At 70.2% G+C, this 56,485-nt stretch carries 53 protein-coding genes, 1 pseudogene and 1 riboswitch (1 of these 55 running past the window's edge); of the genes and pseudogenes, 21 read left to right on the plus strand and 33 right to left on the minus strand.

Annotated features, from left to right (window positions below):
* Positions 1–320: the 3' end of a thioesterase family protein gene (locus GA707_RS04425; protein ID WP_152177222.1), read on the plus strand. Its footprint begins 472 nt before the window's first position; only the last 320 of its 792 coding nucleotides appear in the window; the start codon falls outside the window, past its left edge; it ends in the stop codon at positions 318–320.
* Here the strand turns inward: GA707_RS04425 and GA707_RS04430 are convergent.
* The 4 genes from GA707_RS04430 to GA707_RS04445 all read right to left on the minus strand — a co-directional run bounded on the left by GA707_RS04430 (position 298) and on the right by GA707_RS04445 (position 5,424).
* Positions 298–1,062 (minus strand): NAD-dependent deacylase, encoded by a 765-nt coding sequence (locus tag GA707_RS04430; RefSeq protein WP_152177223.1) that lies wholly within the window; start codon positions 1,060–1,062, stop codon positions 298–300. The two genes, GA707_RS04425 and GA707_RS04430, sit on opposite strands and share 23 nt — an antisense overlap.
* A 164-nt stretch (positions 1,063–1,226) precedes the next feature.
* The gene (locus GA707_RS04435; RefSeq protein ID WP_152177757.1) at positions 1,227–2,450 is read right to left on the minus strand and encodes an MFS transporter; all 1,224 of its coding nucleotides are present in this window, start codon (positions 2,448–2,450) and stop codon (positions 1,227–1,229) included.
* Positions 2,451–2,537: 87 nt separating this feature from the next.
* The gene (locus tag GA707_RS04440; protein ID WP_226963530.1) at positions 2,538–4,682 is read right to left on the minus strand and encodes an ATP-binding cassette domain-containing protein; all 2,145 of its coding nucleotides are present in this window, start codon (positions 4,680–4,682) and stop codon (positions 2,538–2,540) included.
* A 79-nt stretch (positions 4,683–4,761) separates the two neighbouring features.
* Positions 4,762–5,424: an ECF transporter S component gene (locus GA707_RS04445; protein WP_152177224.1), complete on the minus strand. Its 663-nt coding sequence runs from the start codon at positions 5,422–5,424 to the stop codon at positions 4,762–4,764.
* 100 nt (positions 5,425–5,524) lie between these two features.
* A riboswitch (TPP riboswitch) is annotated at positions 5,525–5,627 on the minus strand.
* A gap of 98 nt (positions 5,628–5,725) precedes the next feature.
* Between GA707_RS04445 and GA707_RS04450 the strand changes: the two genes are divergently transcribed.
* Positions 5,726–6,010, plus strand: coding sequence for a DUF4235 domain-containing protein (locus GA707_RS04450; RefSeq protein ID WP_152177225.1), 285 nt, complete (start codon positions 5,726–5,728; stop codon positions 6,008–6,010).
* A 550-nt stretch (positions 6,011–6,560) separates the two neighbouring features.
* Here GA707_RS04450 and GA707_RS04455 read toward each other — a convergent pair.
* Positions 6,561–6,971 (minus strand): PIN domain nuclease, encoded by a 411-nt coding sequence (locus GA707_RS04455; RefSeq protein ID WP_152177226.1) that lies wholly within the window; start codon positions 6,969–6,971, stop codon positions 6,561–6,563.
* 262 nt (positions 6,972–7,233) lie between these two features.
* Between GA707_RS04455 and GA707_RS04460 the strand changes: the two genes are divergently transcribed.
* Together GA707_RS04460 and GA707_RS04465 are read left to right on the plus strand one after the other, a co-directional pair.
* Positions 7,234–9,849 (plus strand): tetratricopeptide repeat protein, encoded by a 2,616-nt coding sequence (locus tag GA707_RS04460; protein ID WP_193315168.1) that lies wholly within the window; start codon positions 7,234–7,236, stop codon positions 9,847–9,849.
* A gap of 240 nt (positions 9,850–10,089) precedes the next feature.
* A complete protein-coding gene (locus GA707_RS04465) occupies positions 10,090–10,443 on the plus strand; it encodes a VOC family protein (RefSeq protein WP_152177228.1) in 354 nt (117 codons plus the stop codon).
* Positions 10,444–10,448: 5 nt separating this feature from the next.
* On the opposite strand, the gene GA707_RS21110 is transcribed toward GA707_RS04465, so the two are convergent.
* Both GA707_RS21110 and GA707_RS04475 read right to left on the minus strand, forming a co-directional pair.
* The gene (locus tag GA707_RS21110; RefSeq protein ID WP_226963531.1) at positions 10,449–10,859 is read right to left on the minus strand and encodes a hypothetical protein; all 411 of its coding nucleotides are present in this window, start codon (positions 10,857–10,859) and stop codon (positions 10,449–10,451) included.
* 469 nt (positions 10,860–11,328) lie between these two features.
* The gene (locus tag GA707_RS04475; protein ID WP_193315169.1) at positions 11,329–11,874 is read right to left on the minus strand and encodes an ATP-binding protein; all 546 of its coding nucleotides are present in this window, start codon (positions 11,872–11,874) and stop codon (positions 11,329–11,331) included.
* A 438-nt stretch (positions 11,875–12,312) separates the two neighbouring features.
* Between GA707_RS04475 and GA707_RS04480 the strand changes: the two genes are divergently transcribed.
* The gene (locus GA707_RS04480; RefSeq protein ID WP_152177230.1) at positions 12,313–13,086 is read left to right on the plus strand and encodes an SDR family oxidoreductase; all 774 of its coding nucleotides are present in this window, start codon (positions 12,313–12,315) and stop codon (positions 13,084–13,086) included.
* A 218-nt stretch (positions 13,087–13,304) separates the two neighbouring features.
* On the opposite strand, the gene GA707_RS04485 is transcribed toward GA707_RS04480, so the two are convergent.
* From GA707_RS04485 to GA707_RS21685, 3 genes are all read right to left on the minus strand, one after another.
* Entirely contained in the window at positions 13,305–13,757 is a 453-nt protein-coding gene (locus GA707_RS04485) for a hypothetical protein (protein ID WP_152177231.1), read from the minus strand.
* A gap of 689 nt (positions 13,758–14,446) precedes the next feature.
* Positions 14,447–14,662 (minus strand): VOC family protein, encoded by a 216-nt coding sequence (locus GA707_RS21680; RefSeq protein ID WP_370459995.1) that lies wholly within the window; start codon positions 14,660–14,662, stop codon positions 14,447–14,449.
* Positions 14,663–14,687: 25 nt separating this feature from the next.
* Positions 14,688–14,813 carry a hypothetical protein gene (locus GA707_RS21685; protein WP_370459996.1) on the minus strand — a complete coding sequence of 42 codons (126 nt, stop codon included), beginning with the start codon at positions 14,811–14,813 and terminating at the stop codon, positions 14,688–14,690.
* Positions 14,814–15,196: 383 nt separating this feature from the next.
* Here GA707_RS21685 and GA707_RS04495 point away from each other — a divergent pair, with 383 nt between their 5' ends.
* The 4 genes from GA707_RS04495 to GA707_RS04510 all read left to right on the plus strand — a co-directional run bounded on the left by GA707_RS04495 (position 15,197) and on the right by GA707_RS04510 (position 19,547).
* Positions 15,197–17,350, plus strand: a complete 2,154-nt coding sequence (locus GA707_RS04495) for a cation:proton antiporter (protein ID WP_152177232.1) — start codon at positions 15,197–15,199, stop codon at positions 17,348–17,350.
* A 217-nt stretch (positions 17,351–17,567) separates the two neighbouring features.
* Positions 17,568–18,152, plus strand: coding sequence for a transposase (locus tag GA707_RS04500; RefSeq protein WP_255425038.1), 585 nt, complete (start codon positions 17,568–17,570; stop codon positions 18,150–18,152).
* Between the two features lie 8 nt (positions 18,153–18,160).
* Entirely contained in the window at positions 18,161–18,649 is a 489-nt protein-coding gene (locus GA707_RS04505; RefSeq protein ID WP_226963532.1) for a VOC family protein, read from the plus strand.
* A 427-nt stretch (positions 18,650–19,076) separates the two neighbouring features.
* Entirely contained in the window at positions 19,077–19,547 is a 471-nt protein-coding gene (locus GA707_RS04510; protein ID WP_152177233.1) for a hypothetical protein, read from the plus strand.
* Positions 19,548–19,676: 129 nt separating this feature from the next.
* Here the strand turns inward: GA707_RS04510 and GA707_RS04515 are convergent, their stop codons facing one another.
* From GA707_RS04515 to GA707_RS04530, 4 genes are all read right to left on the minus strand, one after another.
* Positions 19,677–20,066 carry a type II toxin-antitoxin system death-on-curing family toxin gene (locus GA707_RS04515; RefSeq protein WP_152177234.1) on the minus strand — a complete coding sequence of 130 codons (390 nt, stop codon included), beginning with the start codon at positions 20,064–20,066 and terminating at the stop codon, positions 19,677–19,679.
* Positions 20,063–20,260 (minus strand): ribbon-helix-helix protein, CopG family, encoded by a 198-nt coding sequence (locus GA707_RS04520; RefSeq protein WP_152177235.1) that lies wholly within the window; start codon positions 20,258–20,260, stop codon positions 20,063–20,065. Before GA707_RS04520 ends, GA707_RS04515 begins: the two co-directional genes overlap by 4 nt.
* A gap of 140 nt (positions 20,261–20,400) precedes the next feature.
* Positions 20,401–21,264, minus strand: coding sequence for a dioxygenase (locus tag GA707_RS04525; RefSeq protein WP_152177236.1), 864 nt, complete (start codon positions 21,262–21,264; stop codon positions 20,401–20,403).
* A 318-nt stretch (positions 21,265–21,582) separates the two neighbouring features.
* Complete coding sequence (locus GA707_RS04530; RefSeq protein ID WP_226963533.1) at positions 21,583–22,446, minus strand: alpha/beta fold hydrolase; 864 nt, start codon at positions 22,444–22,446, stop codon at positions 21,583–21,585.
* 983 nt (positions 22,447–23,429) lie between these two features.
* On the opposite strand from GA707_RS04530, the gene GA707_RS04535 reads away from it, so the two are divergent.
* The 3 genes and pseudogenes from GA707_RS04535 to GA707_RS21695 form a co-directional block, all read left to right on the plus strand.
* Positions 23,430–24,281, plus strand: a complete 852-nt coding sequence (locus GA707_RS04535) for a phosphotransferase family protein (protein WP_152177238.1) — start codon at positions 23,430–23,432, stop codon at positions 24,279–24,281.
* Between the two features lie 56 nt (positions 24,282–24,337).
* Positions 24,338–24,940: a transposase gene (locus GA707_RS21690; RefSeq protein WP_370459998.1), complete on the plus strand. Its 603-nt coding sequence runs from the start codon at positions 24,338–24,340 to the stop codon at positions 24,938–24,940.
* Positions 24,941–24,992: 52 nt separating this feature from the next.
* Positions 24,993–25,073, plus strand: a pseudogene (locus GA707_RS21695) (hypothetical protein); the annotation flags it as partial.
* A gap of 292 nt (positions 25,074–25,365) precedes the next feature.
* On the opposite strand, the gene GA707_RS20720 reads toward GA707_RS21695, so the two are convergent.
* Positions 25,366–25,560 carry a hypothetical protein gene (locus GA707_RS20720; RefSeq protein ID WP_193315227.1) on the minus strand — a complete coding sequence of 65 codons (195 nt, stop codon included), beginning with the start codon at positions 25,558–25,560 and terminating at the stop codon, positions 25,366–25,368.
* Positions 25,561–25,701: 141 nt separating this feature from the next.
* On the opposite strand from GA707_RS20720, the gene GA707_RS04550 reads away from it, so the two are divergent.
* On the plus strand, positions 25,702–25,941 hold the full coding sequence (locus GA707_RS04550; protein ID WP_152177760.1) for a YlcI/YnfO family protein: 240 nt from the start codon (positions 25,702–25,704) through the stop codon (positions 25,939–25,941).
* A 45-nt stretch (positions 25,942–25,986) separates the two neighbouring features.
* Here the strand turns inward: GA707_RS04550 and GA707_RS04555 are convergent, their stop codons facing one another.
* The 5 genes from GA707_RS04555 to GA707_RS04575 all read right to left on the minus strand — a co-directional run bounded on the left by GA707_RS04555 (position 25,987) and on the right by GA707_RS04575 (position 30,739).
* The gene (locus tag GA707_RS04555) at positions 25,987–26,406 is read right to left on the minus strand and encodes a type II toxin-antitoxin system VapC family toxin (protein WP_152177239.1); all 420 of its coding nucleotides are present in this window, start codon (positions 26,404–26,406) and stop codon (positions 25,987–25,989) included.
* On the minus strand, positions 26,403–26,630 hold the full coding sequence (locus GA707_RS04560; protein WP_152177240.1) for an Arc family DNA-binding protein: 228 nt from the start codon (positions 26,628–26,630) through the stop codon (positions 26,403–26,405). The genes GA707_RS04555 and GA707_RS04560 overlap by 4 nt, the downstream gene beginning before the upstream one ends.
* A gap of 355 nt (positions 26,631–26,985) precedes the next feature.
* A complete protein-coding gene (hutI, locus tag GA707_RS04565) occupies positions 26,986–28,167 on the minus strand; it encodes an imidazolonepropionase (protein WP_152177241.1) in 1,182 nt (393 codons plus the stop codon).
* Positions 28,164–29,510: a formimidoylglutamate deiminase gene (locus GA707_RS04570; protein WP_152177242.1), complete on the minus strand. Its 1,347-nt coding sequence runs from the start codon at positions 29,508–29,510 to the stop codon at positions 28,164–28,166. The genes hutI and GA707_RS04570 overlap by 4 nt, the downstream gene beginning before the upstream one ends.
* Positions 29,507–30,739, minus strand: coding sequence for an allantoate amidohydrolase (locus GA707_RS04575; protein WP_226963534.1), 1,233 nt, complete (start codon positions 30,737–30,739; stop codon positions 29,507–29,509). The genes GA707_RS04570 and GA707_RS04575 overlap by 4 nt, the downstream gene beginning before the upstream one ends.
* Before the next feature lie 29 nt (positions 30,740–30,768).
* Between GA707_RS04575 and GA707_RS04580 the strand changes: the two genes are divergently transcribed.
* Positions 30,769–31,260: an aminoacyl-tRNA deacylase gene (locus GA707_RS04580; RefSeq protein WP_152177243.1), complete on the plus strand. Its 492-nt coding sequence runs from the start codon at positions 30,769–30,771 to the stop codon at positions 31,258–31,260.
* A 30-nt stretch (positions 31,261–31,290) separates the two neighbouring features.
* Here the strand turns inward: GA707_RS04580 and hutU are convergent, their stop codons facing one another.
* Both hutU and hutH read right to left on the minus strand, forming a co-directional pair.
* Positions 31,291–32,946, minus strand: a complete 1,656-nt coding sequence (gene hutU, locus GA707_RS04585) for a urocanate hydratase (protein ID WP_152177244.1) — start codon at positions 32,944–32,946, stop codon at positions 31,291–31,293.
* Positions 32,947–33,043: 97 nt separating this feature from the next.
* Positions 33,044–34,594: a histidine ammonia-lyase gene (gene hutH / locus GA707_RS04590; protein ID WP_226963535.1), complete on the minus strand. Its 1,551-nt coding sequence runs from the start codon at positions 34,592–34,594 to the stop codon at positions 33,044–33,046.
* Between the two features lie 90 nt (positions 34,595–34,684).
* Between hutH and GA707_RS04595 the strand changes: the two genes are divergently transcribed.
* Positions 34,685–35,440, plus strand: coding sequence for an IclR family transcriptional regulator (locus GA707_RS04595; protein WP_152177246.1), 756 nt, complete (start codon positions 34,685–34,687; stop codon positions 35,438–35,440).
* Between the two features lie 14 nt (positions 35,441–35,454).
* Here the strand turns inward: GA707_RS04595 and xylB are convergent, their stop codons facing one another.
* A complete protein-coding gene (xylB, locus tag GA707_RS04600) occupies positions 35,455–36,756 on the minus strand; it encodes a xylulokinase (RefSeq protein ID WP_193315171.1) in 1,302 nt (433 codons plus the stop codon).
* Between the two features lie 18 nt (positions 36,757–36,774).
* Positions 36,775–37,962, minus strand: a complete 1,188-nt coding sequence (xylA, locus tag GA707_RS04605) for a xylose isomerase (RefSeq protein WP_152177247.1) — start codon at positions 37,960–37,962, stop codon at positions 36,775–36,777.
* A 191-nt stretch (positions 37,963–38,153) separates the two neighbouring features.
* Between xylA and GA707_RS04610 the strand changes: the two genes are divergently transcribed.
* Positions 38,154–39,158, plus strand: a complete 1,005-nt coding sequence (locus GA707_RS04610; protein ID WP_226963536.1) for a LacI family DNA-binding transcriptional regulator — start codon at positions 38,154–38,156, stop codon at positions 39,156–39,158.
* 18 nt (positions 39,159–39,176) lie between these two features.
* Here the strand turns inward: GA707_RS04610 and GA707_RS04615 are convergent, their stop codons facing one another.
* The 4 genes from GA707_RS04615 to GA707_RS04630 are packed head-to-tail and all read right to left on the minus strand — an operon-like array spanning position 39,177 to position 44,758.
* A complete protein-coding gene (locus tag GA707_RS04615; protein ID WP_152177249.1) occupies positions 39,177–41,531 on the minus strand; it encodes a beta-glucosidase in 2,355 nt (784 codons plus the stop codon).
* Positions 41,528–42,421, minus strand: coding sequence for a carbohydrate ABC transporter permease (locus GA707_RS04620; RefSeq protein ID WP_152177250.1), 894 nt, complete (start codon positions 42,419–42,421; stop codon positions 41,528–41,530). Before GA707_RS04620 ends, GA707_RS04615 begins: the two co-directional genes overlap by 4 nt.
* A 1-nt stretch (position 42,422) precedes the next feature.
* Positions 42,423–43,418, minus strand: coding sequence for a carbohydrate ABC transporter permease (locus GA707_RS04625; protein ID WP_152177251.1), 996 nt, complete (start codon positions 43,416–43,418; stop codon positions 42,423–42,425).
* 11 nt (positions 43,419–43,429) lie between these two features.
* Entirely contained in the window at positions 43,430–44,758 is a 1,329-nt protein-coding gene (locus tag GA707_RS04630; RefSeq protein WP_152177252.1) for an ABC transporter substrate-binding protein, read from the minus strand.
* A 132-nt stretch (positions 44,759–44,890) separates the two neighbouring features.
* On the opposite strand from GA707_RS04630, the gene GA707_RS04635 reads away from it, so the two are divergent.
* Genes GA707_RS04635 through GA707_RS04645 form a run of 3 tightly spaced genes read left to right on the plus strand, consistent with a single transcriptional unit; the run spans position 44,891 to position 48,526 of the window.
* Positions 44,891–46,063 (plus strand): ROK family protein, encoded by a 1,173-nt coding sequence (locus GA707_RS04635; protein WP_152177253.1) that lies wholly within the window; start codon positions 44,891–44,893, stop codon positions 46,061–46,063.
* A gap of 35 nt (positions 46,064–46,098) precedes the next feature.
* Positions 46,099–47,046, plus strand: coding sequence for an aldose 1-epimerase family protein (locus tag GA707_RS04640; RefSeq protein WP_152177254.1), 948 nt, complete (start codon positions 46,099–46,101; stop codon positions 47,044–47,046).
* A 16-nt stretch (positions 47,047–47,062) separates the two neighbouring features.
* Complete coding sequence (locus GA707_RS04645) at positions 47,063–48,526, plus strand: alpha/beta hydrolase (RefSeq protein WP_152177255.1); 1,464 nt, start codon at positions 47,063–47,065, stop codon at positions 48,524–48,526.
* 44 nt (positions 48,527–48,570) lie between these two features.
* Here the strand turns inward: GA707_RS04645 and GA707_RS04650 are convergent, their stop codons facing one another.
* Entirely contained in the window at positions 48,571–49,239 is a 669-nt protein-coding gene (locus GA707_RS04650) for a hypothetical protein (RefSeq protein ID WP_152177256.1), read from the minus strand.
* Between the two features lie 129 nt (positions 49,240–49,368).
* Between GA707_RS04650 and GA707_RS04655 the strand changes: the two genes are divergently transcribed.
* Together GA707_RS04655 and GA707_RS04660 are read left to right on the plus strand one after the other, a co-directional pair.
* Complete coding sequence (locus tag GA707_RS04655; protein ID WP_152177257.1) at positions 49,369–50,514, plus strand: sensor histidine kinase; 1,146 nt, start codon at positions 49,369–49,371, stop codon at positions 50,512–50,514.
* Entirely contained in the window at positions 50,514–51,320 is an 807-nt protein-coding gene (locus tag GA707_RS04660) for a response regulator transcription factor (RefSeq protein WP_152177258.1), read from the plus strand. Before GA707_RS04655 ends, GA707_RS04660 begins: the two co-directional genes overlap by 1 nt.
* Here the strand turns inward: GA707_RS04660 and GA707_RS04665 are convergent.
* The 4 genes from GA707_RS04665 to GA707_RS04680 form a co-directional block, all read right to left on the minus strand.
* A complete protein-coding gene (locus GA707_RS04665) occupies positions 51,239–52,216 on the minus strand; it encodes an NAD(P)H-quinone oxidoreductase (protein WP_152177259.1) in 978 nt (325 codons plus the stop codon). The two genes, GA707_RS04660 and GA707_RS04665, sit on opposite strands and share 82 nt — an antisense overlap.
* A gap of 22 nt (positions 52,217–52,238) precedes the next feature.
* On the minus strand, positions 52,239–53,018 hold the full coding sequence (locus GA707_RS04670) for an MBL fold metallo-hydrolase (protein ID WP_152177260.1): 780 nt from the start codon (positions 53,016–53,018) through the stop codon (positions 52,239–52,241).
* Entirely contained in the window at positions 53,015–55,729 is a 2,715-nt protein-coding gene (locus GA707_RS04675; RefSeq protein WP_193315172.1) for a LuxR C-terminal-related transcriptional regulator, read from the minus strand. The genes GA707_RS04670 and GA707_RS04675 overlap by 4 nt, the downstream gene beginning before the upstream one ends.
* Positions 55,730–55,790: 61 nt before the next feature.
* Positions 55,791–56,246, minus strand: a complete 456-nt coding sequence (locus tag GA707_RS04680) for a hypothetical protein (RefSeq protein ID WP_152177262.1) — start codon at positions 56,244–56,246, stop codon at positions 55,791–55,793.
* Positions 56,247–56,485: the final 239 nt, after the last annotated feature.

Consider the following 56,485-nt stretch of genomic DNA (forward strand, 5'->3'; position numbering starts at 1 on the left):
GGCCCGGGAGGGGCTCGGTGTGGCAGCGCACCGCATACCCCCTCGTCGTGGGAGAGGACACCACGGACACCGCCCGCTTCCTGCTTCACGTGGACACCGCCAACGGCATGGCCGTGCGCCAGGACCCGCGCGAGTGGCTCTTCCCCAACCTCGACCTGACTGTGCACCTGCACCGACGGCCGCGCTACGGCTGGGTCGGCATCTCCTCCGAGGTCGTGTTCGGCGCCGACGGGGTGGGCCTGACCTCGGCAGTGCTGCACGACGAGGACGGCGCCGTCGGCCGGGCGGAGCAGACCCTCACTCTTCGAGGGCCTCGATGAGCGCGGGCAACCCGACCGCGGCCGTCACCGGCCAGGCGTGGTCGAGCTCGTGCGACAGGTCGCTGCCGTGCGGGTTGACCTCGATGACCGGGACCCCGTAGCGGGTGGCCAGCCCGGGCAGCCCGGCCGCCGGGTAGACGATGCCCGAGGTTCCGACGACGAGGAGCACGTCGGCGTCGCGGATGGCGTCGACCGCACGGTCGAACACACCCTCGTCGAGCGGTTCGCCGAACCACACGATGTCCGGCCGGATCCGACCCAGGCCGCATCGGGGGCACTGGGGCGGTTCGAGCCGCTCGTGCGGGGACCGGGGCAGGTCGAGACGCTCGGTGTAGGGCTCGTCGCAGAAGTCGCACTTGTACGCGAAGAGGCTGCCGTGCAGGTGCGCCACCCGTCGGCTGCCCGCCCGCTCGTGGAGGTCGTCGACGTTCTGGGTGACGACCGTCAGCTCGACACCGTCGCGACCCTCCCAGGCGGCGATGGCCCGGTGCCCGGGGTTCGGCTCACAGCGGCGGGCGGCCGCAGCCCGCCAGGCGTACCACGCGAACACGCGGGCGGGGTCGCGGTCCCATGCCTCCGGCGTCGCGAGGTCCTCCGGACGGACCCGGGTCCACAGCCCGGTCTGGGCGTCGCGGAAGGTCGGGATGCCGCTCTCCGCCGACATCCCCGCACCGGTGAGGACGGTGACGCTGCGCGCGTCTCGCGCGATGTCGCGGATCTCGTCCGGGACCTTCTTCCTCACACGTCCAGCGTAGGCCGGTCCCCGGATCCCGCCGCCCAGACGTGACGCGCAGACCTTTCTCTCCTCGGGCGGGAAACCTCCACTTCGGGCGACAACCGTTCCCTCCCGAACCCGAAGGTTGCTTCCTGAAGCCGAGCCCGCGGGCGCCGCGTCAGGGTGACGAATCAGGACGACGAGGAGGTATGCGCGGGTCGCCTCGCGTGTGTCTCTCGCGCGGGCAGCCACGCGAGGGCGCCGAGCAGGAGGATGACGCCAGTCGCCGCGAAGCCCTCGGCGTAGCCCCAGCGGTCGATGATGACGCCGACGAGCACGGGGCCGAGGATCGCACCGGTGTCGGTGGCCATCTGGAACCCGGCGAGCACCCCGCCGCCGGACCGGTTGTTGCCGACGACGTCGGCGACGGTCGCCTGTTGGGCCGGGTTGAGGATTCCCGCCCCGACGCCGGCGACCAGGCAGAGCACGAGGATGAGCCAGACGGATGAGACGAGCCCGAGGACCAGCGTCGCCAAACCGCTGACGACCAGGCCGCCGAGGGCCGGCGGCTTGCGGCCGATCGAGTCGGCGAGCCGGCCCGAGAAGGTGAGCGCCAGGGCGTTGCCAGCGGCGAAGATCGCGATGGCGAACCCTGCGATCTGGGCCGAACGCGACTCGTCGCGGGTGCCGATGAGGACCGCGGTGACGAAGAGCGGGATGATCGCGACGCGCACGCCGAAGTTGGCCCAGCCGTTCGCGAAGCCCGAGGCCAGCGCCGAGCGGAAGGCCGAGTCGCCGAGCGCCTCGCGGAACGTCATGGCCGGCGAGGTCGAGGACTCCCGGAGCTCGCGCAGCCGGGCCCCGGACAGGAAGGTCGCGACGACGGCGGCCGCGATGAGGAGGGCAACCGCGTAGACGAGGAACGGCACCCGCAGCCCGAGACTGCCGAGCAGGCCACCGATCAGCGGGCCGACGACCCCGCCGAGGAGGAACGCGCTGGCGAACACCGACGACACCCTGCCGCGGATGGCCGGCGGCGCGAGCCGGATGATGAGCGCGGCCGAGGAGACGGTGAACATCGTCGAGCCGATGCCGCCGAGGGAGCGGAAGAGCAGGAGCTGTCCGTAGCTCTGGGCGAACGCCGTCACCCCGGTCGAGACCGCCACGATGATCAGCCCGGCCAGATAGACCGGTCGTTCGCCGAGCCGGGTGACGAGGCGTCCGCCGACCGGCGCGAAGACGAGCCGGAAGAACGCGAAGGCGCTCACGACGATCGAGGCGGCGGTCACCCCGACGTCGAAGCTGCGGGCGAACTGCGGCAGCACCGGCGTGATGAGCCCGAAGCCGACCGCGATGATGAACGCGGCGCCGATGAGCACCCAGATCTCACGCGGGATGCGCGGGGCGGCGGGCATGACTCCCGCGGAGGTCTCTGGCTCGGCTGACACGGTCAGCAAGTATCCCCCCGTGCGGTCGCCCGCCGAAACGCGCCCGGGGCGCGGTCAGAACAGCTGCCGGGTGCCGACCGCGACGAGCACCGGCACACCGGCGGCGACGACCAGTAGGCTGTCGGCGGCTCGCCACCGGGCGCGGGTCGCCCAGGTCCGGCGGTATGCGGTGGCGAAGCCGCGCGCGTCCATCGCCACCGCGAGGGCCGCGGCCGAGCCGAGGGTCCGCACGAGCAGTCCGATCGTCAGGGCCCACACGTGCCGGAGCACGCTGACCGGGCTGCGGCTCGGGCCGATGCCGCGGACCCGGCGGATCGAGCCGAGCTGGCTCCACGTGTCGCCGAAGGTGTGCAACCGTTGCAGTGCCGCGGAGAGGGCGACCGCGGGTCGAGCGGGAAAGCCGAGGAGCTGGGCGAGGTGGTCGCCGAGCCGGTCGGAGTCGACATAGCGGATGAGCACGGCCGAGGGGTAGATGATGACGAGCACGCGGGTGACCGCGCCGAGGGCGACCCCGAGGTCCTGGTCCGCGAGCAGCCACGTGGACCAGCCGACGGACACCGCCCCGAGCAGCCCGGGGATCATCCGCAGGAGGATCCCACGGACCCGGCCCCGCGGGCGCGCGCCCTCACCGGGTGCCCAGAGCGCCGGCACCGTGAGGGCGACCATGACTGCGAGGACCGCGAGACCGCCCTGCCAGCCTGCGGCGAGGATCCCGGCAGGGACGCCGAGCATCGCGCCGAGGAGGAGGGCGAGCGGACCACAGCGGGCGGCGAGCGGGCGCCGTTGGCGGGGAGGCGGAGGCGGTTGCCCGACGGTCTGGAGTGACACGACGGCGTCGGCGCCGGCCACGACGGCGGGGTCGTGAGTGGCGATCCCGAGGGCCGTGCCCGCCCGCCGCGCCGACTCGAGTAGTCCCATGACGGCCGCCCAGGTCCGGCGGTCCTGACCGACGGTCGGCTCGTCGGCGAGCACCATCCGCGGCCGGTGCACGAGTGAGGTGGCCACGCTCAGCCGTCGCTGCTCGCCGCCCGAGAGGTGACGGGGGTCGGCACCGGCCAGCCGCAGCAGACCCACCGCGTCGAGGATGCGCTCCGCCCGCGCCCAGGCCTCGTCCTCGTCGAGTCCGAGTGCGCGTGAGGTGAGCAGCATGTCGTCGAGCACCGTGCCGGCGACGATGGCGGCGGACGGCCACTGCGGCACCCAGGCGACCTCGCGGGCGGCCTCGGTCGTCGTGAGCTCGGCGAAGCGCTCCGACCGCCCCTCGGTCGGGAGGAACCCGGCGACCGCCGCGAGCAGGGTCGACTTGCCCGACCCGCTGGGGCCGACGAGCACAGTGCTCTGCCCCGCGCGCATCGTCACGTCGGCGCCGTCTACGGCGACCACCTCGCGCACCCGGCCGTCGGCCCCGAGGCTGCGCCGGACGACCCGCGCGTCGAGCAGCTCCGCGACGACTGTGCCGTCGGCCGTATGCGCGGGTCGTCCGAGCACGTCCGCGTCGAGCAGGCGCGGCTCGGGTGGCGCGACGCCGGGCACCCACACGCCCTCGTCGGCGAGCCGCTGCCCGTGCTCCGCGAGCACGCGCGCGGGCTCCCCGTCGGCGATGATCCGACCACCGTCGTCGAGGACGACGATCCGGGAGGCGAAGGGTAGCCACGGCTCGAGCAGGTGCTCGACGACGACGGTCGTGAGCCCCTCCCGCTCGACGACCTCGCTGACGACACGGCGCACCGACGCCGCGCTGACCGGATCGAGCATGGCCGTGGGCTCGTCGAGGAGCAGGACGCTCGGTTCCATGGCAACGGCTCCGGCGAGCGCCAGACGCTGGGTCTCGCCGCCGCTCAACGACGCGGTGGGTGCCTCGAGGGCCATGTGCAGCCCGACGGCATCCAGCGCCGCCCGCGCGCGGCCCGGCATGGACGCCGGATCCGCGCCGACGTTCTCGAGACCGAACGCGACGTCGCGACCGACCGTGGACGCGACGACACCGGCCCCGGGCTCCTGCAGGACGAGCCCGACCTCGCCGGGACGCGCGCCCGGCGCGTGCCCGTCGATCGACATCGAGCCGGTGCGTTCACCGGCGTCGGCGGTCTCGAGGAGACCCGCGAGCGCCCGAAGCAGGGTGGACTTGCCCGAGCCGCTCGGTCCCACGAGGAGGACCCGCTCGCCCGGCTCGACGACGAGGTCGAGGTCGCGCAGCACCGGCTCGCGCCGGCCGAAGGGACGCCAGGTGAGCCCGTCGAGGACGACCCGGCCCCGATGTTCGCCGGACGGCGGGGCCTCAGACAGCGTGCGCCTCCCGCCTCTCCTGACCCGGCGGGAAGGCGTCGAGCGCCCCGGTCCTGGCGAGGGCACGCACGAGCGCGAGCCCTCCGAGGCCGGCGATGACGACACCCGAGATCACCATCATGACGAGGTAGACCAGCTGCCACTGGGTGCTCCAGTCGGGGAAGTACGCGTAGATCTCGTACAGCCACTCGAGCGGCGCGGACAGGGCGCCCGCGGTCACGGCGGCGACGACGCCCCAGCTGCGGTAGCGGAAGATCGCGAAGCCGAGCTCGGCGCCCAGACCTTGCAGCACGCCGGCGATGAGGACGGTCGCGCCCCACTCCGTGCCGGGTAGCATCGAGGCGAGGGCGGCGACGACCTCGCAGGCGAGCGCCGCCCCGGGCCGGCGGACGACGAGCCCGCCCACGACGCCTGCCATGAACCACATGCCCACGAACAGACCCATGGCGGGGCGGAAGGTGAAGCCGAGGGCCGTCAGCGGCCCGTTGTAGAGGATCCCCCAGCCCCACATGGCGATGCCGATGGCGACGCCGAGGAAGGCGACGGTGAGGATGTCGACGGTGCGCCAGCCGAGCAGCGGTCGGCTGGCGAGGACGAAGCGGCCGGCGCGCGTGGGCGGCGCGCCGGCGGTCCTGGTTCCCGATTCGGTGGTCATGACGAGTGACTCTCCTTCGATGGCCCACGGAACGCGGGGTGCGCTCCGTCGATTCGAGGAGGAGACCGGGCCACCGCATACACGCTCGTATGCGGGGGGCGGTCTGAGAATCCCGACTCCCTTCGCCGGTGCTAACCGGAGCAGGTTCGAGGGTCTGTGGACGGTCCACACTCTCAGCGCTGGGCGCTCCCCTGTCGTCTCCACCCAGGGTAGCAACCGCTCGCGCGATGGTGGGTGTGCAAGAGTGGGACGAAACCGATCGTGAACCGTCTGCGCAGGTGCAGACAAGGAAGGGGCTGACGTGGGTCCGCTCGTGTGGAAGGTCGTGGGAGCCGGCTCGGCGATTCTGGCCGGTATCGTCGCCAACAAGATCGTCACGGAAGTCTGGCGGCACTCGGGGCGCGACGTCGAAATCGACCCCAACAACCCGGACGTGCCCGTCAGGGAGGCCGTCGTCTTCGCCGGCATCATGGGCCTGGCGGTCGGCCTGGCTCGGGTCTTCGCCACGCGGGGGGCGGCGTCCGCCTACCGCAAGGCCGTCGGCGACCTGCCGCCGGACGTCAAGCCCAAGCTGCCGGAGAGCTGAACCGTCGGCGAGCACGCTCGACAGGGGACACTGCTCGACAGGCGATGCAGCGCGTGTGACGAGCCGCGTGGCGGATCCCATGCTCGGCAAGAGCGGAGCGCTCCGTTGCGACGACGACCCGGGGCCAACCGCCTTGGGAGAACTCGAGCCCGCCGTCCGACGTGGATACTCGAGGACTCCCGACGTACGGACTGGGCGATGACGTGGCCGGCCAGCGTTGTGGTCAAGTCGTCGCGGACACGGGGGATATCCGTGTCGGCGTGAGCGCAGGACGGAAGGATATTCGGGGCCGGCGAAGACGAAGGCTTCGCTCGGCGTGAAGAGGCTCGACACATCGCCGCCGCGGATGTCTGGCACTCCCTCAGTTTGCGGACCGGCGCGGAGTGCCGTCATCGGCGCTTGCCCGAGAACTCCTGATGACCCAGGTTGCGGCAGGAGAGAGCACGCTCCAGGCCATGATCGCCAGGCTCCGAGCCGACCTCGAGGCCCTCGCGTCCACAGTGGCCTGACCAGCCGCCCGCAACCGCTAGGCGACATCCGGCGGAATGCTCTACGTTCGAAGGCGCTCGTTGCGTTGGCCGGTGATCGTGGCGATGAGCTCGAAGTCCTTGTCCACGTGCAGGAGGGTCAGCCCGGCCAGTTCGGCTGTTGCGGCGATGACGATGTCGGGCATGGAGGGTGTGCGGTGTTCACCCACTGCGGCCAGGAGGAGTTGCACCTGCACGGCGCGGTCCTCGATGCTCGGGGTCAGGTACTCCACCGGCATCGCGGAGACGGGCGGGCTGGTGAACATCGACCGGGCGTCGTCGCCGCTGCGGGCCGAGGAGCCCACCTCGAGGCGCGTCACGGTCGTGATCCGGACAGGGCCTCGCTCTATGCGCTCTGCCCACAGCTCGGCGTCGAGGCTGGCGGCCAGGCGAACCAGGGCCGATTCGTCGATCAACCACTCGGCTACTGCCACGCGGCGCCCATCACCTGGGGGGCAGCGAGATCGGTGATCTTGTCGGCGAAGGAGCGCAGATCAGCGGCGGAGACCGAGGTTCCCGAGGACCACTCACGCTTACCAGGGCATGTGCTTGGCGAGCGCTACCCAGCGCTGGGCGCACTCTGCAGTCCGTGATGCCGCGCGAGACTGGGGAGGGTACTGCCTGCAGGTGTCGATGGGGTCGGTAGGCCCAACTGGAGGCATTGCCCTGTGTCGTGAGGGCGCTCATGATGAGCGAGTGGGTGATTTAGCGTCCACCCGGCTCACGATGCTCTTCAGCGACATCGAGGGTTCCACGAACCTCTTGAACCGGCTGGGACCCGCGTACCCGGTCGTCCTGGCCACCCACCGTCGGATCCTTCGCCTGGCCTTTGAGAGATGGCGTGGGCGAGAGGTGGGGACCGAGGGCGACAGCTTCTTCGTCGTATTCGGATCGGCCGCCGACGCGTTGGCCGCTGCGGCCGAGGGACAGCAGGCCCTTGAAGCTCATCGATGGCCGGTGGGGGTGCGGCTGCGTGTGCGGATGGGCCTGCATACCGGGCACCCGGAGCCGTTCGAGGACAACCTCGTCGGGTTGGACGTCCATCTCGCGGCACGGGTGTCAGCCACGGCGCACGGGGGTCAGGTGGTGCTGACCCAAGCAACCACCGTTGACACAGTTGGGCGACTTCCTCCGGGGACGTCTCTCCTACACCTTGGCACGCACCGCCTCAAGGACATCGTCGAACCGCAGCACCTCTGCCAGCTCGTCGTGCCCGGGCTCCCGGCCGCATTCCCGCCGCTGCGCAGCCTCGGCACCTCCAGCACCCTTCCCTCGGCGCCCGGTGAGCTTGTGGGGCGTCAGGAGGAGCTTGCATTGCTGTCGGCCCTTCTGGGGACGCGCGACCGTCGCATCGTCACGCTGACCGGAGCCGGCGGTTCGGGCAAGACCCGCCTGGCCGTTGCGGTGGCTGAGCTACTGGCCGTATCCGTCGATGCTGTTCACTTCGTCGACCTGTCCTCCGCGACGGAAGACTCGGCCGCGTGGAGCTCCCTGGGCAACGCCATGGGGCGCGCCGGTGCCGATGAGTCCGACATCCTCGAGTACCTCCATGACCGCGAGGTGCTCCTCGTCCTGGACAACCTCGAGCAGCTGCCGGGCTCCGGGGCGGGCCTGGTCTCTCGCCTGCTGGCGGGGACCGCTCGACCCCGCATCCTGGCGACCAGCCGACGTCCTCTGCACATCGCCGGAGAGCAGGAGTTCCCCGTCGCACCCCTGAGTACCCCCACCACGGAGGGCGGCCGGCCAACGGTGGCGGTCGCCGACCGAGCCGACTCGGTCCGGCTGTTCGTCCAGCAGGCCACCCTCGCGGACCCGAGCTTCGCGCTCACTGACGACAACGTCGCCGACATCGTGGCTGTCTGTCGCCGCCTGGAGGGCCTTCCGCTCGCTATCGAGCTCGCAGCTGCACGCGTTCGCCTCCTGCCGCCCAAGGCGCTGCTGGACCACCTCGACGAAGTACTGGGGCTGCCGCTGCCCGGCCATCCCCAGCGGCAGCAGACCTTGCGGGCCACGGTCGAGTGGGGCTACCGGATGGTCGGGCCGGTTGAGCAGAAGGCTTTCCGCGCGCTTGCGGCCTTTGGCGCGACAGGTGGCACCTTCGAGGCTCTCGCCGAGGTCCTGCAGATCGGGTCTGCTCTCGCGGTGGTGTCCGAGCTCCTCGACGCCGCCCTTATCCGCACCGAAGACCACCAGGGCGGCCCGCGGGTCAGACTGCTTCAACCGGTACGAGCGGTGGCCCACGACCTCGCCGTGCAGGCAGGCGATCTCGATACCTTCCAGCGAACACACGCCCAACACTTCCTGGCCCTGGCCGAGAGGGCGGGTGGACGTCTGAAGGGCCCAGACGCCATAGCAGCGCGGGCCTGGCTCGAACTTGAGATGGACAACCTGCGTGCAGCCCTCGACTGGGCTCTCGGGCCGGACACCCTCGACGAGCAGCGCATCGCAACCGGGATCCGACTGTGTACCGCGTTGGGGTGGTACTGGTACGTCACGGGCTACGACAGTGAGAGCCGCCGCTGGCTGGAGCGGGCCAGCCAGGCGGCCGCAAAGCAGCAGGGCCCCCAACTCGCCGATCTCCTCCACTCGTTCGCCCTGCTGCTCCTGCAACGCGGCGACAATGCCATGGCGCGCAACGTCCTCGCCAAGACCCTTGCCCTCTGGCACCGCGCCCACGACAGCGCCGGCGAGGCCAAAGCACTCAACAGCATGGGCGTGGCCTACCGCAGCCTGGGAGATCCCGACCGAGCACGTGCCCTCCTCCATCGCAGCATCGAGATCGCGCACTCCATCGAGAACCTCGAGCGACAGGCGACAGCACTGACCAACCTCGCGCTCCTCGAGATCGACGACGGGCACGCCGAGGCGGCCCTACGGGCGCTCGCCGAGGCCGAACGCATCGATGCCACCCTCGGCAACGCCTGGGGCGTCGCCGCCGACCGCGTCAACCGGGTCGCCGCACTCCTCTCCGACGGACGCACCGCCGAAGCGGTCGAGCTGTTGCACGACCTCGCCGACACCGTGACCGAACAAGGAGACCCCGACCTCACCCTCGGCGTGATCGAACTGCTGGCCTACGCCGCATCGACACTCGGCAAGCACGAGCAAGCGCTACGGCTCGCCGCCTGCGCCGACGAACAGCGCACCATCAGCGACATCCCACTGACCGACCTCGACCGAACCTTCCTCGATCGTCAACTCGCGCTCTCCCGCGAGGCTATGGGCGACACAGTCGCCGACCAGGACTTCGAAGGCCGCTCATTGACCGTCGAGCAAGCCCTCGCCCAAGCCGCCACGCTCACCACGGCATAGCCGGAGTCAACAAGAATGCACAAGGAGACTCCGCAGGTATCCGCCTAGACGCCAGGTGTCGAACGCTGTTGGGGACGTCAACCGGTGTGGTGGTCGGGTGCCCGGCGAATGACCTCTGAGGCGCTGTTGAGTCTCGATAGCGTCACCTGTCTGGTTGGGGCCGGTGCAGCGCTGGCCCGGACCGCGCGCGGGGTGTTTCCGGCCCTACGGCCTGGCGGTGCTAGGCGCTATTTTGTCGGGATGACGCTTCAGCTTGGCATGGTGACGACTGACACGACCGACGCGATGGCGCTCGCCACGTGGTGGGCCGAGCAGACCGGTGCCGAGATCTTTGAGACCAACGACGGCTGGTACGTCATGGTGCGCGGCGGCGGCCTGCCGGTCGTCCTGGCCTTCCAGAAGGTGGACGAGGTCACGCCTGGCAAGAACCGGCTGCACCTGGACCTGACTGCCGAGGACCTCGAGAGCGAGACCGAGCGGCTGCTCGCGGAGGGTGCGAGACTGATCGAGCGCCGGGGGGACGAGCATTTCCGGTGGAACACCCTGGCCGACCCTGACGGCAACGAGTTCTGCCTCGCCGGTCGGCACCTCTGACCCGCTCACCGTGAGCGGCCCGCTGCGGGCTGGGGCGTCATGAGGGTGAAGCTCGCCGGTAACCACTCGGGTTGCCGCGCCAGCCGGAACTCCCTGCGCTCGTCCTGGACCATCAGTCCCGGCAGCGCGTCCCACGGCACCGAGGCGTGCTCTATGTGGAGCTCGAGCCGCAGCCCCGCGTCGAGGACGGCCTGACGATCTTGCTGAGCGCATGGGTCCACCTCGCGCGACACGGGCGAGGAAATGCTCCCCTCGCCGGCGTAGGACACCTCATCGGACCAGGTCAGTGCCTCCGGGGTAGGCCAATACGGCAGCTCCAGGGCGGGTGTGGCCCCACCCGGGCCGCTGACCCACTCCTGCTGGTCCCGGTCGGGTTGGTGGTCGCGGACCACCATCCCCAGCACCGAGAACCGCACCGGGTGCTCGTCCCGCACGAAAGCCGACCGCCGGGCCGCAGCAGTCGAGCCAGCGTCTGTCCCCAGCGGCGGATGTCGGGCAACCAGCACAACGCGCCGATCCGGTGTAGACGAGGTCGAAGGTGCGACCTCCACCGAACGGGGCGACAGGTCCAGCCCGGTCATCCGTGCCCCGAGCCGAGCCAAGCTGACCGTGTCGGTGCCCAGATGGCACTGCCGGTGCAAACCCACAAGCCATGTCACCTCGCCGAGCCGGGGACGGTCGAAGCGCACAACCTGGGAGATCCAGGGTCATCAAACAGCTCCAGCCGATGGCCACCCAGACCCGAGTGCACCTCCGCCCACGCATCCCAGTTGGCCGCATTGACCGTAAGACGGTCCTCTACACCCTCAGCCTGCCATCGACCGCGACCAGCCCTCCGGATACTCCCGCGACACCCGGCGGGTGTGACGCATCCAGTTGAGTCGGCTAGTCGACGCGGAGGGCTTGCAGGATGCGCGCGAGGGCGGTGTCCGCGTGGGTGCTGTCGATCTGAAGACGTTGACCGTCGCGCTCTTCAACCCAGGGCGTCCATTCACTGTTGACGATTTGTTCCCATGTGGGCACGAGGTGGCCGGGAATGTCCGCCGATCGCTGCTCGACGCGGCGGCGGTGCTCCTTGACGTCGGGGAGAAGGGTCTCGACCATGAGGAGCTGGGCGCGAGCTCGCGCCGTTGCCTCGGACCAGCCGGCACGGGACTGCGGAACGGGGTTTGCGGCGTCGACCACGACGTCGTGACCGAGTTGAAGGTTGGAGACGGCGAGTTCGTGCACGACGGCATAGCCCTCGGTCCCAACGGCCATCCCAGTGCGCTTCAGGGCGGTCTCGGCCGCGTCGACTCGCAGGTAGCAGGCGGGCAGCGCTCGAGCGACCGCCGTGGCCAGGGTGGTCTTTCCCGTGCCGGGACGGCCGCAGAAGACGATGAGTCGCACCGGGAGGGTCGTGTCCTGGAGGCGCTTCGTGGGATCCGGCATCAATCCATCCAACACCGGTCCTCCACCCGCACGCACTATGTAGCGGACGCTCCGACGTCGCCGCCTCGCAACGTGTGCCCGACGGCCCGCGGGAAGGCCCACCTGCATGACAGCGATGACTGGCACATCCGGCTCCCCGAGAGGTGCCGGGTAAAGCGGGGGGACGTCGGCGGCCTCGCAGATCACGAGGGTGAGCAGGAACGCCCCCCGACGGAGTCGGCGTTGGCCGGCCTGGTGAGGTCGCGCTTCGGAGAGCAAACGGCCAAGAACGACGGTACGAGCACCGGGGTTGACCGCAGCCAGGTGTACTCGGCGGTCACCTCCCCCTGCCGCAGACCCCGTCACGGCGCGGAAATGCCGGCGGTCACTAGAGTTAAGGTCGTCCGCAGGATCTCGGTTGCGTGGCGCCCGCGCGCATCCATCGAAGGGGGTGTCGACATGAAGGTTGTCGTCCTTGGTGGAAGCGGTCTCATCGGCTCCCGCCTGGTGGCCCAACTGGCCACTCGAGGCCACCAGGTCGTCTCTGCGTCCCGAGCGACAGGTGTCGATGTCGTGACCGGCGCCGGTCTCGCCGAGGTCCTCGCGGGCGCGGACTCGGTCGTGGACGTCACCAACGCGCCGCCCTCGTCCGCGGATGACATCGCGGACTTCTTCCGGACCGCTACCGCCAACGTGCTCGCCGCCGAGGCCACCGCCGGCGTGGCCCATCATGTGACGCTCTCGGTGGTCGGCGCCGACCGGGTCCACGACAGTGGCTACTTTCGTGGCAAGGCGGTCCAGGAACGCCTGGTCCAAACGTCGGGTCGGCCCCACACGATTGTTCGCTCGACCCAGTTCTTCGAGTTCCTCCACGTGATCGCGGACTCCGCGACGAGCGGGCACGAGGTCCGTCTGAGCCCAGTTCTGTTCCAGCCGGTGGCCGCCGCGGACCTCGTCGAGGTCCTCGAACGAGTCGCGACCGGAGCCCCGACGAACGGCGTCGTGGAAGTGGCCGGCCCCGAGCAGGTGCCGATCGCGGACCTGGTGACTCGAGCGCTCGCCCGGGCTGCCGACCCCCGCGTCGTCCTCGCCGACCCGCACGCGACCTACTTCGACGCCGAGCTCCGCGAAGGGCAGCTCCTGCCCGGCCCCGAAGCGGTGATCACCACCACGACCTTCGACCACTGGGTGACCACCAGCGGCGACTGGCGCGCGTCAAGCAGTGGCGCGTAGCGCGCCCAGCCTCCTGCCGGCGGGACCGATCCGTGAGCCCCTCGACCACCCGGACTCGACGGTGTCGGACCACGCTCCCAACAGGTAACCCGGGCCTCGCGCACACACTCTCCGCCCCGGCAAGGTCAACCGCCCAGACGGGTGTCCAATCGGTCCCGGGAGGGCACGGACCGAACACCCGGCGAAGTCGCGCCCGCTCGACGGCGGCTGCTGGCGCGTCAGGAGGGGAAGTCAGACCCAGCATCCAGGCGCAACCGGAGGAGGACGTCCAGGGCTATCGAGTCACCGTCCCGGCCGCCCGCGCCGACTTGGAGCGGGGCGTCGCTGGGCTCGACATGCACGCCGGTGAACCGTCCGCGCAGGCTGGCCGCCACGACCAGGACGTACCAGAGGCCGTTCGTTCCGACGGCAGCCCGCTGGTCCCGTCGCACGTACCAGCCCACAACGTCGGTGCGCAGTCGCCTGCCGCCGCTGTAGGGCATCGCCCGCAACCGGGTGGGTTCGACGCCCGCCGAGCGCATCGCTTCGGCGAAGGCCGCCACCATCGGGGCTGTCCGCCGCGCTTCGGCCTGCGCCGCCCGTGCCGCGGCCGCGTAGTGGTATTCGGCGTTCTCCCTCGCCTGGCGGCGACGGGCGGCGACCGGGTCTGAGGGTTCGCTCTCTGGGCTCATCGGTCGATCATCGCAGCGGCTCCATCATGGCGTACCCCCTTGGGTCACCCCTCTACGTCCGACATCGGGCGGTGGGACGGGCTGATGCGTCTACAGTTCGCCTCAGATCTCGCGAAGGGCTACCACAGGGACCATCAGGCTCATTGGGCCTCCGGGCTGATATGCGTAGGGCCGGGCGCGGTGACGACCATTGACAGCGCACGGGCAAGGGCCCTTCACTGAGATGCGGCATCGCTGCCGTGGAGCCAGGGAGGTAACGGTGAAGGCAAAGTCATTGATGGCCTGCCTCGTAGCGGGAGTGGCTATGTGGGCGTGCCTGCCGTCGGCTTCGGCGGCTGGTGGAAGTGGTTCGTCCTTCTGTTCGAACGCCGGCAAACCCGACGGCGTCATCGACGTCGAAGCGGTCCAGAACGGCGACCTGAGCACCGTCGACAATCCAGGGGAGTTCGTGACTGCGCTCGCCCCGCTCCCCGGTCTGCCAGGCAGTGGCTGGGGTATCCAGAACACGTGCAACGCTCGCCGATAGCCCGTCGCCTTTAGAGCGTGACGCCGGTAGGCGTCCTGCTCTTCCACCGCGCCCGACTCGCGGCGTAGTGACACGGCCGCTGAGCGGGACGCTACGCGGCGGTGTGCCGCCCCTCGGCTTTGGTATGTGCGTCGGCGCTGTGCGAAGGCGTTTCTACTCGGCCCTACGTGATCCAGCAGAGGCAGAAGGGATGGCCGGCCGGGTCGGCGTAGACCTGGAAGTTGTCGGGCTCGTCGTTATCCGCGGCGCCGTGGAGCAGACGGGCTCCCAGCGACGTGACTTCGTCATGTGCTGCGTCGATGTCCTCGACCCACAGGTCGAGGTGGATCTGTTGTGGCGCACCGTCTGGCCATTGTGGCGGGGTGTGGTCCGGTGCCAACTGAACTCCGACACGCGCTCGGCCGTCAAACAAGAACCATGTGCCAGTCGTCCTCGGCGTCGACTGTCCCACCGAGCACCCCAGCCCAGAAGGTGCTCTTGACGGTCAGGTCGGCGGCGTCGAACACCACGACCTGGGAGGTGATCTTCATCGCGCCAGGCTCGCATGAACCCTGTCAGGGGTCGAGAGCGCCGCAACGCCGGCCGGATCGAGGGATTGCGCTCGCGACACCGGGGGGCGGGGGTGCACTCTCCATCGGCGCTTCCCAGTGGCTGCCAGCGCGATTGCCGGCGGAAGGGGGCATCCCGCTCGCCCGGTTTGGCGCGTGGCCTATGTGGGCAGCAGCTGGGCGACAAGGCCTCGTTCACGACGCCCGCCAGCGATCGCACTCTCGTGGTGGCATCGCGGGTGAGAGAGTTGCGAAGTTGCGTGATCCGTGTTCCTTGCTCAGCAGCGGCTGGGAAGCCGTCGCCTCCGGCGCTCGTTGCGTTGGGTCCCTCGACATCGGGCCGTGCGGTGGCATTGACTTCGGCCATGGACGCTGCTGCGATCGTTGTCCCCACCCTGGTGTACACGGCCGAGGTCGAGGGGCCGCCGTCCTTCCTGGTGTCGACGGCCGTGCTCGTCTTGGCTGCCGCGGTCATCGGGTACGTGTCGGTGCGCCTGCGGGTGGTCCCGATCGTCGGCTTCCTGGTGGCCGGCGTCGTGATCGGTCCGACTCAGCTCGGACTGGTGGGCGACGTGGAGACCGTGGAGGCCGCTGCGGAGGTCGGTGTCATCTTCCTCCTGTTCATCATCGGCATCGAGTTCTCCCTCGAGCGGCTGGCCGCGATGCGCACCTGGATCGTGCTGGGTGGTCTGCTGCAGGTGGGTCTGGCTGTCGGGTTGGTGACGGCGTTGTGCGTCGCCCTCGGGGTGGGCTGGCGTGACGCGGTCTTCACTGGTTTCCTGGTCTCGCTTTCGAGCACCGCGATCGTGCTCAAGCTGCTCGGTGACGCTCGTGAGACGACGACGGTACGCGGCCGGCTGGCGGTGGCGCTCCTGGTGTTCCAGGACCTGGCCGTCGTGGCGATGGTCCTCTTCGTGCCACTGCTCGGAGCGGGCACCGGCGATGGCGGGGGCTCCAACACCACCGACCTGATCATCGCGCTCGGGACGGCCGTGGGCATCATCGCCGTGGTGCTCCTCGGAGCGCGCCGCGTCCTTCCGCCAGTGCTTGAGCGGGTCGCCCGCACCTGCTCCCCGGAGGTCTTCCTGCTCACCGTCCTCGCGCTCTGCTTCGGCACGGCGACACTGACCGCCCTCGCCGGGGTGTCTCTGTCCCTGGGCGCATTCCTGGCCGGCCTCCTGGTGAGCGAGTCCCGGCTCAGCTCCCAGGCCCTCGGAGAGATCCTCCCCCTGCAGATTCTGTTCTCGGCGGTCTTCTTCGTCTCGGTCGGCATGCTGCTCGACGTGAGGTTCGTTCTGGAGAACCTCCCCATGGTGCTCGGCAGTGTCCTCGTCGTCTTCCTCGTCAAGCTCCTCACGACCTGGGGCGCCCTCGGCGTCCTGAGACGCAGCACCGGAAAGATCGCCGCTGGACCAGCGCTGGGCTCGGCCCTCCTGCTCGCACAGATCGGGGAGTTCTCCTTCGTCCTCGAGACGGTCGGCCGCGACTCTGGTCTCTCGCCGGCAGGCCTCGGCGAGGACGGTTCGCAGGCGTTCATCGCATTGTCCGTGCTCCTGCTGCTCGCGACACCGGGAATGGCAGCGCTCGGACGACGCGTCGAGGCCCGGCTCGACGCCCGCGACGATGCACGACGACAGGCGGCCTCGGCCGCAAACCGAGCGGCTGACGCCACCGTCGACCGTGCGCCCCGCGGCGACGGTGGCCGTCAGGTGCTGTTGTCCGGGTGGGGCCCGGCCACGCGGGCGGTCGCCCGGGAGCTAAGGGCACGAGACATCCCGCTGACCGTCATCACGCTCAGCCCGGACGGCGCCGCACAGGCCGAGGCCGACGGTCACCCTGTCGTCATGGGCGACTCAACCAAGCAGGCCGTGCTCGAGATGGCCGGGCTCGATCACACCAGGTTGCTCGTAGTCGCCGAGGACAACCACGACCGGGCCCAGCAGATCGCCGCTGTGGTCGCCGGACTCGCCCCCTACGATGTGCCCGTCCTGGCTCGACCACTCGGCGGCACGGACCTCGCCCAGCTCGCCCGCGTCGGTGTCCACCGCGTGGTCGACCCCGAAGGAGCATCCCGCCACGCCCTGACCAGGGCGGTCCTCACAGCACTCGGGGACGACGCCGGCCCACTGCCGCAGATGCTGCTTCCCGTCGCCACAGGGGCGGACCAGGAGCCGGCCAGGACGACCCCGCTGACGAGCACCGTCGACATGTCCCGGGTCGTCGCCGTCCGCCCGGACCCCCAGCAACCCGCCTGTGGCCACCTCGACCCGGTTCCGCCAGTGCTCCCCACCGCAGTCGGCTGCGAGGAATGCATGCGACGCGGCACCTCGTGGGTGCACCTGCGCGTCTGCACCGACTGCGGGGCGGTAGGGTGCTGCGACGCATCTCCCGGGCAGCACGCCCGCGCACACGCCAACACCTTCGGCCACCCAGTCATCGCATCACTGGAACCCGACGAGTCCTGGGCCTACTGCTACGACGACAAAACAACCGTGCAAGGACAGAAACCGCTCGCCTGACCCTCCACGCCCACCCCGGCCCCACCCGCAGCGGCCGCCAGCAGGCCGTGCGCCGTCACCTCCCCGGCGGATAGCAGCACCTGCGGGCACGGTGCAGGCGAGGGTGTGGCCTGAGCGGGGTGTCGGCTTGACTGAAGCCGGTGGAGCACTGTGGTCGAACCGCTGACTTCGCAGCCGTCTTTGTCTTTCGATTGGCGAACCCGGCGTCGGGCCGGTCGTGGCCGCCCGCGTCCTGGCCGACACCGGCGACATCGCCCGCTTCGCCGACCGGAACCGGTTCGCCTCGTGGACCGGGACCACACCGATCGACGCCTCCTCCGCAGAAATCGTCCGGCATCGGCTCTCCCGCGCCGGGAACCGGCGGATGAACCACATGATCCATGTCGCCGCCGCCACCCAGATCCGTCTCGAGACCGACGGCCGGCCGTACTACCTGCGCAAGATCGCCGCCGGCAAGAGCCGACGCGAGGCGATGCGCTGCCTGAAGCGTCGCGTCTCCGACGCGATCTATCGGCAGCTGCGCGCCGACGCTCACGCCACCCTCGCGGTCACCGAAGAGGCGGGCCCGGGAGGGCAATGCGGGGCGTCTCAGATATCCAGCGCGGCCGGCTCGCACCCGCACACCGGCACTTCGGATCAGCCACTTCCCGGACCCGCACCCACGACGCTACCCCCAGCCACCCGGACCGGGAAGAGCCCCACGGCCAGAACCCTCCAAACCACTTCTGACGTCAGAGGGGTGCCGGAGAGACTCAAGATGTCAAGCTCCCCCAGTCTTTGCGAGAAGCGAGTGGACCCGTAGCGCACGGTTTGCATCAGGGCGACAACGGCGGCGAAGTCACGGGGCCACAGGCCGATACGCTGCCCGGTATGGAGCGCTTCGAACCGCGGGCGACGACGCACATGCTGGTCGTGGCCGATGCGACAGTCAGCCGCGACTGGTACGTCGATGTGCTCGAGGCCTCGGTGCACGGCGAGTACGGCGGGACGTCCGTGGTGCTGGATCTGCACGGGAACTGGCTTCTGCTCGTGACCGGGGGCGGGCCGGGCCCGGACAAGCCCACCGTCACGATGAGCGTGCCGGATGATCCGGATCGGGTCAGCGCTCAGATCATCTTCCGGGTCGACGATTGTCGACTGACCTACCAGTTGCTCGCGGAACGCGGTGCACAGTTCCTGGCCCCACCTGTCGATCGCGGTGGTGAGATCAGGGCCTTCTTCCGGGACCTCGATGGCCACCTCTTCGAGATCTCGCAGTTGACTGATCGGCGGAGTGCAGGGGCAACGGATCGGTCGTGAGGCGCAGCGCACATCACTCGACCTGACCGAAGGCAGTTCAGCCGTGCCGACGCTCCGCAAGCGGCTCTGCTCTCAAGGCCATAGGCGGCGGATAGCAAGTCGAGCTCCCGCTCATGCCGAGGTCAGTCCTCGTGGGGTGTCAGGGAAGAACACGGCTCCGATTCCGACGTGATGGGCGGCACACCCACGCGGCCACACTCCGCGAGCGGAGGAGGATGAAGGTGAGGCGAGGGGAATGCCATCTCGGCCTCCCCTTGTGAGCCTTCACGCTGAGGAAGGGGAGGCGAGCGAGATGAGTGGTCGGTGTTGTGAACGGCGAACGAAGCCCTTCGTGCATGCCAAACGCCTGCTAGCGGAGCGCGTTCGGACTGGTGCTCGAGGTCGCGTTCAGGGAGGCAGATTCGGGAGATTTGTTGCGCTCGGAGCGATGGTGCCGGTATCGGTGGTTCTGATGTTTGGGGCGGGTTGTGCTGCTGGCGACCAGTCCGGAGACGGCCCAGTAAAGGATGCGGTGACGGGTACCGCGACCTGCGCATTGATTACCCTGCCCTCGGGGACCACCGAGGACGGGACGGAGGTGGTGAAAGAGCGGTTCACCTGCACTGACGTCACATCAGACCCTCGAGTCAGCGGCGAAGAGGTGCTCGAGATCGAGACCCTCCTTTACGACGACCACTCTGCGCCGTGGTCGGTCACGAGCGCCACCATCACCACGGAGGACGGGGTCTGGCGTGGCACGGGCGACGGTGTTCTTCGCTTCGACGGCGACGGGCCCTACAACTACGGGGAGACGATCTATCGCGGGGAGGGTCCCTACGAAGGCCTCACGTATCACTGCCTGGTCGCCGGATCCAACGGGGAGCTGGTGCTCGCAGGATGGATCGAATCGACCGAGTGAATCACGATCGAATCATCTGGGTGGACAGCATCCGTAGCGATTCCATTCGAGGGACAGGTCGCATGGGGCGTGCGGCTTCGACGAACCACCGTCCGATCATGCCGCGATCCGCGCGGTCAACAGGCGGCGCTATGACGCGGCTCCCATTCGCGCTGCGAGCCAGGCCGCGATCTGCGGAACGTCCAGCCCGCCGGCGGCTGCCGCGAGCATCCTCTGCTCCGCCTCGTCGACGGTGTAGGTCAGATCGCGGCCATTAAGGAGGCAGAGGATGCGCGCGGCCGACCAGGCCAGGCGTTTGTTGCCGTCCACCAAGGCGTGGGTGCGGACCAAGGAATGCAGCAGCGCCGCGACCTTGTCCTCGAACCCCGGGTAGGCGTCGTCGCCGAACACGGTTGTCCTCGGCCGTGCGGCGGCCGCGGCGAGCAGCCCTAGGTCCCTGAACGCGACGTCGTCGAGCACCCCGGAGGCGATCTCCAGAAGGTCCTCGACCGACAGGTAGTCCAGCTCCTCGGCGCTCACCGACTCAGTCGCTCGAGCAGCTCGCTGTCCTCGGTGCGGACCCGCTCGATCGCGGCCCTCAATCGCTGCGGACGCCCTGAGACGTACTGAGCGATCGCGGCTCGAGCGACCTCCTGCATGGACCGCCCCTCCTCTTCGGCCTTCTTGCGCAGGGCGTCGCTCTCAGCGTCGGTCAGCCTCAGGCTCATCGCCATACCCTGGATGGTACCGCAGCGGTACCATCCAGACCCGTGCGCGCCGCGGCACCGATCGCAGGGGGGTGTGCGCTACGCGGCGAAGTGACTCAGGTGGTGCATGTTGGCACAGGGCTCGATACTCGTGTGTGTCCAGCCGTCTAGCGCGCGGTCGGCTGGAGGACGAAGTCGTAGTGCGCGGTCACGAACGGCATCTCGAGTGAGGAGCCGTCGGGCGCGGGCCCCGGCTCGTGCGGGAGGAAGGGTGTGATCAGCTCTTCCTTGACCCCGAAGACGACGTCGTCGTCGAGGTTGGGGGTCCCCTCGGCGAACAGGTGCGTCACCAGGCGCTCGTACCCGTCCTCCTCGAGGAGGAAGTGGATGTGGGAGGGGCGGAAGTAGCTGATGTCGGTCGTGGCGATGAGGTCACCGACGGGGCCGTCCATCGGGATGGCGTAGCCGAGCGGGACGATGCTGCGGATGCAGTACGTGCCGTCCTCGCGAGTGTGGTACTTGGCGCGCAGCCGGGCTTCGTCGACGTCGAGCTGTGCCTCGTACGTGCCGTCGGCGTCGGCTTGCCAGACGTCGAGCACGGCGCCGGCGATCGGCTCGCCTGTCACTGACCGCACGGTGCCGGTGATGAAGAACGGGGTCCCCTCGATCCCGTCGGACATGTCCCACCCGTAGGGCGCGGGCGGTGAGCCGTCGATGTGGAACGGCCCGAGGACCGTCGCGGGCGTGGCGCCGGGTCCGAAGTGGTTGTTCATCTGGACCACGAGCATGCTGAGCCCCAGGACGTCCGACGCGAGGATGAACTCCTCGCGTTTGTCGTCGCTGATCTGGCCCACGCGGGTCAGCCACTGGATCCCGGCCATCCACTCGCCCTCGGTGAGTCGGACCTCGCGCGCGAAGTCGTGCAGGTGACGCACGAGGCTGGTCAGCACCTCTGCCTGCCGCGGGTCGTGGGCCGTCCCCCACCGGTCGACGGCGAGGTCGGTGATGTTGTCTTCGGTGGCGTAAGTCATCGGGGCCTGCTCTGCGCGACGGGAACGCCGAGGTGCGCCGGGCAGGCCCGGCCGGTCCAACGCACTCCGGAGGACTGGTGCGGTCTGGTGCCGAGGGGCTCCTCGGCTGGTCACACTATTGCGTCAACGCGCACCGGGCGCCACCCCCAGGCCACATGGACACCGTCGTCGCGGGGCCGCGATTGCGTCGTCGGAGATGATCGGATCATGGATGCCGAGGTCGGTACTCACCGACGGCTCGCCGTCGTACAGGACCCATCCGGCCGCCGAGCGACACGCGGCGGGAGGTTGAGTTGTGACGGGTCGGCTGCCTGTCGCTTACTTCGGTGTGGCGAGTGCGCGGATTGCGTCGAGGACGAGTTCTGGTTCGTCGACGTAGACGGTGTGGCCGCTGTTCTCGGCCACGATGAGCCGGGCGTTGCTGGATCGGGTGAGGTGGTCCTCTTGCAGGCTTCGCCGGATCGAGTTGATCCGCTCGGCCTCGTCACCGGTCAGGGGATTGCCCGGGTCGGTTTCGCCGACGCCGAGGCCGGCAGCGATGACGATGAGGGGCAGGTCACCGAGCGAGCCCCGACCTGGAACCTGAGCCATGGTCTGGTCCCAGGCGTCGTGCTCGGCGATCGCGGCTTGCATGCTGTGCGGCTGGGCGAACTGGGCGGCCCACTGGTACTTCAGCTGCAACGGCAGCCAGCCAGGGGCCAGCGGTAGGACCTCGACGGGTCCGACCTGGCCCGCTTCCACCCGGGCCGCGATGCTCTCGAACTGCGCGTCCAAGTCCTTCTGGGCCGCTACGTAGGCGGGGACGTCGGCGAACGCCTCCTCCTGGCGTGGGTGGGAGGAGTCGATGAGCACCACGCCGGCGACCTCCTCGAGGTGGTCCTCGGCGAAGAGCAGCGTGGTCAGTCCGCCGAAGGAGTGACCGGCCAGCACGTACGGGCCGGACTCGCCGGTCGCCTCGAGCAGCGCCTCGAACTCGGTGACGATCTGGGCGCCGGTGCGCGGCATGGGGCCGGGCTCGCTCCATCCGTAGCCGGCTCGGTCGTAGGTGCAGACCCGAGTCGTTGTCGCCAGCTCGTCCTGCAACCCCCGCAGGTAGAGCGACCAGTCTCCCAGGCCCGCCTCCAACAGGACGGTCCGCTCGCCTTCTCCGGTGCAGTACAGGTGCAGCCGATGTCCACCCACGTCAACGAGCTCACCCGGCGGCTCAGGCAACGTCAGATACGGGGGGACCGTCTTGCTGGCAGCTGTCCGTTCCGTGGTGGTCTCGCTCCGCGGTTGAGCCGGATCGCCGGAACAACCGGACACGGCGACGGCACCGGTCAATGCAAGCAATCCTGCGAAGCGAAGGTACGGGCGCATGGCGCTCCGATCCGCTGCCAGACCATCCGGCTGCTACACACCTCGAGTGTGGGCTCCACGGATGTCCCGGCACAAGAGACCCCCAATGTCCGGGGGCCGAAGTCGCGAACGGGTGGTCCTCCCGGCCGTATCGGGTCGCCAGTGACGATCGGAGCGACGCCCCCGTCACGGCGTTCCTCTACCCTCCCTCGTTTGGGCAGCCTGCCGCCCGACCCTGGACGCGATAGCACCAGCCCATCAGCCGGCGACGTGATGCCTCTGCAGTCGCGCGTGCACGGTGGCGTGCGGGGCCGGTCTTCCGATCAAGCCAGCCGACGCCATAGACTGGAACGTCAAGAGGAGACGACGATGGGCAAGCGACTCCGATGCCGGCTTGGCATGCACACCTGGGTGCAGCGGAAGACCGCGGACAACCAGCCCTACCGGGCCTGTGCTCTCTGCGGCGCAGAGGATGTCCGCGGAGAGGGAAGAAGGCACGGATTGCCTGAGATCGGTGGCGGCTGAGCTCAGGTCTGGCTGCAAGATGGGGCGATTCGGGGCGAACTGACGCTGCCCTCCAGGCGCACCCCGAACTGCGCCCAGCTCCCGGCGGAAGGACTCATGTCGGCCATCACCTCATGCGCCGCACGAGGATGTCGCCGTGGGTGGGTCCAGGCTGAAATGAGGGTGCATTCTGCCGATGGTTGAGCTCGTGGGGATGGCGAGTTCAGCGACAGGCGACGTGGCGAACGATGCCGAGGCACCTTGGTAGGTTCGTCAGATCGATCGCTGGAGCAACGCACGGAGTCGACCGAAGGCTGACGATCATGGACGGACCGGAGACGTCACGCGCGGCAGCCGCGGCCGCCTCGGTTGCCGCCGCCTTCGGCTTGGCGGCCGATGACGTGGTCATCCTGAATAACTCGAACAAGCTCACTCTGCGACTGCTCCCCTGTGACGTGGTGGCTCGCGTGGCACCGGTGGCCTACCAGCTGGGAAGGTTCGAGATCCCGATCGCTCAACGCCTCGCCAGCCTGGGAAGCCCGGTCGCCGTCCTCGACCCACGAATAGCCCCAGGCGTCCACAGTCGCGGTGGTTTCGAGGCCACGTTCTGGACCTACTACGAAGCCGCGTCGTCGAACAGCGTCGCACCCGCTGACTACGCCGACGCCCTGCATCGGCTGCACACCGGCATGCGCGCAGTTGACGTCTCCACGCCGCACTTCACGGACCGCGTCGAATCAGCGCAACGGCTGCTGGTCGACCGGGACCAGACTCCGACGCTGGTCGACGTCGACCGTGCACTGCTCATCGACACCCTGCGGACCCGAGCGCGAGCGATCGTGGAACGCGGTACCTCGGAGCAGCTGCTGCATGGAGAGGCGCACTCGGGCAATCTGCTGACCACGAGGCAGGGATTGCTGTTCATCGACTTTGAGACGTGCTGCCGTGGACCCGTCGAGTTCGACCTCGCGCACGCGCCCGAGAAGGTCAGCGAGTTCTATCCCGAGGTCGACCGAGACGTGCTCCGTGACTGTCGATTGCTCACGTTGGCGCTGATGACGACGTGGCGCTGGGACCGAGACGATCAGCTGCCGAACGGTCGTCAGCTGGGTCTGCGGTGGCTCAGTCAGCTGCGAGCAGCGCTCCAGGCTCGGGACGCGGGCGTCACGAACTGAGCCCGTCCGCCCGCACATGGCCGCGCTGAGAGCAGCACCGCCGTCCTCCTGATTGGATGCGAGACCAAGGCGGCGCTGTCGTGAGGGTGTTCATCGGGGTGGATCCCCACAAGCTGTCGGTCACGATCGAGGTCGTCGACAGGCACGAGAGGGTGTTGGCGACCGGACGGTTCGCCACCGACAACGCCGGCTATCGCGCGATGCGCAAGCACGTCACCGCTTGGCCGGAGCGGACTTGGGCGGTGGAGGGCAGCAACGGCGCCGGCCGGCGGTTGGCGCAGCGGCTCCTCGCAGATGGCGAGCAGGTGGTCGATGTGCCGGCCAAGCTGTCGGCTCGGGCCAGGTTGTTCGACACCGGACACAACCGCAAGACCGACGCCCACGACGCGCACTCGGTCGCCGTGGTGGCCGTGCGCACCCCGGGCCTGCGGGTGCTCTCCTACGACGCCGAACTCGAGGCGTTGCGGATGCTGGTCGACCGCCGCGATCAGCTCAGACCAAGGCCATGCTTGCCTCGGTCCGCCCGCGGGACCTGGTCGGTAAGACCCGCCGCCGCCTGGCCGCGGAGTTGTTGGCCGAGCTGGTCGTGGTGGAGAAGGAGATCAAGGAGCTGCGCAAGGAGCTCAAGGCGATGGTTCAGGCCCGCGGCTCGACGTTGATGGAGCTGCCCGGGTCGGGCCGGTCGTCGCCGCACGAGTTCTCGCCGACGTCCGTGACGTGGCCCGCTTCGCCGACCGGAACCGATTCGCGTCCTGGGCCAGGCACCGCCGCGATCTAGGCCTCCTCCGGTGAGATCGTGCGGCATCGGCTCTCGCGCTGGGAACCGGCGGATGAACCACATGACCCATATCGCCGCGGCTACTCAGATCCGCCACGACACCGACGGGCGGGCCTACTACCTGCGCAAGATCGCCGCCGGCAAGAGCCCTCGCGAAGCGATGCGTTGCCTCAAGCGCCGCATCGCCGACGCCCGAGCCGCCGGCAGTGTCAGCGCCGAGATCGACGAGGCGGGCCCGGGAGGGCACAGCGGGGCGTCTCAGATATCCAGCGCGGCCGGCTTGCACCCGCACACCGGCACTTCGGATCAGCCACTTCCCGGACCCGCCCACACGACGCTACCCCCGACCTCGCTGACCAGGAAGACCTCACCGAGCAGGACCCGTTCGGGATCGACGCTCAGGCCGCGCACCTGTTCAAGCACCCGCACCTCGGCCTTGACGACGTCCGTGACGTGTGGGTCAACGATCCGCTCTTCTAGCCCGCCAAGCCACCGGCGCACTATCTGCTGGTGGCCGAAGGGGCAGGCACCGTCCTCGTCGTGCCGATCGCACCCTCGCGATCGGGCGATCCGAGCAAGTGCCGGCCGATCGGCTGCGACGAGGCTCTTCGGGCCTTGCCGCTACCTACCGAAGGGACCGTGATGAGTACTGACACTGACCCAAGAACTCCGCAGCAGGAGTATGACTTCTACGCCCAACCGGAGAACCAGGAGCCTCAGGGCCCGCCCCGCCGGCGCTCGAAGCAGCTGACCGCCCCGATTCCGGTACGGTTCCCGCCCGAGCTCCTCGACGAGGTCAAGAAGCGCGCCGAGGCCGACGACCGATCCGTCTCGGCATGGATCCGCCGCGCCGTCGAGCACGAGATCGCTCGATCCGCCTGACTCGCCACGCCCGACTGGCGGCGAAGTGACTGTTGGCCCTGACCGCTACGCGGTTTGGCTCCACGGGTTGATGGTGCTGACGCCGAGGGGTTCGAAGTGCTTGGTGTTGCGGGTGGCGATGGTCATGCTGGCGCTCTGAGCGATTGCGGCGATGAGCGCGTCGTCCAGTGGCGCCTGGTCGGGGACAGGGTAGGTGGCCAGGATCCGCGCTGCGGGCAGGTCGAAGGGGAGGACGCGGCTGGCGAAGGCGGGTAGGACGTGCTCCTCGAGCCACCGGCGAAGAACGGCTCCCTGGGCGGGGTCGGTGCGTTCCTTGGCGACGACTCCACGCTCGATCTCGGCGATAGTGAGCGCCGAGACATACTGGTCGGCCACGGGGATCGACGCTGCCCACGCCTGGACCTGCGGCTCGCGGCCGCGGACTCGCAGTGCGGAGACCACGTTGGTGTCCAGCAGGTACCTCACAGCGCAGCGGTGCGCGCGGTCAGGCCGAGCCGGTCGGGCTCGAAGTCGATCTCGGCGCCCTCGTCCATGGCGACCAGGTCCACGATCGATGCCGGCTCACTGGCGACCGCCTCGGCGAGGATCTCGCGAGCCTCCGCCTCCACGGATCGGTGGTGCCGCTCGGCGCGGGCTCGGAGCGCCGCCTTGGTGCCTGCGGGCAGGTTCCGGATCAGAATCTGCTCCATGCAGCTCCTCCTTTCGATATCGCGTCGATGATATCAGTATCTCTGGGCGTATATCGAGACCTCCCCACAGGTAGCCCTGACTAGACGAAGTGACGCGGTGCTCATCAGCGCGGCGTTGACGCCCCTGCCAGCACTTGCGCGGTTATCCCCCCGGGCCAGCGACGTTGGCAGGCACTCCTCAGAGGGTCAGATAGAGCGTGTGTAGCGACCTCTCCGATCCCAGGCGTGTCCACGCGCGGACGGTCCGGGGAGATCCGCACGGCTCCTCTCTTGACGACCCGCCGGTACAGGCGTCCGGTTGGGACGATCGGCTTGATGCCCATCCGACGGGGCCGAGATATGGACTGCGCGCCGCTCACTCCAGGTCGAGCGCGCGCGTGATCGCCATGCCGGGACGGTAGGCGAGGTGCTCGTGGCTGGGCGCGTCGATGGTCGCGAGGTCGGCGCGCATCCCGGGGGCGATCCGACCGATGTCGTCCCGCTGCAGTGACCTGGCGGACCCCACCGTCGCCGCGAGCAGCGCCTCGGCGACGGTCATCCGCATCTCGCGGACGGCGAGCGCGATGACGAACGGCATCGAGGACGTGTAGCAGGTGCCGGGGTTGCAGTCGCTCGCGAGCGCCAGGGAGACACCAGCATCGATGAGGCGCCGGGCGTTCGGGTACGGCGAGCGCGTCGAGAACTCGACACCCGGGAGCAGCGTCGCGACCGTCGTGCCGGCCGCACCCGCCAGCGCCTCGATGTCGGCCTCCGACAGGAACGTGCAGTGGTCGACCGACGCCGCACCGAGCTCGACGGCAAGGCGCACGCCCGGGCCGGGTCCGAGCTGGTTGCCGTGCACCCGTAGCCCGAGTCCGGCGTCCCGTCCCGCCTCGAGCACGCGCCTCGACTCTTCCTCGGTGAAGGCGTAGGGGCTGTTCGGCTCGCAGAACACGTCGACCCACCGGGCATGCGGAGCACACGCCTGCAGCATCGGTCCGGTCACGAGATCCAGGTATGCGCGCCTCGCCTCCTCGCCGCCCGCGCGCGCGTCCGGGGGCACGACGTGCGCCCCGAGAAACGTCGTCTCGTCGGTGAACTCGGCGGCGATCCGCAGTGACCGCTTCTCGTCGGCGACGCTCAGGCCGTAGCCGCTCTTGATCTCGACCGTCGTCGTGCCGGAGGCGCGCATCTCCGCGACCCGACACGCGACGAGGGCCCGCAGCTCCTCGTCGTCCGTGCCGCGGGTGGCCTCGACGGATGTGCCGATCCCGCCGCCGTCGTAGGCCTCCCCCGCCATCCGAGCGGTGAACTCGTGGGCGCGGTCGCCGGCGAAGACGAGGTGGGAGTGCGAGTCGACGAAGCCCGGGACCAGGGCGCGACCGTCCAGCTCGACCACCCGGTCGGCCGCCGGAGCCCCCGCCGCCGGTCCCACCCAGGCGATGCGACCGGCCTCGACGACGGCGGCGCCGCCCGGCACGATCCCGAGCGGTCCGAGGCCGAGCGTCGGGTCGCACGTCACGAGCTCGGCGGCCCCGGTGACGAGGACGGTGCTCAAGGCCGCACCCGCGACATGGCCGTGCGCAGGAGCGGACCGACCGGACCGAGGATGTGCCGTCCACCGACGACGACATGCCGGCCGCCGACCACGACATCGCTCACGTCGTGGTTGCCAGCGACGAAGACGACCTGCTCCGGGTCGGTCCCCGCCGTGTGCCGGCCGTCGAGTCGGACGGAGATGAAGTCGGCGAGCGCTCCCTCGCGCAGGGTGCCGCCCTCGGGCCAGCCGAGCGACGCATACCCGGTCTCGGAACCGATCCGGTCCAGCTCACCGAGGGTGAACCGGCCGCGCTCGAGCGAGACGAGGCGCTCGTGCAGCTCGATCGCCCGCACCTCCTCGAAGGGGTCGACCACCGCCTGCTGGTCCGACCCGATACACAGGCCGACGCCCGCGTCGTGGAGGGCCCGCGCCGGGCCGATTCCGTCGGCGAGGTCCCTCTCGGTCGTCGGGCAGAAGCAGGCGAACGTGCCGGCCCGACCGAGCAGCTCGACGTCCTCGGTCGTCAGGTGCGTGGCGTGGACCGCTGTGAGGTCTGGGCTCAGGACACCCTCGGCCGCGAGCAGCGCCGCCGGGGTCATGCCGTAGAAGTGCTCGCAGGCGAGGTTCTCTCCGGGCTGCTCGGACAGGTGGATGTGCAGCGGGGCGGGGTCGTCGTCGGACTGACCGAGACCCGCCCGCGCGAAGCCGGCCACCTCGCCGAGATGCTCGCGGGGCACCGCCCGGACCGAGTGGATGGCCGCCCCGTGCCGGGCCGTCGTCCGCGGCTCGAGGCGCCCGACCCGCTCGCGCCAGGCCTGCACCGACCCATCGGAGAACCGGCGCTGGGTGTCGTCGAGCGGCTGGTGGCCGGACGCGAAAAGGCCACCGGCGAGGTAGACCGTGTCGAGCAGGGTGATCCGGATGCCCGCCTCCTCGGCCGCGTCGAGCAGCGCCTCCCCCATGGCGTTGGGATCGTCGTACGGAACACCGTCGGGGCCGTGGTGGAGGTAGTGGAACTCGCCCACGACCGTGTACCCCGCGAGGACCATCTCGGCGAAGACCGCCCTGGCGAGCGCCCCGTAGGTGAGGGGGTCGAGGGCGGCGGTCACCGCATACATGTGCTCCCGCCAGGTCCAGAAGGTGCCGCCGTCGGCGTGCGTGCGTCCGCGCAGGGCCCGGTGGAACGCGTGGGAGTGCGCGTTGGCGAAGCCCGGACGAACCAGCCCGTCGAGCACGGTGTCGCCCGGCGCGAAGTCCACCCCCGGTGTCACCTCGACGATCCGGCCCTCCTCGACGCGCAGGCGGACACGCTTGCGCACCCCCTCCGGCAGGGTCGCCCGCGGGCACCAGTACGTCGTCATGGCGTCTCGTCCGTCGGGTCGCTCGTGAGGTCGGCGAGCACGGCCACGAGTGCCCCGACGCCGAGCAGGCAGTCGGCTTCCTCGGCGAACTCCTCCGGCGAGTGCGAGACGCCGGTCGGGTTGCGCACGAACAGCATCGCCGCGGGGATCCCGTGCGTCGCGAGGATGCCCGCGTCGTGGCCGGCTCCGGTGCCCAGGACGGGCACACCGCCGAGCCCGGCCGCGAGACGCTCGACGAGCACGGGGTGGAAGGCCGTCGTCGGGGTCCACGACTCCTCGCGCACCCGGCCGCCGAACTCCTCGGCCACCTCGGTCACCTCGGCCACCGTCGTGCGGACGGCGCCGGCGTCGGCGCTGCGCACGTCGAGCCAGGCGGCGGCGTGGCTGGGGATCGCGTTGACTCCGTTGGGGGTGAGCTGGACCTTGCCGACGGTCGAGACGCACCCGTGCTCCTGCGCCGCGCGACGTGCGGCGATCGTCACCGCCGCAACCCCGAGCATCGCGTCGAGGCGATCCTCGAGAGCCGTCGTGCCGGCGTGGTTGGCCTCCCCCGGCAGGTCGATGCGCCAGCGGCCGTGGGGCCAGATGTCGCTACCCACCCCGATGGCGGCACCGACGTCGACGAGATGACGGCCCTGCTCGACGTGCAGCTCGATGAACGCCCCGATCCGGGCGAGCACCTCGTCGTCGCGGCCGAGGTGGGCCGGGTCGTGGCCCGCCACGGTCATCGCGCTCGCCATCGTCCGGCCCTCGTCGTCGATGAGACCCCGCGCTCGGTCCGGGTCCAGGACTCCCGTGAGGATGCGCGAGCCGGCACAGGCGACGCCGAAGCGCGCACCCTCCTCGTCGACGAAGTTGACGATGCCGATCGGACGGCTCGGCTCATGGCCGCGGGCCCGGAGCCCGTCGAGGGCGGCGAGGGCGCTGACGACGCCGAGCGGCCCGTCGAAGGCGCCCCCGTCGGGGACGCTGTCGAGGTGCGAGCCCGTCACGACACCGGGCCGGCCGGCGTGCCGGGCCGCGTCCGGGTCGCCCCACCAGGCCCACTGGTTGCCGACCCGGTCGGTCACGACGTCGAGACCGCGGCGGGCGCACTCGGCAGCGAACCACTCGCGCAGGTCGTGGTCCTCACGGGTCCACGCGAACCGCCGGTAGCCGCCGCTCGACGCGGTCCGTCCCACCGGTGCCAGGTCGGCCCACATCCTCGTGAACTCAGCCACGGACCTCATTCCACCACCTCGGGTCCTAGAGTGCGGGGATGAGCAGCGGAGCGGAGCGCGCCCTGGCCGCGCTGGAGGAGTCGGGTATCCCGTATGCGGTGACGCGTCACGGCCGCGTGGGCTCGCTCGCCGAGGCCGCCGCCGCTCGGGGCGTCGAGCCCCGGGACATCGTCAAGACGCTGGTCGTGCGCCGCGGGGAGGACGACTACCTGTTCGTGCTCGTCCCCGGCGACCGGGAGATCTCCTGGCAACTGTTGCGCGCCCATCTCGGCGTGAGCCGGCTGTCGATGCCGGACGCCGCGGCCGCGAAGGAGGCGACCGGCTACGAGCGGGGCACGATCACGCCGTTCGGAGCGGCGCATACCGGATCCGACGGGCCGTGGCCGGTCATCGCCGACTCGACGCTGGTCGGCCGCACCGTCTCGCTCGGCGCGGGGGCGCACGGGGTCGCGGTGACCGTCCACGCCGACGACGTGATCACCGCTTTGGGCGCCGAGGTCGCCGATGTGACCGAGCCCGCCGGACCCTGAGGACGACTGCCGCACCTCCGCCACCGCCGCTCAGCCCTCCCGCATCGGGACGCGCACCCCGCGCTCGACCGCGACCTCCTCGGCATGGGCGTAGCCGGCGTCGCAGTGCCGGATGACGCCCATCCCGGGGTCGTTCGTCAGCACCCGCGCGAGCTTCTCCGCCGCGAGCGGGGTGCCGTCGGCGAGGGAGACCTGACCGGCGTGGATGGAGCGGCCGATGCCGACGCCGCCGCCGTGGTGCAGTGACACCCAGCTCGCGCCGGAGGCGGTGTTGACGAGTGCGTTGAGCAGCGGCCAGTCCGCGATGGCGTCCGAGCCGTCGGCCATCGCCTCGGTCTCGCGGTAGGGCGAGGCGACCGAACCGCAGTCGAGGTGGTCACGGCCGATGACGATCGGCGCGCTCACGACGCCGCGGGCGACGAGGTCGTTGAAGGCGAGCCCGGCCTGGTCGCGCTCGCCGTAGCCGAGCCAGCAGATTCGCGCGGGCAGACCCTGGAACGCGATCTTCTCGGCCGCACCCCGCATCCACTTCTGCAGCCGGTCGTTGTCGGGGAACAGGTCCATCACGGCCCGGTCGGTCGCCGCGATGTCCTTGGGGTCACCGGAGAGTGCCACCCAGCGGAACGGGCCCTTGCCCTCGCAGAACAGCGGCCGGATGTAGGCCGGGACGAAGCCGGGGAACTCGAAGGCCCGGTCGTAGCCACCGAGGCGGGCCTCGTCACGGATCGAGTTGCCGTAGTCGAAGACCTCGGCCCCGCCGTCCTGGAACTCGACCATGGCCCGCACGTGCTTCGCCATCGACTCCCGGGCCCGGTCGGTGAACTCCTCGGGCTTCTTCTCCGCGTACTCGGCCCACTCCTCGAGGGCGACCCCCTCGGGCAGATAGGACAGCGGGTCGTGCGCCGAGGTCTGGTCGGTGACGATGTCGATCGGCACACCACGGCGGAGCAGTTCGGGGAAGACGCTGGCCGCATTCCCGACGACGCCGACGGACCAGGCCCGCCGCTCCGCCTTGGCGCGCAGGGCCCTCTCGACCGCGTCGTCGAGATCGTTCGCGACCTCGTCGAGGTAGCGGTGCTCCACCCGGCGCTGCAGCCGGTGCGGGTCGACGTCGACGATGAGGCACACCCCGTCGTTGAGGGTGACGGCCAGTGGCTGCGCGCCGCCCATGCCGCCGCAACCGGCGGTGAGGGTCAGCGTGCCGGCGAGGGTCCCGCCGAAACGCTTCTCGGCGACGGCCGCGAAGGTCTCGTAGGTGCCTTGCACGATCCCCTGGGTGCCGATGTAGATCCAGCTGCCGGCGGTCATCTGTCCGTACATCGTCAGGCCGAGGTGCTCGAGTCGACGGAACTCCGGCCACGTCGCCCAGTCGCCGACGAGGTTGGAGTTGGCGATGAGCACGCGCGGCGCCCACTCGTGGGTCTGGAACACTCCCACCGGACGGCCGCTCTGGACGAGCATCGTCTCGTCGGCCTTCAGCCCCTCGAGGGTGCGCACCATCGCGTCGAAGGAGCGCCAGTCACGGGCGGCGCGGCCGGTGCCGCCGTAGACGACGAGGTCGTCCGGCCGCTCGGCCACCTCGGGGTCGAGGTTGTTCATGAGCATCCGCATCGGGGCCTCGGTGCTCCACTGCCGGGCGGTCAGGGTCGTGCCGCGGGCGGCTCGGACGGGTCGGGCGCCTTCCATTGGGGTCTCCTTGTCGTGATGGTCTGCTGCGACGGACGGTTCTGCGGTGGCTATCGGTGCGGATGACCAACGGCCACCCGTCCCTCGCGGGACGGGGTCAGTTGAGGGGGCCGGTCACGGCGACGACCGCGTCGAGCAGCTCGCCGGAGATGACGGTCCTGTATGCGCTGGCCAGGTCGGGTGCGAGGAACCGGTCCGGCCCGGGCCGGGTCCGCCCGGTCGCCTCGAGCGCGGCGATCGCCGCCGCGGTGGCCGGAGCGGGCTGCAGCGGTGCCCGCAGCGCGATGCCCCGGGCGGCGGTGATGAGCTCGATGGCGAGGACGCGGCCGAGGGCCTCGACGGAGCGGCGGAGCTTGCGCGCGGCGCCCCAGCCCATCGAGACGTGGTCCTCCTGCATGGCGCTGCTCGGGATCGAGTCGACGCTGGCGGGGACGGCGAGCCGCTTGAGCTCGGCCACGAGCCCCGCCTGGGTGTACTGCGCGATCATCAGGCCCGAGTCGACGCCGGGGTCGTCGGCGAGGAACGGCGGCAGGCCGTTGTTGCGGGCGACGTCGAGGAAGCGGTCGGTGCGCCGTTCCGCCATCGAGGCGACGTCGGCCGCGGGGATGGCGAGGAAGTCGAGGACGTAGGCGACCGGGGCGCCGTGGAAGTTGCCGTTGCTCTCGACCCGGCCGTCCAGCGTCACGACGGGGTTGTCGATGGCACTCGCGAGCTCGAAGGCCGCAACCCGGGCCGCGTGCTCGATCGTGTCGCGCAACCCACCGGTGACCTGCGGTGCACAGCGCAGCGAGTAGGCGTCCTGGACGCGCGGGCAGTCGTCGGTGTCGTGCGAGGCGCGGATCGGGCTGCCGGCCAGCATCGCCCGCATGTTCGCGGCGGAGAGCGCCTGGCCGGGCTGCGGCCGTAGGGCGTGCAGGTCGGCGGCGAAGACGTCGTCGGTCCCGAGAAGTCCCTCGACGCTCATCGCCGCGGAGATGTCGGCGACGGTCGCGAGCATCCGCAGGTCGTGGATCGCGAGGCAGAGCATGCCGAGCATGCCGTCGGTGCCGTTGATGAGGGCCAGGCCCTCCTTCTCCTGGAGCTCGACCGGGGTGATGCCGGCCGCGGCGAGCGCGTCGGCGGCCTCTGTGCGCGCACCGTCGACGTCCACCGGTCCCTCACCGGTGAGCGCGAGGGCGCAGTGGCTGAGGGGGGCGAGGTCGCCGGAGCAGCCGAGGGAACCCCACTCGTGGACGACCGGGGTGATGCCGGCGTTGAGCATGGCGACGTATGCGGTGAGCGTCTCCTCGCGGATCCCCGTCCGGCCCGTGGCGAGGGTCGCGATCCGCAGCAGCATGAGCGCGCGGACCACCTCGGTCTCGACCGGGTCGCCGGTTCCGGCCGCGTGCGAGCGGATGAGCGAGCGCTGCAGCTGCCGGCGGCGCTCGACGGGGATGTGCTTCGTCGCCAGCGCACCGAACCCGGTCGAGACGCCGTAGTGCGGCTCGGTGTCGTCGGCGAGGCCGTCGATCACGGCCCTCGTGCGCCGCACCTCGGTGAGCGCCTCGTCGGCGAGCACGACCGGCGCGCCGTGCCGGGCGACGGAGACGACGTCCTCGACACGGAGCGGTCCGGCGCCGACCACCACAGCGGGAATCTCTGTACTCATGTCAGCCATGCAACACCCCGGCGAGCGGGGTCACGAGTGCCGCGCACCGCATACTGTCTCGGATATCAGACAAACGACGTAGGAGGTGACATGGCGAACGCGACCGCCGCGGCGCACGGTCTGGATGTCCTCACCCTCCTCGCCCGCCACGGCGAGCCGCTGCCCGCGGCGACGATCGCGCGCGAGCTCGGGCTGCCGCGGTCGAGCGTCTACCACCTGCTCGCGGTGCTCACCTCGCGCGGCTTCGTCCGCCACCTGCCGGAGGAGCGCCGCTACGGTCTCGGCGTGGCGGTGTACGAGCTCGGCTCGGCGTACCAGCGCCAGGCGCCGCTGCAGCGGGTCGCGCGCCGCGTCATGGATCGGCTCGTCGACGACACCCGGCTCAACGCCCACCTGGCTGTCCTGCACGGTCGCGACGTCCTGTACGTCATCGAGCAGCGCGCCCCGGGCGGACCGCACCTGGTCAGCGACGTCGGTGTTCGACTGCCGGCATCGCTCACAGCCACCGGCCTGGCGATGCTCGCCGCCCTACCGGCGGCGCAGGTCCGCGCGCTGTACCCGGGGCGGGAGGCCTTCGTGCAGCGCGCAGGTCGGGGTCCGACCTCGCTCCTCGCGCTACGCCGGGAGCTGCAGGACACCCGCGCCCGTGGGTATGCGCTCGAGGACGGCCTCGTCACGCCCGGTCTGGCGTCGGTCGCGGTGGCCGTGCTGGATCACAACGACTACCCGGTAGCCGCCGTGGCCGCGACCTACCCCGTCGACCGCGTGTTCGAGGTCGGCGTCGTCGTCGGGTCCGTGCGCACCGCCGCCGCCGAAGTCACCCGCCGCATCCGCGGCCGCCGCTGACGCAGCGCAGTCGCTCACTCGCCGAGCAGCGTCCTCGCCGCCTGACGCGCAGCACCCAGCGCCACGTACTCCGCCGGAGGGGGGACCTCGATCGGTACGCCGAGCACCGACGGGGCGATCTCGCGTACTGCGTGGGACTGCGCACCTCCACCGACGAGGACGGCGCGACGGATCGGTACTCCGAGACCGCGCAGAGCGTCGAGGCCGGCGGCCAGACCCCCGAGCATTCCTTCGACCGCGGCACGGGCGAGGTTCTCCCGCGTCGTCGAGGTCAGCGTCATGCCGTGCAGCTCGGCGGTGGCGTCCGGCAGGTTGGGGGTGCGTTCACCCTCGAAGTACGGCACCAGGTGAAGACCTTCCGCACCGGGAGGAGCTGCGAGTGCGAGCCGACTGAGCCCCTCGTGGTCCACCGCGAGCAGCCTGGCGATGACGTCGAGGACCCGGGCCGCATTGAGCGTGCAGACCAGCGGGAGGAAGTGCCCGTCGGCCGAGGCGAACCCGGCCACCGCACCCGTTGGGTCGACGACCGGCGAGTCGCTCACGGCAAACACCGTACCGCTGGTGCCGATCGAGACGACCACATCGCCGAGGACGGCACCCACCCCGACACCGGCAGCGGCGTTGTCGCCCGCGCCCGGCCCGACCCGACGACCACCGGCATCGGCCACGCGTGCGTCATGGGCGAGCACGCGCGGCACGACGACATCCTGCCCGAGGGCCGCCACGAGCAGCTCACGGTCGTACTCGCCGGTCGCGGGAGACCAGTACCCGGTGCCCGATGCCTCGGAGCGGTCCGTGACGAGTTCGTCGAGCACCGGGCCGCGCGGGCTGTCGGGGCCGAAGCCGCGCAACCGCCAGGTGAGCCAGTCGTGGGGAAGCGCGACTGCCGCAACCCGTGCGGCCTGTGCCGGCTCGTGGTCGCGCAGCCACCGAAGCTTGGCGACGGTGAACGACGCCACGGGCACGCTGCCGGTGCGCCTGGCCAGCTCGGCGGCGCCGAACTCGGCCACCAGGGCTCCAGCCGCGGATGCCGAGCGAGTGTCGTTCCACAGCAGCGCATCGCGGACCACCTGACCGTTCTCGTCGAGCGCCACCATGCCGTGCTGTTGCCCGCCGATCGCCCAGGCTGCCACATCGTCGAGCCCTCCGGCGTCGGCGATCGCGGCTCGCAGGGCACTCCACCACGCCTCCGGGTCGATCGACGTGCCGTCGGGGTGCGCTGCCCGCCCCTCGCGGAGGACGGAGCCGGTGTCGGTGTCGACGACGACGACCTTGCACGACTGGGTCGAGCTGTCGACCCCCATCACCAATGGCATGCGAGGACCGGCTTCCGGTCAGCGAGCGCCCATGAGGTGCTCGGTCGCCAACTGCTGCAGCCGAACGAACCCGCATCCTCTGCCGCCGAAGTACGCCGAGGTGTCGAAGTCCTCGAACGCCGAAGGATCGGCCAGCAGCTCATCGTAGGACTCGTCGGCACCGAGCGTGGGGGTGGCCAGCTCAGGGACCCGCGCGTCGCCGAGCGCCTGCTGCACCTCGGGGTCGGCGCGGAACGCCTCCGTCCGCTCCTTGAGCAGCAGGTACGTCCGCATGTTCGCCGCAGCCGACTGCCACACGCCCGTCTCGTCCTCGGTGCGGCTCGGCTTGAAGTCGAAGTGACGTGGCCCGTCGTAGGACGGGCCGCCGCCCGGGCCACCGTTCTCGAGGAGGTCGACGAGAGCGAAGGCGTTGTGGAGGTCTCCGTGGCCGAACACGAGGTCCTGGTCGTACTTGATGCCGCGCTGGCCGTTGAGGTCGATGTGGAAGAGCTTCCCGTGGTAGAGCGCCTGGGCCACCCCGGCCGCGAAGTTCAGGCCCGCCATCTGCTCGTGGCCGACCTCTGGGTTCAGGCCCACCAGCTCGGGGTGCTCGAGCGAGTCGATGAACGCGAGAGCGTGACCGACGGTCGGCAGGAGAATGTCTCCGCGGGGCTCGTTCGGCTTCGGCTCGATCGCGAACCGGATGCTGTATCCCTTGTCGATAGCGTACTGACCCATGAGGTTGACCGCCTCGCGGTACCGCTCGAGCGCGGTCCGCACGTCCTTGGCGGCGTCGTACTCGGCACCCTCCCGACCGCCCCACATGACGAAGGTCTCGGCACCGAGCTCGACACCGAGCTCGAGCTGGCGTAGCGCCTTGCGAAGGGCGAACCGCCGTACTCGGCGGTCGTTGGACGTGAACCCGCCGTCCTTGAACACAGGTGCCGAGAAGAGGTTGGTGGTGACCATCGGGATCTTCAGACCCGTGGCGTCCAGCACACCCTTGAGCCGGTCGATCTGCGTCTGACGCTCCGCGTCGCTGGAGCCGAACGGGAAGAGATCGTCATCGTGGAACGTCAGACCGTATGCGCCCAGCTCGGCGAGCTTCTCCACCGCATGGACGACGTCGAGCGGCGGTCGGGTCGGGCCGCCGAACGGGTCGGTTCCGCCATACCCGATCGTCCAGAGACCGAAGGTGAACTTGTCGGATGGGACGGGGGGCCTCATGGCATTACTCCTTGACACCGGATAGAATTGTTGTCTCTCACAACGTATACCTCTGTGGGACGAGTGTCCAGAGCGGTTGTCGAAAGTTGTCGGAGTTCTCCTCGAAACTTGTGCAACGATAGCGACGGCGGCCCCAACCGTGAGCCCGCCGACGAACGGTCCAGTCCCACATGACGAGGAAGGAGCCCGCCGTGGCAGCCCGATCAGGGGTCACGCTCGCCGAGATCGCCGCGGAGGCCGGGGTGTCCCTCTCGACGATGTCGAAGGTGCTCAACGGGCACGCCGACGTCGCCGCCTCGACGCGCGCTCGACTCGAGGAGCATCTGACCCGGCACGGCTACCAACGCCGCGGTGCCCAGCGCGCCGAGACCATCGAGCTGGTCTTCCACGAGCTCGAGCCCACGTGGTCGATGGAGGTCATCGAGGGCGTCGAGGACGTGGCCCAGCAGGCGGGACTGTCGGTCGTGCTCACCGTGAGCGGTGACCGCCACTCACCCGCACCCGACTGGATCGACGGCGTCCTACGGCGACGGCCGCTCGGGGTCGTGCTCGTCTTCTCCGACCTCGCGACCCCGCACCGCGAGAAGTTGCGCTCGCGCGGAGTCCGGTTCGCGATCGTCGACCCGGCGGGCGACCCCGCTCCCGACGTGCCGTCGGTCGGCTCGGCCAACTGGTCGGGCGGTCTTGCGGCGACCCGGCATCTCATCGAGCTCGGACACCGCCGCATCGCCGCCATCACCGGCCCCGAGGACATGATGTGCTCGCTGGCCCGCGTCGACGGGTACCGCTCCGCCATGAATGCGGCGAACCTGCCGATCGACCCCGACTGGATCCGCTTCGGGGACTTCCACCCCACCGGAGGCGAGGCGCACGCGAGCGAGCTCCTCGCCAGAGCCGACCGGCCCACCGCGATCTTCGCCGGCAGTGACCTGCAGGCGCTGGGTGTGATCAGCGCCGCCGCTGCTCAGGGACTCAACGTCCCGGGTGACCTCTCGGTCGTCGGGTACGACGACATCGCGCTCGCACGCTGGTTGAGCCCGCAGCTGACCACGGTGCACCAGCCGCTGCGCCGCATGGGCGAGGAGGCCGCGCGCCTCGTCATGCGGCTCGCCGCCGGCGAGAGCGTCGACACGCTGCGCATGGATCTCGCCACCCACCTCGTGGTGCGCGGCAGCACCGCACCCCCGGCACCCTGACCCTGCGCGCCCGGAGCGTCACCCAGTCGGCGTTACGCAGACCTCGGCGTGCAGGGCGCGCGTGTGATCGACGATCCGCGCGTCGCCGACCAGCCGCACCGGCACCGCACCGACGATGGCGGCGCTGGACCGACCGAACCCGAGCACGAGCTCGCCGGGCTCGACGACGCGGCGGCCGTCGCGTCCGGTGAAACTCGCGAGGTCCGCGGGCACGAGGAACGAGACCACCGCGCTCGCACCGGCGTCCAGGTCCACCCGGGCATAGCTGATGAGGCGTTGCGCGGGCTGGACGACGCTGGCGACGACGTCATGGAGGTACAGCTGCACCACCTCCGTGCCCGTCCGGTCGCCCTCGTTGCAGATGCGCACCGACACGCTGACCGCTCCGTCGGTGCCGATCTCGGCGGCGTCCGCGACGGCGTCGCTCCACGCGAACGAGGTGTAGCCCAGCCCGTGACCGAAGGCGAAGGCCGGAGTCGGGTCGACGGACGAGATGCCGCTGCGACGAGCCAAGGGAGCCGCGAGATAGGTCGACGGCTGGGCGCCCGGGTCCGACGGCACACTCACCGGGAGCCGACCGCTCGGGTTGACCCGCCCCGAGAGCACGCCGGCCAGCGCGGGCGTGCCCTCCTCGCCGACGAAGAAGGCCTCGATGATCGCCGCAGCGGTCGAGACGGCGTTGCCGAGCGCATACGGACGCCCCGCGAGCAGGGTCGCGATCGTCGGAACACCGGTGGCGATGACGGCGTCGAGCAGTTCCTGCTGCGCACCGGGCAGGCTCAGGTCGGCTGCGTCGCAGCCCTCGCCGCTCGTGCCCCGCCCGAACAGCCCGGCGCGATCTCCGAGGGCGACGATCGCGACGTCCGCGGCTCGCACGGCGGCGAGCGCTGCGTCGAAATCGCGCTCGCCCCCGTCGATGCTGGTGCCTCTCACAGAGGTAACCTCGGCCTCGGGGAACTCCACGCGTACCGACTCGAGCAGGGTGGGCAGCGCGATACCCATTCCGAAGTCGGGGTGGTGGATGCCGACATGGAGCGGGAACGAGTAGCACCCGAGTACGGCATACGGCTCGTCGCCGTTGGGGCCGATCAGGGCGATGCGCCGCGGGGCGCGCAAAGGGAGCGTCCCGTCGTTGGACAGCAGCACGATCGCGCGCTCGGCGAGCTCGCGCGCGAAGGCGCGGTTCTCGACCGGGTCGAGGTCCACCGAGCCGCGCACGTCGTCGGCCGACGCGTCCCGGCGCCCGGCCAGCACAGCCGGCACGTATCCCTCCTCGCCGTCGAGTAGGCCGACGTCGATCTTCTGGGCCAGCACCCGTCGCAGGGCCCGGTCGATGAGCTCCTCGGGCACGGTCCCGTCCCGCACCGCCGCGACCAGGGCGGCACCGAAGGTCTTGCGCCCCGGCAGCTCGACGTCGATCCCCGCCTGCAGCGCCTGGTGCGCCGCGTCGGTCCAGTCCGTGGCCACTCCGTGCAGCGTGTGCAGGAAGCCGATGCTGAAGTAGTCGGCGACGACCGTCCCCGCGAAGCCCCAGGTGTCACGCAGCAGGCCGGTGAGGAGGTGCGCATCCGCCGCTGCCGGCACCCCGTCCACATCGGTGTAGGAGTTCATCACACTGCGGACGCCGCTCTCGCGGATCGCCATCTCGAACGGGGGCAGGATGACATCGGCGAGCTCGCGCGGACCGATCGAGACCGGCGCGAGGTTGCGCCCGGCCTTCGAGGCGGAGTACCCCGCGAAGTGCTTGAGCGTCGCGATGATCCCTGCCGACTCCAGCCCTTGGATGTAGGCGGTGGCGATCGTCCCGACGAGGTACGGGTCCTCACCGATGGTCTCCTCGACGCGTCCCCAGCGGGCGTCACGCACGACGTCCAGGACCGGCGCGAGTCCTTGGTGGATTCCCATCGCGCGCAGGTCGGCGCCGATCCGCTCGGCCATGCGCCGGACGAGCGCAGGGGAGAACGACGCCCCCCACGACAACGGCACGGGGTATGCCGTCGCGCCCCAGGCAGCGAAGCCCGCGAGACACTCCTCGTGCGCCAGGGCCGGGATGCCGAGGCGCGACTCCGCTACGATCCGGCGCTGCGAGCGCAGGAGCGAGACCGCTCCCGCGGCGGGGTCGACCGGAACGGTGCCGTAGGGGCGGGTCAGCTGCCCCAGCCCGAGCGGTGCGACGTCGGCGAGGTCGACGTCCTCGGTCATGTCGTTCTGGTTGGGCGCGACCTCGGCACCGTCGTTGGAGGCCGCGATCCAGATGCCGTGCAGCTGGGCGACCCTCTCCTCGAGGGTGAGTGCGGCGAGCAGAGCCTCGACGCGCTCGGTGACGGATGCCTCGGCATCGCGCCAGACCTCGCCCGAGCGAGTGTGCGTCATCCCTTCACCGCGCCGCTCAGGCCACTGACAATGCGCTTCTCCGCCGCGAGGAAGAAGACGAGCGCGGGAATCATGGCTAGGGAGGTGTAGGCGAGGACGGCGCCGGTGTTCTGCGAGTACTGCGTGGAGAACTGGGTCAGACCGAGGGGAAGGGGCCACCACTCCTGCGGCAGCGTGCCGGTGCTGATCACGAGAAGCGGGAGGAGGTAGCCGTTCCAGGAGGCGACGAAGGCGAGGATCCCAACGGTGATCAGCCCGGGCTTCGACAGCGGGAGGAGGATCCGCCAGAAGAACTGCATCCGGGAGGCGCCGTCGATGACGGCGGCTTCCTCCATCTCCTCGGGGATGGCGCGCAGGAACGGCGTGAGGATGATGATCGTCGTCGGCAGGGCGAACGCGATGCCGGGGATGATGACGCCCCAGTAGGTGCCGTGCAGCCCGAGGGTTCGCAGCATAAGGGTCAGCGGGAGGGCGGCGACCGTGAGCGGGAACATCAGTCCCGCGGCGAAGAGCGTGTAGAGCCCCTGTCTTCCCCGGAAGGTGTAGCGGGCGATGACGTATGCGGCCATCAGGCCCGCGACGACCACACCGGCGGTCGTGCAGACCGCGAGGAAGATGCTGGCCAGCACGTTGCCCCAGAACCGCTGCGCCGTCAGCACGGCGATCCAGTTGTCGAGGACCCACGGGTCGGGCAGGCCGGCGGGGTTCGCATTGAGGTCGGCGGTGGTGCGGAACCCGCCGATGAAGACGTACACGACTGGGCCTATGGCCAGTGCGGCGACACCGAGGGCGATCAGATAGATGAACGGCCTGCCCAGGTTGAGGCGTCGCTTCTCCGGTGGTGGGGTCTCGCGGCGGACATCGGCAGCCGGCGTGGTGGAAACGGTCATGTCAGCGCACTCCTCTCGTAACCGCTCCCGCGAGGTCGCGCCGTAGCGCGAGGCGTTGGTAGCCGAGCGCGATGACCAGCGAGATCAGGAACAGGATGACCGCGATGGCGCTGCCGTAGCCGGGCTGACCGGCGAACTGGCCCTGCTGCACCATGTATGTCGCCATCGTCTCGGTCGACATCTGTCGGACGGTCGGGGCGACGGTCACCCACACCATGTCGAACACCTGCAGCGAGCCGATGATCGACAGGAACGCCCAGATGCGGATCGTGGGCGCCAGGAGCGGCAGCGTGACGTACCGCTGGGTCTGCCACCACGACGCGCCGTCGATCTCAGCCGCCTCCCCGAGCTCCTTGGGCACACCTTGCAGGCCGGCGAGCATGAGCAGGATCGCGAACCCGACGTACTTCCAGGTGAGGATGAGGAAGATGGTGTACAGCGCGATGTCCGGGTCGGCGAGCCAGTTGCGCTGCAGGAATCCGAGGCCGAGGCCTTCGAGCAAAGCGTTGACACCCCCATTGGGCTGGAGCAGCAACTTCCAGGTGAGACCAGCGATGACTTCGGCGAGCACGTAGGGCACGAAGATCAGCAGGCGCAGCACGCCGCGGCCGCGCAGGCGGCGGTTGAGCAGCAGGGCGATAGCGATGGCGAGCGGTCCCTGCACGAGCAGGGATGCGAACAGGATGAAGAAGGTGTTCGTGATCGCCCTGCGGAACTCGGGGGTCGAGAACGCTCTGGTGTAGTTGTCCAGTCCGACGAAGCGCTCGGCGTTGAGCATGTCCCAGCTGAACGCCGCAGGAAGGTTGAAGAAGCTGTAGACCGCCGCCAGCACCACGGGGACGATGACGAACCCGATGAACAGGATCAGCGCCGGAGCGACGAAGACGACGACCTCGACCCACGTGCGGGTCCGGCCATTGCGATGCCGTACTCGCGGAGGGCGGAGGACACCCGGGCCCGCGGTCTCCGCGGGCCCGGGTGCAGTGAGGGAAGCCATCGTGCTGGGTGCTACAGCGTCGCCGCCGCGTCCTGCATCCTCGTGATGATGTCCTCCGGTGTGCCGTTGCCGGCGACGAGGTTGACGATGCCCTCGTTCATGGCGTTGCCGACGGTGGTGCCGTACTCGGTGTCGAGCCACAGCTGGACGAAGGAGGCCTGGGACAGACCGTCGGCGACCGCCTTGAGGTTGGGGTCCTCGAGCGAGCTCTGGGCGGCGGTGACAGTGGGGATGCCCGATCCGCTCGCAGCGAACTGACTCTGGACCTCTTCGCTCATGATGTAGGCGAGCAGGTCGGCACACTCCGTGGGGGCGTCCTTGGCGCAGCCGAAGCCGTCACCGCCGCCGAGTGCTGCGTTCGGATCGCCCGCGGAGCCCTCGATTGCCGGGAAGGGGAACCAGCCGAGGAACGGCGGAACCTGCTCGTCGGGCGTCAGCCCGCCAATCACGCCGGCGTTCCAGTGACCCATGAGCTCCATGGCCGCCTGGCCGTTCGCGATGAGCCCGGCCGAGGAGCCGGCACCGGTCTGTGCCGGAGTGCCGAGGAAGCCTTCCTGGAAGGGCTCGGAGGCGATGAACTCCTCCAACTCCGTCCCGGCCTCGATCCAGCACGGGTCGGTGAAGTCGAACTCCGCGGCGGCCGTGGTCAGCGTGTCCGGCGAGCACGAGTGCAGGGCGAACTGGTACCACCAGTGCGCGGCCGGCCACTTGTCGCCGGCGCCGACCGCGATGGGAGTGGCGTCGATGGCCTTGAGCTTGTCGACCGCCTCGTTGAGCTCGGTCAGTGTCGTGGGCGGTGACTCGATGCCCGCCTCGGCGAAGAGATCCGTGTTGTACCAGAAGCCCTCGATGCCGAAGGTGAACGGGATGCCGTACGTGGCTCCGTCGACCTGCCACGGGTTGACCGTCGCCCCGACGCTGGCGATGGTGTCCGGGATCATGTCGTCGAGCTGCATGAGGTAGTCGTTGGCGACCTGATCGCGGATCTCGCCTCCGGGCCACACCTGGAACAGGTCGGGGCTGTCACCGGAGGCCAGCGCATTCGGGATGAGCGTGCGCTGCAGCTCCTCGTTCTGATATCCGGTCTGCACGACCGTGACCCCGGGGTTGTTCGCCTCGAAGTCCGCTGCGACCTGCGCCCACACCTCCGGCATCGGCCCCGACGTGGCGTTGTGCCACCAGGTGAGGGTCACATCTTCGGCTGTGCCCGATTCGTCCCCCCCGCCTGTCCCGGGCGCGGCGGTATCGGAGCTGTCACCGCCACACGCGGCCAGAGCACCGAGAACCACGCCTGCGGCGGCGATCCGGGCGACCGTTCGCTGGATGCTGCGTCTGCTCATCGTTGAACCTCTCGAAAGTTTCGACACCATTGTCGAAAGTGCTGGTGCACCCACCGTAGACATCCGGAGATTCGTGGTCAAGACCAACAAATAGGGTTTCGGGTCACATTCCGATCTCATACAGTGGCCCACATGGCAGCGAACGGCGGAACCCTGGAAGGGGTCCGTCAGCGCAACCTGGCACGTCTGCTGCGGCTCGTGCACCTCGGCGGTCCGCTCTCACGCGCGAGCCTCACCGAAGCCACCGGGCTGAATCGTTCGACGATCGCGGGACTGGTCCTCGAGCTGACCGTCGCAGGCCTGGTCGAGGAGCGCCCGCCCGATCCTTCTCGCCGGGTCGGACGACCGTCCCCGCTCGTCCTCCCACATCCGTCCCTGGTGGCCATCGCAGCCAATCCCGAGGTCGATGCCATCGAACTCGGCGCAGTCGGGCTCGACCAACGGATGCACGCCCGCGTCCGGTTGCCGCAGGACGTCGTGCTCAGTCCGCAGCGCACGGCCGATCTCATCGCCGAGCAGATCACCCGATGGCGTTCTGCGGAACTGGCCGGTGCGGACATCGTCGGGGTCGGGGTCGCCGTGCCCGGGCTCGTTCGTGCATCCGACGGCCTGGTGCGCGACGCACCGCACCTCCGGTGGGTCGATGCCCCCCTTCGCGATCTCGTGATGGAGACCACGGGAATGGCGACGTCGGTGGGCAACGACGCATCACTGGGCGCAATCGCCGAACACCTGTACGGCGCAGCCGTGGGCATCGACGACGTCGTCTACCTCAACGGTGGTGCGAGCGGAATCGGCGGCGGGCTCATCGTCCACGGGATGCCAGTGGGCGGGGTCGGGGGCTATGCGGGCGAGTTCGGGCAGAACCGCCCCGGCATCGCCGCCGCGACCGACCAGCGGGCACCGGACGGGGTGCTCGAGGACGAGGTCAGTCGCACCCGGTTGCTGGGGGCTGCGGGACTGGACCAGGCCGACGACGCCGAGCTGGCGGCCGCGTTGAGGCGGGTACACGGCCCGGACGTCGTCGCCGAGGTGGAGAGGCAGCGACGCATCCTCGCCACCGCGCTCTCGAACGCAGTCAACGTGCTCAACCCTGCAGTGGTCGTGCTCGGCGGCTTCCTGACAATCCTCGCCGAGCACGACATGCCGGGTCTCGAGGCCGCTGTGCGGGCCCAGTCGATGCCCGCCTGCGGCGAGGACATGCGCATCGTCCCGGCCGCGCTGGCGGAGGACCGGCTCCTCATCGGAGCCGCCGAGGCGGTCTTCACCGACCTGATCACCAACCGTCTCTCGGAACGGCTCTGACCTCGCTCGACCCGACCACCTCGTCAAGGAACGCCATGACCACCCCTCCCCGCTCCGGCACCCAGTACCTGCTCACGGCGGGGGGGTACGAGGCCACCATCGCCTCGGTGGGTGCGACCCTGCGTCGCCTCGTGCACGTCGGCCGGGACCTCATCGTGCCGTTCGACAGCGATGCCGTGCGCCCCGCATACCGCGGAGCGCTCCTCGCGCCTTGGCCCAACCGCATCGTCGACGGCAACTATGCGTTCGCGGGGGTGGAGAGACAGGTCGCGCTCACTGAGCCGGAGCGCGGCCATGCGCTGCACGGCCTGGCTGCGTGGCTCGACTTCGGTGCCGTCGGACGAGAACCGGATCGAGTCACCGTGGCCGCGACCATCGTGCCCCAGCAGGGATATCCGTGGCGCGTCCGGGTCGAGACGACGTTCGCACTCGGTGCCGACGGCCTGAGCCAGATCGTGCGGGCGACGAACGAGTGCGCTGAGGTCGCCCCGTTCGGTACCGGTTCCCATCCCTATCTCGTGGCAGGCGCAGGGCCGTTGGATGACTGGACCCTGTCGTTGCCGGCCTCCCGCGTCATCGGGGTGGCCGAGGAACGGCTGTCGCCCTCCGGGCTGGGCCCGGTGGAGGTCGACGCCCATCGATTCGACTTCCGTGTTCCGCGACGGTTGGGGCCGGTGCAGATCGACCACGCGTTCACCGATCTGCACCGTGACGCCAGCGGGACGGCGGCTGTCCGGCTCACTGACCCTGCCGGAACCGGTGTCGAGGTCAGTTGGGGAAGCACCTGCCCGTGGGTGCAGATCCACACCGCTGACCTACCCGCCGGGCCGAGCGGGCCGGGGCACCGCATCGGACTCGCGGTCGAGCCCATGACGTGCGCCCCGGACGCATTCAATTCGAGTCGATACGACTATGACACAGGGCTTCTGACGATCGAGCCGGGGCAGACGATCACCGCGTCCTGGCGCATTGCGGCGCTCTGAGGTGCATACTGCGCCCATGCGGCGAGCACTGTTCTGGTGGGTCGCCGCGGGGGCGCTCCTCCTGGCCGGGGTGATGGTGCTGGTGGGCTCGACCGCTGATGTCAGCCGGGCCGCGACGGTCGCCGGCTCGACGCCCGTACGCGTGTTCACCCCGGCGGCGCCGGGCCCCGGGCCGGTCGTCGTGCTCGCGCACGGCTTCTCCGGGAGCGCGGCGATGATGGACCCGATGGCCTCGGCTCTGTCCCGAGCGGGCCTGGTCGTGGTCGCTCCGCACCTGCCGGGTCACGGCGGCAACGCCACGCCCCTCGATGAGAATGCGCTCGACTCCGCCGTGACCGACGCTGTGGGCCTCGCGAGCGAGCTCGCCGACGGCGGTCCGGTGGCTCTCGTCGGGCACTCCATGGGCGCCGGGGCGGTGACGGACCGGGCGTCCCGGAACCCTGCGGCGTCGACGGTGGCCATCAGCCTTCCCGATGCGTCCGCTCTGCCGCAGGACCCGGACCGGCCGGCAAACCTCCTGCTGCTGTGGGGTTCGGCCGAGCCGCAACGTTTCGTCGATGCCGCCCTGACTGGGCTCCGGCTCGGCTATCCGGAGGGTGAACCGGGCCGGACCTACGGCGACAGCGAGGCTGGCGACGCTCGTCGTGCGCAACCGATCCGCGGGGCCGAACACATCTCCGTGATCTACCGGCAGCAGACGTTCGACGAGGTCACGGCGTGGCTGGATTCCGGGAGCGCCGAAGGCTCACCGCGTGGCGACGCGCGGCTGCTCGGGGTCGTCCTCATCCTGGGCGGCGGGATCGTGGCTGCGCGACCCCTGCTCGCGAGGGCGGACAGCGACAGAGGCGCGGAGCCCCCCGGGGCGTCGAGCGGCGTTGTCGGGCGTCTCGGCATCCTGGCGGGTGCGGCCGTCGGTGCGGCCCTCGGCGCTGCCGCCCTCCAGGGTGTGACCGACGCGGTGCCCGTGGCGGTGACCGGCTACCTCGCGGGGTGGTTCGCGGTAGGGGCGCTGTTCCTGTGGCTCGCCACCCGGCGGATGGGGGCGGCGGCCGGGGACGCGGACGGCCTGTTGTGGGGCGCGGTGGCCGGTGTCGTGCTGACCCTCGCGATGGCGCTTCCGGCCCGCCTGTCGTGGGCCGCCTACGAACTCGTCGCTGTCCGGTGGTGGGTGTTCCTGCCGTTGCTCGTGATCCTCGGCGCATGGTTCTGGGCGGAGTGGCGGGTCGTCGACGGTGTCCGCGGGTGGCGCCGAGCGGTCCTGCTCGGGACCAGCCGACTGGTCATCGTCGCCGTCCTGCTGGCGGGCGTCGTGCTGCTCGGGGCACCCGGTTTCCTGTCGCTGACGGTGCCGCTCCTGCTCCCGATCCTGCTGCTGCTCGCCGTGCTGGCCGGCTGGGCCCGCGATCCGCTCGCGGCTGCGGCGGCGCAGGCCATCCCGACGGCGCTCGTGGCCGCCACGACCTTCCCCATCGTGCCCTGACGACGACTTGTGGACGACCCAGGGTCGACCTGAGTCGCCGCGGGCTACCCGTCTGAGGGTGATGGGGCCCCGGTGCGGAGGGTGGCCGCGGCGATGCCGAGCCAGGCGGGGACGACGATGGCAGTCATCCAGGAGGTGAGGGGGAAGACCAGTGTGGCGGTCAGGGCCGCAGCCGGCACCCAGATCGCGGGGGCGAGGCGACCTCGGGCGGCGACGACCGCTCCGGTCAGGGCCAAGGATGTCCCGTAGCGGGCGAGTTCGGCGACGTTGGCCATGACGAGAGAGGCTTCGCCGACACCGGCGCCGGGGTTCTGCACCAGCAGGGTGGCTGTCAACGCGCCGGCGGCGAAGCAGCTGATGTATGCGGTCAGGAGAACGGCGGTAGCGGTACCGGCGGCTGTGACAACCCTGCCCGCTGCGCCGCCGATGGCGGAGCCGAGTCGGGCTGCGGCGGGGATGAGGGCGGCGGAGGCGAAGACGGCGAGCAGGGACATCGCCTGCAGGGACGTGGCGCCGTCGATCAGGCCCTGGGTGACCCCGTCCCCGGTAACGGTCGCGGGCACGGGGCTCGAGAGCAGCAGCCAGAGGCCGGCAACGCCGGCTCCGATGCCGCCGGACAGTGCGAGAAGGCGCTGAGCCCGGGCGCGGTCCGGGGCCGTCGCGCTCCGAGAGGTGGCTGTCGCGATGTCGGTCATGTCGAGGCCTTTCGTCATGTGGCGGTGCTTCCGCCGTGTCCTTCGACGCTAGGGCGATGACGTCGACGATGAATCTGCCGGGCGGCCAGTCCTTCTCTGCCTCAGGACAGAGGCCGTGATGATCGTGCCGCGCCTACGATCACTGTCATGGTCAGGTGGTCCGTCCCGCGCGGCGACCTGCTCCTGGCTGCGGCGCTGACCGTGATCGGTCAGATCGAACTCATCCTGGCCGCTGACCAGGTTCACGGCCCGGCGTGGGCTCAGCACATCGGGTTCGCGCTCATGACCCTGCCCGTGGCGGGTGGGCGCGCCGCTCCCCTTCCAGCGGTGCTCGTCTCCGCCGTGGGCCTGGTGATCCAGAGCTGGGCGGGCCCGGCCCCTGTGGCCGCCGGGTTCGTGGCGATCCTGGTCCTGCTCGCTTCGCTGGGCTACCACGGCACCCGTCGGGACGGGGTCATCGGGCTGGGGTGCATGCTGGCGGCCGGGGCCGCCTACGAGGTGTTCGGAGCAAACCTGGTCATCGGCGACCTGATCGTCAATGTCCTGATCCTCGGCATCGCCTGGTTCGGGGCGCATCGCATCCGCCTCCACGCCGACGCACGGGTCGAGGCGGAGATCGCCGCCGATCGAGCGGCGCGTGATGCGGTCACCGCCGAACGCACCCGCATCGCCCGCGACCTGCACGACTCGGTCGCCCACACCCTGACCCTGATCGCCCTGCAGTCCGCGGTGGTCCGCGAACAGACGGGCATCGAGTCCACCGGCCGTCGTCCCGACCACGACTCAGACCGCGCTGTTGTCGACGGATTCCGCTCGATCGAGGACCTCGCCCGTGCCGGCCTGGACGACATGCACCGCTTCCTCCATGTCCTCGGCGCCGACGCAGACGAGGGGGCGCCGGGCATCACCGATCTTGCCGCACTGGTCGAAGGCGTCCAACGAAGCGGACACGAGGTCAGGCTGAGCGTCCAGGGATCCACCGACCATGTCCCGGCCAGTGTCGGCACCACCGTCTACCGTGTCGTTCAGGAAGCATTGACCAACAGCGTCAAACACACAGCCGGTTCAGCCACCACCGTCACGCTCGCCACGGACGACACCAGAGTCAGGGTCTCGGTCGCCGATGTCGAGCCACCCCACAGGATGACGCCGCGGGCCGACGGAGCGGGACGCGGGCTGGCGGGGATCGGCGAACGGGTGCAGCTCTTCGGCGGACAACTCACCGCCGGTCCGGGCCATGGAGACCACGGGTGGGTCGTCACCGCCGACCTGCCGCTGCGGAGGGGGCACTGATGACGGTCACGGTGCTCGTGGCAGACGACGAGCCACTCGTCATCGGCGCCATCACCGCCATCCTCGCCACCGGGGAGAGTGCCATCGACGTCGTCGCGACCGCCGAGGACGGGCAGGAGGCTATCGACGCCATCCGCGTCCACCGCCCGCAGGTCGCGCTGCTCGACATCCGGATGCCCCGACTCACCGGACCCGAGGTCGTCGCCGCCGTCACCAGTGACCCCGCACTCTCGGGCGTCCGGTGCGTCATGCTCACCACCTTCGCCGACGACCACCACCTCGCCTCATCCATCTTCGCGGGCGCGACCGGCTACCTGCTCAAGAGCATGCCCCCGGACCAGATCCGAGCCGGCGTGCACCAGGCCGCTGCGGGTCAGATGCCGGTTGCGCCGGCGGTCATCCAGCGACTGGTCACCCAGCACGCCGCGAGCGTGGCCGCCGGCGAGCACCGGCTGCGCCGGCTGACGCCACGCGAGAGAGATGTCCTGACCCGCATCGCCAACGGCCGCTCGAACGCCGAGATCGCCCGCGAGCTCTACGTGAGCGAAGGCACCGTCAAGACCCATGTGGCGGCCATCCTGCACAAGCTCGGGCTTCGTGATCGCACCCAGGCCGCCATCGCCGCATACGAGCTCGGCCTGGTCAGACCCGGCGCCCACCCATATACCGTCGCTGGCGAAGGCTCAGAGGTCCTCATGATGTGTCGTCCTGCGGAGACAGCTGCTCACAGGGTGAGGAGGATCTTGCCGACGTGTCGACTGCTCTCGAGCTCCTCGTGGGCGGCGCGCACCTGCTCGATGGGATAGGTGCGGTGCACGACCGGGCGGACCCGGCCGGCCTCGACGAGTGGCCAGACGTGCTCGCGGACGGCGGCCACGATGGTGGCCTTCTCGGCGAGCGACCGGGACCGCAGCGCGGTCGCGATGACGGCGCCGCGCTTGCGGAGCAGGGTCGCGATGTTCAGCTCCGCCGTGACCCCGCCCTGCATCCCGATGATCACGAGACGCCCGCCGTCCGCCAGGGTCTCGACATTGCGCATGAGGTACTTCGCGCCCATGTTGTCGAGGATGACCCCCGCGCCCGCGCCGGCGGTCGCGTCCCTGACCACCTCGACGAAGTCCTGCTCCCGGTAGTTGACGAGGATCTCGGCACCGAGGGAGCGGCACACCTCGAGCTTGTCCTCGGACCCGGCGGTGACCGCGACCCTCGCCCCGATCTCGCGAGCGAGCTGGATGGCCATCGTCCCGATCCCGGAGGAGCCGCCGTGGACGAGGATCGTCTCCCCCGGCTGCAGATTCGCGGTGAGGAAGACGTTGGACCACACCGTGCACGTCACCTCCGGCAGTGCAGCGGCCTCGACCAGAACCACGCCCGCGGGGATGGGCAGCAGCTGGCCGGCCGGCGCGCATACCGAATCGGCGTAGCCGCCGCCCACCAACAGGGCGCACACTTCGTCACCCACCGACCAGCCCTGAACGCCCTCACCGAGTGCGTCGATGGTCCCGCTGACCTCGAGCCCGAGATACGGCGACGAGCCGGGAGGAGGGGTGTAGTTGCCCTGGCGCTGCAGCACGTCGGCTCGGTTGATCCCGGCCGCGGCGACGGCGATCCGGACCTCCCCCTCCCGCGGTTCGGGACGGTCGACGTCGGCCAGGACGAGGGCATCGGCTCCTCCGGGCTCGGGCACGGTGACGGCTCGCATGTGCCCACCGTAGCCCGCGACCTCACCCCACGGTCGTCGTGCCGCCGACGGGCAGATGGTGCGTATGCACCGACGAGACGTCGGCGAAGGTCCGGCGCGCGACACGGTCCGGTGCAGATGTCCACCCGAGCCGTCCGGCCGGCCAGCCCCGCGGATGGAGTGTGCCGTGGTGGATCGGGATCACCTCACGAGCCGCAACGCGCAGCGCGGCCTCCGCCGCCTCCTCCGGGCCCATGTGCCCGGGCGAGAGGCGAGGACCCCAGCCACCGATCGGCAGCAGCGCCAGGTCGATCGGACCATCGGCGAGCTCGGGTAACTCCGCCATCGCCGGGTACAGCTCGGTGTCCCCGGCGAACCAGACGACACGCGAGGGTGTCCGGATCAGCATACCGACGGCCCCGTTCGGGCGATGGGGCATCGGGCGCGCCGTGTGCACGGCCGGGACGAGGCGCACCTCCACCTCGTCGGACACCCGGTGCCACCGCTCCTCGTGCAGGTCGGGCGCCACGAGCCCTTGCTTGCGCACCCACCGGGCGTTGGATCGCTCGGTGAGGACGGGCACGGCCGAGAGGGACTGCAGCGACGGAAGGTCGGCGTGGTCATGGTGGAGGTGGGAGAGCAGGACGGCAGCAGGGGGCTCGGGGGACGCGGCACCGGGAAGGTCGGCGCGTCTTCGCAGGGGACCCAGCCGGTCGCGCAGCACCGGGTCGGTGAGCAGCGTGGTTTCGCCGACCGTGATCTCGACCGTCGCGTGGCCATGCCACGTGACGGTGATCCCGTCCGATGCTGGGTCGCACATCATGACCGGGTCGTGAGCAGTCCGAGCCTGCGCGCCACCCGAACGGCCTCGCGCCGGCTGTTCACCCCGAGCTTGCGGTTGATGGTCTTGAGGTGCTGCTTGACGGTGTTGACCGAGATGTTGAGCTCGTCGGCGATCTCGGGGTTGGTGCTCAACGTCGGTAGATAGGCCAGAACCGAGAGTTCCCGCTCGGTCAGGGAGATCGGGGACGGGCTCGTCCGTTCACTGACCTCAGGCGCGCGCTGGTCCACGGCGGAGACGGCGCGCCTGTCGAGGAAATCCAACACGCGTGCAACGAACTCGGGCTCAGCCCCCTCGAGAGTGAGGTGCCGGCGCAGCAACGCGGTGATGCGCTCGTTGGGGCGGACGAAACCCTGAACGGCGTTGCCCGCCGCGCCGATCTCGATCGCGCGAGCCAAAGCGGCCAAGGCCGACGCATCGTGCCGGAGCCTGTCCTGGGCGAGGGCCTCGACGACCCAGGCCTCGCTCGCGACGGAGCCGTCCGTTTCGAGCATCGCAGCAACCGCCTCACGAGCGTGTTCCGGCTCCCCGATCGCCAGGTAGACATGCCCGCGGGTGATGGAGACAGGGTCGCTCTGCAGGCGGGGCCGGCCGTATCGCTCCAGAGCGGATCGCTCGTCGAGGTCGGTCAGAATGGCCGCCGCCCGCTGGGGTGAAGCGGCGGCCAGAGCGATCTCGGACGCCAAGGCCCCGCGAAGGTAGCCGACGATCGTCAGCCGGGGCCACTGCGCCGCCCAGCGATCCACCGTTCCCAACGCCCGTTGGGCGCGGGTCACGTCCCCGGACGTCAGGGCGTGCCGACCGGCCACGAGCGCCAACACGGCACCGAGGAACGGATCCCGGGCTCCGATCCCCGTGTACTGCGCCCGCATCAAAGCATGCTCGGCCTCGATGAGCTCGACGGCCTGCAGGTGGGCGATCGCCATGGTCAGCCACGCCGCCCCTGACTCGTAGGACTCGATCCATCCGCTGGACTGCGCGGCTGCCAGGACCCGCTCCGCCGTGGCCCGCCCCTCGGCGACCAGACCGCATGAGACCGTCGAGAGAGCCAGCAGGCCCCCGTGAGAGATCTGAGCATGGGTCCCGAAGCGTTCTACGTCGACCCCGATGACCGCCTCGGTGAGAAGTCGTTTCGCCTCCTGGGCTCGACCCAGCCACAGCTCGGCGACTCCCCTCATGCTGACGACGAGGCCCGCATACAGTGACCAGGCGCGCGACGGGGGGTTCGCGCGCACGATCGTCTCGGCGTCGCACGCCGCGGCGTACATCCGATCAGGGTCACCCGCCCGACGCGCGGCCGCGGTTTCCAGAAGGCGATGCACAAGGGTGGCGACCTGTCGACGGGGTTCCGGTATCTCGCGCAGACCTGTCGCGGCGCGCGCCACCCAGGTGCCGAGGGCGTCGGTGTCACCCACCGAGTAGGCGACCAGTCCCTGGCAGAGCCGGGACTCGGGATCCAACGCCTCCTCGACGGGAAGGGCCCCGAGGATCTGGCCCAATCGCACCCGGTCCGGCGAGAACATCAGCACCGATGCGGAGCGGAGAGCGACCTCGACAGCGCGGTCATGGTCGCCCGAGACGACCGCGTGGCGTAGGGCCTCGAGCCACTCACCTTCCTCCTCGAACCACACCTGGGCACGCAGGTGCTGCTCGGTGACCAGGGACGGGCTCGCGACCCGCAGTCGCATCCGGAGCGTCTCGAGCAGCATGGGGTGGTACCGGTACCAGCCTGAGTTCAGAGCCGAGACGAGGACGTTGTCACGGACGAGCGACTCCAGGAGCACCCCAGCGGTCTCGTCGCCGGTCAGGGCCCCGGCCAACGACGCGCACACCCTGTCGACGACGCAGGTGCGGAGCAGGAACTCGGCCCGGTTCTCGCCCAGTCCTGCGACGACCTCGTCAAGCAGGTAGCCGGACACGAGCGTGTGACGGCCGTCGAACCGGGCGACCGCCGAACTCGGGTCATCCTCGGGATTAAGGGCCATCATCGCAAGCCTGAGGCCTGCAGCCCAACCCTCGGTCGTGTTCATGAGGTGGTCCAGCGCCTCGTCATCGAGGCACAGGCCGTGCTCCTTCAGCAGCTCTCGGGCCTCGATGCGGCTGAAGGCCAGTTCCGCGCCCCTGATCTCGCCGAGACGGTCGGCCAGTCGGAGCCGGTGGAGATGGAGTGGTGGATCGTGACGTGACACCAGGACCAGACGTTGGGCGGGCGGCATGGCCGGCACCAGCGCCTCCAGCGCGTCCAGCGCGTCGGATCCGGCGAGCTCATGGACATCGTCGAGTACGAGGACCAGATGCCCGGCCTCATGGGCCAGTGCCGAAGTCATCGAGTCGACGAACGCCTGGGTCGGCACCGACGGCACCGCGATGCTCTGCATGACCTCGGTGGCCGCGACACGCTGGAGTGCCCCCACGACGGTCTGCCAGAAGCGGTGCGGGTCACGGTCCGCACGGTCGAGGGAGGCCCACGCGACGACGAGGGGCTCCGGTGACTCCGCGGCCGCGCGAGCCCACATGGCGACGGCGTAGGTCTTGCCCGAGCCGCCTGCCCCGGTGACGACCGTGAGCGCTCGACGTCGAACGCACTGGTCAAGGAGGTCTTCGACTCTTCTGCGGCTCACCACTCCGGTGCCCGGGTCGGGCGTCGTCAGGCGGGCACCGTGGAACCCCACGGGTGCGGGGGTGGCCGCCACGTGTCCTCCTTCGGGACCGGGCGCGCTTCGCCGTCGCGGCAGGACCGGTCCGGGAGCGAGGCTACCCGAGGTGCCTGTGTTCCCCGTGCTCGATTCCGCCCGGTGAGCGGCCGATTCGCAGCGCTCTGATGTCCAGACCCAGAGTCTCGATACGCCGGAGGAGGTCGAACACGTCATCGTCGCTGGTCAGGTCGATCTCAGCCGTCGTCGTCGCCGGCTCCTCCGTCACCAGAGCGCCGTGGAGCACGGTGCCGAGCAGGTCACCGACCTGGCCGACGACGGAGAGTCGGGCGTGCCGGGGGTATTCCGGTCGATGCCCGGCCGGTCCGAATTCGCGGATGGTCATCCCGGCCCGATGCAGCCGCTCGAGCACTCCCATGAGCGCAGCCTGGTCGGCGACCGCTCCCTCCAGCACGACGTGGTCGACGTGACTTCTCATCCCGAGATCGGCGATCTCCTGTTCCTCGCCCTCGGGCAGGTTCCCCTCCGCCCAGATGCAGACGTCGATACCGGTCACGACGGCTCCTCCTCCTCGAGCGACCCCGATGGCCCCATCGTCAACGGAGTCGGCGATGTCGACACCACCCGAATCAGGTGTGCGGATCGGGGGGCGAGACTCCGGTGGGCTGCGCCCGAGAAGCCAGCGGAGCGCCCTGGGCGCGATAACCCGGAACGGGTGAGTCCCAGATGGGTCCGAACGGGCAGCCTTTGGCGCCAGAGGACCGACACGCTCGGACGCGAGGGGTCTGCTGCGCC

Source organism: Nostocoides sp. F2B08, assembly GCF_009184895.1.
In the GTDB taxonomy this organism is placed as follows: domain Bacteria; phylum Actinomycetota; class Actinomycetes; order Actinomycetales; family Dermatophilaceae; genus F2B08.

Excerpts from the sequence above, each read along its gene's own strand:
- GA707_RS04435 (WP_152177757.1), bottom strand. The coding sequence starts at position 2,450 with ATGCCCGCCGCCCCGCGCATCCCGCGTGAGATCTGGGTGCTCATCGGC.
- GA707_RS04445 (WP_152177224.1), bottom strand. The coding sequence starts at position 5,424 with ATGACCACCGAATCGGGAACCAGGACCGCCGGCGCGCCGCCCACGCGC.
- GA707_RS04465 (WP_152177228.1), top strand. The coding sequence starts at position 10,090 with ATGACGCTTCAGCTTGGCATGGTGACGACTGACACGACCGACGCGATG.
- GA707_RS04475 (WP_193315169.1), bottom strand. The coding sequence starts at position 11,874 with ATGCCGGATCCCACGAAGCGCCTCCAGGACACGACCCTCCCGGTGCGA.
- GA707_RS04480 (WP_152177230.1), top strand. The coding sequence starts at position 12,313 with ATGAAGGTTGTCGTCCTTGGTGGAAGCGGTCTCATCGGCTCCCGCCTG.
- GA707_RS04485 (WP_152177231.1), bottom strand. The coding sequence starts at position 13,757 with ATGAGCCCAGAGAGCGAACCCTCAGACCCGGTCGCCGCCCGTCGCCGC.
- GA707_RS21685 (WP_370459996.1), bottom strand. The coding sequence starts at position 14,813 with ATGAAGATCACCTCCCAGGTCGTGGTGTTCGACGCCGCCGACCTGACC.
- GA707_RS04495 (WP_152177232.1), top strand. The coding sequence starts at position 15,197 with ATGGACGCTGCTGCGATCGTTGTCCCCACCCTGGTGTACACGGCCGAG.
- GA707_RS04510 (WP_152177233.1), top strand. The coding sequence starts at position 19,077 with ATGGTGCCGGTATCGGTGGTTCTGATGTTTGGGGCGGGTTGTGCTGCT.
- GA707_RS04520 (WP_152177235.1), bottom strand. The coding sequence starts at position 20,260 with ATGGCGATGAGCCTGAGGCTGACCGACGCTGAGAGCGACGCCCTGCGC.
- GA707_RS04525 (WP_152177236.1), bottom strand. The coding sequence starts at position 21,264 with ATGACTTACGCCACCGAAGACAACATCACCGACCTCGCCGTCGACCGG.
- GA707_RS04535 (WP_152177238.1), top strand. The coding sequence starts at position 23,430 with ATGGACGGACCGGAGACGTCACGCGCGGCAGCCGCGGCCGCCTCGGTT.
- GA707_RS21690 (WP_370459998.1), top strand. The coding sequence starts at position 24,338 with ATGCGAGACCAAGGCGGCGCTGTCGTGAGGGTGTTCATCGGGGTGGAT.
- GA707_RS04550 (WP_152177760.1), top strand. The coding sequence starts at position 25,702 with ATGAGTACTGACACTGACCCAAGAACTCCGCAGCAGGAGTATGACTTC.
- GA707_RS04560 (WP_152177240.1), bottom strand. The coding sequence starts at position 26,630 with ATGGAGCAGATTCTGATCCGGAACCTGCCCGCAGGCACCAAGGCGGCG.
- GA707_RS04570 (WP_152177242.1), bottom strand. The coding sequence starts at position 29,510 with ATGACGACGTACTGGTGCCCGCGGGCGACCCTGCCGGAGGGGGTGCGC.
- GA707_RS04575 (WP_226963534.1), bottom strand. The coding sequence starts at position 30,739 with ATGAGGTCCGTGGCTGAGTTCACGAGGATGTGGGCCGACCTGGCACCG.
- GA707_RS04580 (WP_152177243.1), top strand. The coding sequence starts at position 30,769 with ATGAGCAGCGGAGCGGAGCGCGCCCTGGCCGCGCTGGAGGAGTCGGGT.
- hutU (WP_152177244.1), bottom strand. The coding sequence starts at position 32,946 with ATGGAAGGCGCCCGACCCGTCCGAGCCGCCCGCGGCACGACCCTGACC.
- hutH (WP_226963535.1), bottom strand. The coding sequence starts at position 34,594 with ATGAGTACAGAGATTCCCGCTGTGGTGGTCGGCGCCGGACCGCTCCGT.
- GA707_RS04595 (WP_152177246.1), top strand. The coding sequence starts at position 34,685 with ATGGCGAACGCGACCGCCGCGGCGCACGGTCTGGATGTCCTCACCCTC.
- xylB (WP_193315171.1), bottom strand. The coding sequence starts at position 36,756 with ATGCCATTGGTGATGGGGGTCGACAGCTCGACCCAGTCGTGCAAGGTC.
- xylA (WP_152177247.1), bottom strand. The coding sequence starts at position 37,962 with ATGAGGCCCCCCGTCCCATCCGACAAGTTCACCTTCGGTCTCTGGACG.
- GA707_RS04615 (WP_152177249.1), bottom strand. The coding sequence starts at position 41,531 with ATGACGCACACTCGCTCGGGCGAGGTCTGGCGCGATGCCGAGGCATCC.
- GA707_RS04620 (WP_152177250.1), bottom strand. The coding sequence starts at position 42,421 with ATGACCGTTTCCACCACGCCGGCTGCCGATGTCCGCCGCGAGACCCCA.
- GA707_RS04625 (WP_152177251.1), bottom strand. The coding sequence starts at position 43,418 with ATGGCTTCCCTCACTGCACCCGGGCCCGCGGAGACCGCGGGCCCGGGT.
- GA707_RS04630 (WP_152177252.1), bottom strand. The coding sequence starts at position 44,758 with ATGAGCAGACGCAGCATCCAGCGAACGGTCGCCCGGATCGCCGCCGCA.
- GA707_RS04635 (WP_152177253.1), top strand. The coding sequence starts at position 44,891 with ATGGCAGCGAACGGCGGAACCCTGGAAGGGGTCCGTCAGCGCAACCTG.
- GA707_RS04640 (WP_152177254.1), top strand. The coding sequence starts at position 46,099 with ATGACCACCCCTCCCCGCTCCGGCACCCAGTACCTGCTCACGGCGGGG.
- GA707_RS04645 (WP_152177255.1), top strand. The coding sequence starts at position 47,063 with ATGCGGCGAGCACTGTTCTGGTGGGTCGCCGCGGGGGCGCTCCTCCTG.
- GA707_RS04650 (WP_152177256.1), bottom strand. The coding sequence starts at position 49,239 with ATGACGAAAGGCCTCGACATGACCGACATCGCGACAGCCACCTCTCGG.
- GA707_RS04655 (WP_152177257.1), top strand. The coding sequence starts at position 49,369 with ATGGTCAGGTGGTCCGTCCCGCGCGGCGACCTGCTCCTGGCTGCGGCG.
- GA707_RS04660 (WP_152177258.1), top strand. The coding sequence starts at position 50,514 with ATGACGGTCACGGTGCTCGTGGCAGACGACGAGCCACTCGTCATCGGC.
- GA707_RS04665 (WP_152177259.1), bottom strand. The coding sequence starts at position 52,216 with ATGCGAGCCGTCACCGTGCCCGAGCCCGGAGGAGCCGATGCCCTCGTC.
- GA707_RS04670 (WP_152177260.1), bottom strand. The coding sequence starts at position 53,018 with ATGATGTGCGACCCAGCATCGGACGGGATCACCGTCACGTGGCATGGC.